At 55.9% G+C, this 57,671-nt stretch carries 51 protein-coding genes and 2 pseudogenes (2 of these 53 cut by a window edge); 25 read left to right on the forward strand and 28 right to left on the reverse strand.

Annotation, left to right across the window (positions count from 1 at the left end; all coding sequences use genetic code 11):
• Together GOV79_RS07815 and GOV79_RS07820 are read right to left on the reverse strand one after the other, a co-directional pair.
• Nucleotides 1-309 carry the start of a GltB/FmdC/FwdC-like GXGXG domain-containing protein gene (locus tag GOV79_RS07815; protein ID WP_170789332.1) on the reverse strand. The gene continues 375 nt to the left of window position 1, outside the view, so 309 of the gene's 684 nt are visible here — the first part of the coding sequence; its start codon is at nucleotides 307-309; its stop codon lies beyond the left edge, outside the window.
• 1 nt (nucleotide 310) lies between these two features.
• Entirely contained in the window at nucleotides 311-1,207 is an 897-nt protein-coding gene (locus GOV79_RS07820; RefSeq protein WP_170789333.1) for a class II glutamine amidotransferase, read from the reverse strand.
• A gap of 173 nt (nucleotides 1,208-1,380) precedes the next feature.
• On the opposite strand from GOV79_RS07820, the gene GOV79_RS07825 reads away from it, so the two are divergent.
• The 4 genes from GOV79_RS07825 to GOV79_RS07840 all read left to right on the forward strand — a co-directional run bounded on the left by GOV79_RS07825 (nucleotide 1,381) and on the right by GOV79_RS07840 (nucleotide 5,472).
• Nucleotides 1,381-2,046 (forward strand): helix-turn-helix domain-containing protein, encoded by a 666-nt coding sequence (locus GOV79_RS07825; protein ID WP_170789334.1) that lies wholly within the window; start codon nucleotides 1,381-1,383, stop codon nucleotides 2,044-2,046.
• A 574-nt stretch (nucleotides 2,047-2,620) separates the two neighbouring features.
• Nucleotides 2,621-3,631, forward strand: a complete 1,011-nt coding sequence (gene dctP / locus GOV79_RS07830; RefSeq protein WP_170789335.1) for a TRAP transporter substrate-binding protein DctP — start codon at nucleotides 2,621-2,623, stop codon at nucleotides 3,629-3,631.
• 7 nt (nucleotides 3,632-3,638) lie between these two features.
• Entirely contained in the window at nucleotides 3,639-4,157 is a 519-nt protein-coding gene (locus GOV79_RS07835) for a TRAP transporter small permease (RefSeq protein WP_237217968.1), read from the forward strand.
• A gap of 22 nt (nucleotides 4,158-4,179) precedes the next feature.
• Nucleotides 4,180-5,472, forward strand: a complete 1,293-nt coding sequence (locus tag GOV79_RS07840; protein ID WP_170789336.1) for a TRAP transporter large permease — start codon at nucleotides 4,180-4,182, stop codon at nucleotides 5,470-5,472.
• Nucleotides 5,473-5,569: 97 nt separating this feature from the next.
• Here the strand turns inward: GOV79_RS07840 and GOV79_RS22680 are convergent.
• Both GOV79_RS22680 and GOV79_RS07850 read right to left on the reverse strand, forming a co-directional pair.
• Nucleotides 5,570-6,035, reverse strand: a pseudogene (locus tag GOV79_RS22680) (DDE-type integrase/transposase/recombinase).
• Between the two features lie 233 nt (nucleotides 6,036-6,268).
• The gene (locus GOV79_RS07850) at nucleotides 6,269-6,862 is read right to left on the reverse strand and encodes a TetR/AcrR family transcriptional regulator (RefSeq protein WP_170789337.1); all 594 of its coding nucleotides are present in this window, start codon (nucleotides 6,860-6,862) and stop codon (nucleotides 6,269-6,271) included.
• A 118-nt stretch (nucleotides 6,863-6,980) separates the two neighbouring features.
• On the opposite strand from GOV79_RS07850, the gene GOV79_RS07855 reads away from it, so the two are divergent.
• The 5 genes from GOV79_RS07855 to GOV79_RS07875 all read left to right on the forward strand — a co-directional run bounded on the left by GOV79_RS07855 (nucleotide 6,981) and on the right by GOV79_RS07875 (nucleotide 11,066).
• Nucleotides 6,981-7,358: a hypothetical protein gene (locus GOV79_RS07855; RefSeq protein WP_170789338.1), complete on the forward strand. Its 378-nt coding sequence runs from the start codon at nucleotides 6,981-6,983 to the stop codon at nucleotides 7,356-7,358.
• Between the two features lie 10 nt (nucleotides 7,359-7,368).
• A complete protein-coding gene (locus tag GOV79_RS07860) occupies nucleotides 7,369-7,785 on the forward strand; it encodes a GFA family protein (RefSeq protein WP_170789339.1) in 417 nt (138 codons plus the stop codon).
• 256 nt (nucleotides 7,786-8,041) lie between these two features.
• Nucleotides 8,042-9,001: an HlyD family secretion protein gene (locus GOV79_RS07865; RefSeq protein ID WP_237217970.1), complete on the forward strand. Its 960-nt coding sequence runs from the start codon at nucleotides 8,042-8,044 to the stop codon at nucleotides 8,999-9,001.
• Nucleotides 8,998-9,924: an ABC transporter ATP-binding protein gene (locus tag GOV79_RS07870; RefSeq protein WP_170789340.1), complete on the forward strand. Its 927-nt coding sequence runs from the start codon at nucleotides 8,998-9,000 to the stop codon at nucleotides 9,922-9,924. Before GOV79_RS07865 ends, GOV79_RS07870 begins: the two co-directional genes overlap by 4 nt.
• A complete protein-coding gene (locus tag GOV79_RS07875) occupies nucleotides 9,921-11,066 on the forward strand; it encodes an ABC transporter permease (RefSeq protein ID WP_170789341.1) in 1,146 nt (381 codons plus the stop codon). Before GOV79_RS07870 ends, GOV79_RS07875 begins: the two co-directional genes overlap by 4 nt.
• Nucleotides 11,067-12,139: 1,073 nt before the next feature.
• Here the strand turns inward: GOV79_RS07875 and GOV79_RS07880 are convergent.
• The 12 genes from GOV79_RS07880 to GOV79_RS07935 form a co-directional block, all read right to left on the reverse strand.
• Nucleotides 12,140-13,069, reverse strand: a complete 930-nt coding sequence (locus GOV79_RS07880) for an SMP-30/gluconolactonase/LRE family protein (protein ID WP_170789342.1) — start codon at nucleotides 13,067-13,069, stop codon at nucleotides 12,140-12,142.
• 123 nt (nucleotides 13,070-13,192) lie between these two features.
• A complete protein-coding gene (locus GOV79_RS07885; RefSeq protein ID WP_170789343.1) occupies nucleotides 13,193-14,704 on the reverse strand; it encodes an aldehyde dehydrogenase (NADP(+)) in 1,512 nt (503 codons plus the stop codon).
• A 1-nt stretch (nucleotide 14,705) separates the two neighbouring features.
• On the reverse strand, nucleotides 14,706-15,614 hold the full coding sequence (locus tag GOV79_RS07890) for a dihydrodipicolinate synthase family protein (protein ID WP_170789344.1): 909 nt from the start codon (nucleotides 15,612-15,614) through the stop codon (nucleotides 14,706-14,708).
• Between the two features lie 3 nt (nucleotides 15,615-15,617).
• A complete protein-coding gene (locus GOV79_RS07895) occupies nucleotides 15,618-16,793 on the reverse strand; it encodes an L-rhamnonate dehydratase (protein ID WP_170771798.1) in 1,176 nt (391 codons plus the stop codon).
• A gap of 10 nt (nucleotides 16,794-16,803) precedes the next feature.
• Nucleotides 16,804-17,808: a 4-hydroxythreonine-4-phosphate dehydrogenase PdxA gene (locus GOV79_RS07900; protein WP_170789345.1), complete on the reverse strand. Its 1,005-nt coding sequence runs from the start codon at nucleotides 17,806-17,808 to the stop codon at nucleotides 16,804-16,806.
• Nucleotides 17,805-18,767, reverse strand: a complete 963-nt coding sequence (locus GOV79_RS07905; RefSeq protein WP_170789346.1) for a hypothetical protein — start codon at nucleotides 18,765-18,767, stop codon at nucleotides 17,805-17,807. Before GOV79_RS07905 ends, GOV79_RS07900 begins: the two co-directional genes overlap by 4 nt.
• A gap of 75 nt (nucleotides 18,768-18,842) precedes the next feature.
• The gene (locus tag GOV79_RS07910) at nucleotides 18,843-19,988 is read right to left on the reverse strand and encodes a substrate-binding domain-containing protein (protein WP_331252101.1); all 1,146 of its coding nucleotides are present in this window, start codon (nucleotides 19,986-19,988) and stop codon (nucleotides 18,843-18,845) included.
• 83 nt (nucleotides 19,989-20,071) lie between these two features.
• Nucleotides 20,072-21,199: an ABC transporter permease gene (locus GOV79_RS07915; RefSeq protein WP_170783242.1), complete on the reverse strand. Its 1,128-nt coding sequence runs from the start codon at nucleotides 21,197-21,199 to the stop codon at nucleotides 20,072-20,074.
• Nucleotides 21,200-21,210: 11 nt separating this feature from the next.
• Nucleotides 21,211-21,972: an ATP-binding cassette domain-containing protein gene (locus tag GOV79_RS07920; protein WP_170789347.1), complete on the reverse strand. Its 762-nt coding sequence runs from the start codon at nucleotides 21,970-21,972 to the stop codon at nucleotides 21,211-21,213.
• A 118-nt stretch (nucleotides 21,973-22,090) separates the two neighbouring features.
• A complete protein-coding gene (locus GOV79_RS07925; protein WP_170789348.1) occupies nucleotides 22,091-23,137 on the reverse strand; it encodes a substrate-binding domain-containing protein in 1,047 nt (348 codons plus the stop codon).
• Nucleotides 23,138-23,157: 20 nt separating this feature from the next.
• On the reverse strand, nucleotides 23,158-24,177 hold the full coding sequence (locus GOV79_RS07930) for an ABC transporter permease (protein WP_170356573.1): 1,020 nt from the start codon (nucleotides 24,175-24,177) through the stop codon (nucleotides 23,158-23,160).
• An 11-nt stretch (nucleotides 24,178-24,188) separates the two neighbouring features.
• Nucleotides 24,189-25,721: a sugar ABC transporter ATP-binding protein gene (locus GOV79_RS07935; protein ID WP_331252440.1), complete on the reverse strand. Its 1,533-nt coding sequence runs from the start codon at nucleotides 25,719-25,721 to the stop codon at nucleotides 24,189-24,191.
• A gap of 100 nt (nucleotides 25,722-25,821) precedes the next feature.
• On the opposite strand from GOV79_RS07935, the gene GOV79_RS07940 reads away from it, so the two are divergent.
• The 3 genes from GOV79_RS07940 (at nucleotide 25,822) to GOV79_RS07950 (ending at nucleotide 28,426) form a co-directional block, all read left to right on the forward strand.
• Nucleotides 25,822-26,871 (forward strand): LacI family DNA-binding transcriptional regulator, encoded by a 1,050-nt coding sequence (locus tag GOV79_RS07940; RefSeq protein WP_170789349.1) that lies wholly within the window; start codon nucleotides 25,822-25,824, stop codon nucleotides 26,869-26,871.
• Nucleotides 26,872-27,290: 419 nt separating this feature from the next.
• The gene (locus GOV79_RS07945; protein WP_331252442.1) at nucleotides 27,291-27,974 is read left to right on the forward strand and encodes a DUF1989 domain-containing protein; all 684 of its coding nucleotides are present in this window, start codon (nucleotides 27,291-27,293) and stop codon (nucleotides 27,972-27,974) included.
• Nucleotides 27,975-28,171: 197 nt separating this feature from the next.
• On the forward strand, nucleotides 28,172-28,426 hold the full coding sequence (locus GOV79_RS07950) for a hypothetical protein (RefSeq protein WP_170771785.1): 255 nt from the start codon (nucleotides 28,172-28,174) through the stop codon (nucleotides 28,424-28,426).
• A 53-nt stretch (nucleotides 28,427-28,479) separates the two neighbouring features.
• Here GOV79_RS07950 and GOV79_RS07955 read toward each other — a convergent pair whose 3' ends face one another.
• Both GOV79_RS07955 and GOV79_RS07960 read right to left on the reverse strand, forming a co-directional pair.
• Nucleotides 28,480-29,760, reverse strand: a complete 1,281-nt coding sequence (locus GOV79_RS07955) for a DUF3179 domain-containing (seleno)protein (RefSeq protein WP_237217971.1) — start codon at nucleotides 29,758-29,760, stop codon at nucleotides 28,480-28,482.
• 322 nt (nucleotides 29,761-30,082) lie between these two features.
• A pseudogene (locus tag GOV79_RS07960) lies at nucleotides 30,083-30,325 on the reverse strand (transposase); the annotation flags it as partial.
• Nucleotides 30,326-30,426: 101 nt separating this feature from the next.
• Here GOV79_RS07960 and GOV79_RS22640 point away from each other — a divergent pair.
• Nucleotides 30,427-30,768: a TniB family NTP-binding protein gene (locus tag GOV79_RS22640; RefSeq protein WP_408015513.1), complete on the forward strand. Its 342-nt coding sequence runs from the start codon at nucleotides 30,427-30,429 to the stop codon at nucleotides 30,766-30,768.
• Between the two features lie 913 nt (nucleotides 30,769-31,681).
• Here the strand turns inward: GOV79_RS22640 and GOV79_RS07970 are convergent.
• Together GOV79_RS07970 and GOV79_RS07975 are read right to left on the reverse strand one after the other, a co-directional pair.
• Complete coding sequence (locus GOV79_RS07970) at nucleotides 31,682-32,377, reverse strand: superoxide dismutase (protein WP_170771777.1); 696 nt, start codon at nucleotides 32,375-32,377, stop codon at nucleotides 31,682-31,684.
• Nucleotides 32,378-32,532: 155 nt separating this feature from the next.
• Entirely contained in the window at nucleotides 32,533-33,522 is a 990-nt protein-coding gene (locus GOV79_RS07975; RefSeq protein WP_170789352.1) for a LysR family transcriptional regulator, read from the reverse strand.
• Between the two features lie 203 nt (nucleotides 33,523-33,725).
• Between GOV79_RS07975 and GOV79_RS07980 the strand changes: the two genes are divergently transcribed.
• The 4 genes from GOV79_RS07980 (at nucleotide 33,726) to GOV79_RS07995 (ending at nucleotide 42,104) form a co-directional block, all read left to right on the forward strand.
• Nucleotides 33,726-38,045 (forward strand): CHRD domain-containing protein, encoded by a 4,320-nt coding sequence (locus GOV79_RS07980; protein ID WP_170789353.1) that lies wholly within the window; start codon nucleotides 33,726-33,728, stop codon nucleotides 38,043-38,045.
• Nucleotides 38,046-38,112: 67 nt separating this feature from the next.
• Nucleotides 38,113-39,864 (forward strand): type I secretion system permease/ATPase, encoded by a 1,752-nt coding sequence (locus GOV79_RS07985; protein ID WP_170789354.1) that lies wholly within the window; start codon nucleotides 38,113-38,115, stop codon nucleotides 39,862-39,864.
• Nucleotides 39,857-41,155 (forward strand): HlyD family type I secretion periplasmic adaptor subunit, encoded by a 1,299-nt coding sequence (locus tag GOV79_RS07990; protein WP_170789355.1) that lies wholly within the window; start codon nucleotides 39,857-39,859, stop codon nucleotides 41,153-41,155. The genes GOV79_RS07985 and GOV79_RS07990 overlap by 8 nt, the downstream gene beginning before the upstream one ends.
• A gap of 49 nt (nucleotides 41,156-41,204) precedes the next feature.
• The gene (locus tag GOV79_RS07995; RefSeq protein WP_170789356.1) at nucleotides 41,205-42,104 is read left to right on the forward strand and encodes a LysR family transcriptional regulator; all 900 of its coding nucleotides are present in this window, start codon (nucleotides 41,205-41,207) and stop codon (nucleotides 42,102-42,104) included.
• A gap of 387 nt (nucleotides 42,105-42,491) precedes the next feature.
• On the opposite strand, the gene GOV79_RS08000 is transcribed toward GOV79_RS07995, so the two are convergent.
• Together GOV79_RS08000 and GOV79_RS08005 are read right to left on the reverse strand one after the other, a co-directional pair.
• Nucleotides 42,492-43,643 (reverse strand): enolase C-terminal domain-like protein, encoded by a 1,152-nt coding sequence (locus GOV79_RS08000; protein ID WP_331252446.1) that lies wholly within the window; start codon nucleotides 43,641-43,643, stop codon nucleotides 42,492-42,494.
• A gap of 48 nt (nucleotides 43,644-43,691) precedes the next feature.
• On the reverse strand, nucleotides 43,692-44,963 hold the full coding sequence (locus GOV79_RS08005; protein ID WP_170783229.1) for a replication initiation protein: 1,272 nt from the start codon (nucleotides 44,961-44,963) through the stop codon (nucleotides 43,692-43,694).
• Nucleotides 44,964-45,542: 579 nt separating this feature from the next.
• Between GOV79_RS08005 and GOV79_RS08010 the strand changes: the two genes are divergently transcribed.
• Nucleotides 45,543-46,928 (forward strand): AAA family ATPase, encoded by a 1,386-nt coding sequence (locus GOV79_RS08010; protein WP_170789357.1) that lies wholly within the window; start codon nucleotides 45,543-45,545, stop codon nucleotides 46,926-46,928.
• Nucleotides 46,921-47,988, forward strand: coding sequence for a ParB/RepB/Spo0J family partition protein (locus tag GOV79_RS08015; protein ID WP_170789358.1), 1,068 nt, complete (start codon nucleotides 46,921-46,923; stop codon nucleotides 47,986-47,988). Before GOV79_RS08010 ends, GOV79_RS08015 begins: the two co-directional genes overlap by 8 nt.
• Before the next feature lie 274 nt (nucleotides 47,989-48,262).
• Here GOV79_RS08015 and GOV79_RS08020 read toward each other — a convergent pair whose 3' ends face one another.
• From GOV79_RS08020 to GOV79_RS08045, 6 genes are all read right to left on the reverse strand, one after another.
• A complete protein-coding gene (locus GOV79_RS08020; RefSeq protein ID WP_170789359.1) occupies nucleotides 48,263-49,321 on the reverse strand; it encodes a ferredoxin--NADP reductase in 1,059 nt (352 codons plus the stop codon).
• A 12-nt stretch (nucleotides 49,322-49,333) separates the two neighbouring features.
• Entirely contained in the window at nucleotides 49,334-49,807 is a 474-nt protein-coding gene (locus GOV79_RS08025) for a hypothetical protein (RefSeq protein ID WP_170789360.1), read from the reverse strand.
• Between the two features lie 18 nt (nucleotides 49,808-49,825).
• Nucleotides 49,826-50,977: an aromatic ring-hydroxylating oxygenase subunit alpha gene (locus GOV79_RS08030; protein WP_170789361.1), complete on the reverse strand. Its 1,152-nt coding sequence runs from the start codon at nucleotides 50,975-50,977 to the stop codon at nucleotides 49,826-49,828.
• A 9-nt stretch (nucleotides 50,978-50,986) separates the two neighbouring features.
• Complete coding sequence (locus GOV79_RS08035; protein WP_170789362.1) at nucleotides 50,987-51,250, reverse strand: hypothetical protein; 264 nt, start codon at nucleotides 51,248-51,250, stop codon at nucleotides 50,987-50,989.
• Complete coding sequence (locus GOV79_RS08040; protein WP_170789363.1) at nucleotides 51,247-51,837, reverse strand: TetR/AcrR family transcriptional regulator; 591 nt, start codon at nucleotides 51,835-51,837, stop codon at nucleotides 51,247-51,249. Before GOV79_RS08040 ends, GOV79_RS08035 begins: the two co-directional genes overlap by 4 nt.
• Before the next feature lie 287 nt (nucleotides 51,838-52,124).
• Nucleotides 52,125-52,757: a TetR/AcrR family transcriptional regulator gene (locus tag GOV79_RS08045; RefSeq protein WP_170771747.1), complete on the reverse strand. Its 633-nt coding sequence runs from the start codon at nucleotides 52,755-52,757 to the stop codon at nucleotides 52,125-52,127.
• 126 nt (nucleotides 52,758-52,883) lie between these two features.
• On the opposite strand from GOV79_RS08045, the gene GOV79_RS08050 reads away from it, so the two are divergent.
• The 6 genes in view from GOV79_RS08050 to GOV79_RS08075 are tightly spaced (at most 26 nt apart) and all read left to right on the forward strand, a layout consistent with a single transcriptional unit that may run on beyond the window.
• On the forward strand, nucleotides 52,884-53,936 hold the full coding sequence (locus tag GOV79_RS08050; RefSeq protein ID WP_170789364.1) for an extracellular solute-binding protein: 1,053 nt from the start codon (nucleotides 52,884-52,886) through the stop codon (nucleotides 53,934-53,936).
• A gap of 2 nt (nucleotides 53,937-53,938) precedes the next feature.
• On the forward strand, nucleotides 53,939-54,784 hold the full coding sequence (locus tag GOV79_RS08055; protein WP_170789365.1) for an ABC transporter permease: 846 nt from the start codon (nucleotides 53,939-53,941) through the stop codon (nucleotides 54,782-54,784).
• Complete coding sequence (locus GOV79_RS08060) at nucleotides 54,781-55,554, forward strand: ABC transporter permease (RefSeq protein WP_170789366.1); 774 nt, start codon at nucleotides 54,781-54,783, stop codon at nucleotides 55,552-55,554. Before GOV79_RS08055 ends, GOV79_RS08060 begins: the two co-directional genes overlap by 4 nt.
• Nucleotides 55,551-56,600, forward strand: coding sequence for an ABC transporter ATP-binding protein (locus tag GOV79_RS22645; RefSeq protein ID WP_170789367.1), 1,050 nt, complete (start codon nucleotides 55,551-55,553; stop codon nucleotides 56,598-56,600). Before GOV79_RS08060 ends, GOV79_RS22645 begins: the two co-directional genes overlap by 4 nt.
• The gene (locus tag GOV79_RS08070) at nucleotides 56,600-57,334 is read left to right on the forward strand and encodes an MBL fold metallo-hydrolase (RefSeq protein ID WP_170789368.1); all 735 of its coding nucleotides are present in this window, start codon (nucleotides 56,600-56,602) and stop codon (nucleotides 57,332-57,334) included. Before GOV79_RS22645 ends, GOV79_RS08070 begins: the two co-directional genes overlap by 1 nt.
• Nucleotides 57,335-57,360: 26 nt before the next feature.
• Nucleotides 57,361-57,671: the start of an alcohol dehydrogenase catalytic domain-containing protein gene (locus tag GOV79_RS08075; protein ID WP_170789369.1), read on the forward strand. The gene runs 691 nt beyond the window's last position; only the first 311 of its 1,002 coding nucleotides appear in the window; the start codon lies at nucleotides 57,361-57,363; its stop codon lies off the right edge, out of view.

Raw genomic sequence — 57,671 nt, forward strand, 5'->3', positions numbered from 1 at the left:
GCCCGTGGCCCCGGCATACTGACTGGCGTCACCTTCGACGATCACGGTGCCCGACATCATATTCTCGGCCACGCCCGGCCCGACCGAGCCCTCAACCCGGATCGTCGCCTGTTTGTTCATCCCAGCGCAGTAATAGCCGGTCGAACCCTTGACCGTGACCTCAATTGGGGCATCCAGACCGACAGCGATGGCATGGCTGCCCTTTGGGTTCTGAACCTCCCACTGGGTCTGGTTCGTCTCGGTGCTTTGGGCCTGAAGGGCAGCGTTCAGCCCGCGCAGGCCCTGTTCTGCGACGTCATAGCTCTGCATTTTAGTGGCTCCAGAAATAGACGGTGGCGGGTTCGGGTTCCCAAACGCGGGCGTCCTCAATACCCGGCAGGTTGACCAGCGCGCGGTACTCGCTGCCGAAAGCCACGTATTGATCGGTCTCGGCCATCACCGCCGGTTTGCAGGCAATCGGGTCGCGCACCACGCCAAACCCGTCCTTGGTGCCGACCACAAAGGTGAAGAACCCGTCCAGATCCTCAAGGCTGCTTTCCAGCGCCTCACCCAGAGTGGCCCCATTCTGCATCTTCCACGTCAGATAGGCGGCGCCGACCTCGGTATCGTTCATCGATTCAATCCGCACCCCTTCGCGCATCAGCTTGCGGCGCAGCGCGTTGTGGTTTGACAACGAGCCGTTATGCACCAGACACTGATCGCCGCCGGTTGAGAATGGATGGGCGCCTTCAGTGGTGACGGCGGATTCGGTGGCCATGCGCGTATGCCCGATCCCGTGGCTGCCATGCATCGACGACAGCGAGAAACGAGCCGCCACGTCCTTTGGCAGACCAACTTCTTTGTAGATTTCAATCGCATCACCATCCGACATGACGCGCATGGCGGGGCGCATCTCACGGATTGCCTGCCGCGCAGTATCGACCTTGTCAGCCTGCATCGACAGCACCGCATGCGTGTCATTGGCACGCAAATTGACTTCAGTTCCTACCGCCGCACTCAGATCTGAAGCGAGAGTTGCGAAATCGGCATCAGGGTCATCCGACTGCACCGTCATCTTTGCTTGGCCTGCCGACTGGGAACCATAGATTGCGATACCGGCACTGTCGGGGCCGCGATCGGTCATGGTGATCAGCATATCGGTCAGCATTGAACCCAGTCTGGGCTCGAGCGTTTGGTCTTTGAGAAACAACCCCACAATCCCGCACATCGTCTGAGACCTTCTCTTGTTGTGTTGCCGATACCCTAAACCACGTCCCTCAGGGAAATCTACCCTTAAGAAAATTTTTTTCCCTATGCGAAAATACGTCTAGGCAGATTCCTAAGGCGAAAGCGCTTTCATTTTCCTCATGGTAGGATAACTTCGCTGCCAAGAAAGACCGCATGAACGGGCAAACTGCGAATCGAAGCGGAAGGAAACAGGTGGCAAAACTGACCCAAGACCCGCATTCCGTAAGTTCAAGTGATCGAGAAAAGGTTCTTGAAGTCGCCATCGGCCGAGAAGTTCACGCCTTTCGCAAACAGCAGAACATCACTGTTGCAGATCTTGCGCAGATGACCGGGCTGTCGATCGGAATGGTGTCGAAAATCGAAAACGGGAATACATCGCCTTCTTTGACGACGCTTCAGGCGCTGGCGGATGCACTGTCGGTTCCACTGACCAGTTTTTTCCGTCGGTTCGAAGAACGACGGCTGGCCGTTCACACCAAAGCAGGGCAAGGGGTCGAGCAGGAGCGAGAGGGCACCCGCGCTAACCATCAATACAACCTGCTGGGCACCATAGGCGCCAACACGTCAGGCGTGATCGTCGAGCCCTATCTGATCACTCTGACCGCTGAATCCGACACCTTTCCGACCTTTCAGCACAGCGGAATTGAGACGATCTATATGCTGGAAGGCGAGGTTGACTACCGTCACGGTGATCAGGTCTATCCGCTGAAACCCGGCGACACGCTGTTTTTCGAGGCTGATGCGCCACACGGCCCCGAGCGTCTGGTCACGTTGCCCCTTCGCTATCTGTCTATCATCAGCTATCCGCAGACAAACTGAAGGGCGCCAGAAATTCAGCCGTCAAATATGGTTTTCGAAATAAGTTTAGTGACCAAACCGAAATCAGCCGACATCGATTTCTCGCATTCGTAAGACTTGACCGGGCATTGACGAGCATTGGAACGCCTTTCCCGACATTGACTTGGGATTTGTCTGACCCTTTTGAAGAAATCGACCGCTTTCAGGCCGACATGTCCTTAGGATCAGCACATCAGGTCGAAGACGACTTAATCATCAGGAACTTCTGTCAAACGACGCTCGTGCCAATAGCCCACGTACCGATAGCAGGACCGAAAGACAAAAGACCGATTTGGATCGGTTGGGTTAAAGCAGAGGGGCCTCTGATCCGGTTGTACGAAAGCCAACAAGTTCCGACAGAAGTGCGCTGAGGTCGCGGCTCAGGTATCACTTGCAACCTTCCCTGCTCTTTCTATGCTTTCATTTGGTGGGTCTGGCCCACGGCCTATGCGCCCCAAGTCAATGATTTTACGCGACCTAATAAGTTGAAGAGCAAGACTAATACACAAAGAGCTTCGTCAAGAGCCAGATATTCAGTGCTTCAGGAGGGAACACCATGAAGAGAATTATTCAAACCGCCGCATTGAGCGCGGCTGCTTTCATTTCAGCCATTGCCGCAGGCAATGCGGAAGAATGGCGATTCAACAATTTTCTACCCGAAACCCGCCCAGAAACGGCAGAGCTGGAACGCTTTGTCGAAGAGGTCAACGCGGCCCTTGAAGGCGAGGATAAGCTGAAGCTTTATAGCGGCGGATCGCTGGGTCTTCCGAACACGGACACCCTGCGGTTCCTGCCAAAGGGTGCGGTCGAGATGAGCCTGATCTGGGCGAACTATCTGGGTCGTGACGCGCCAGCGCTCAGTTCAGTTGTGGTTCAAGGCACCATTGGCTCGATCGAGGAATTCGAAAAGGCGATCCCGACAGTGCGCGAGATTTATCAGGAAGAGTTTACCGATTGGGGCGTGACCTCGGTTGGGTATGTGCCGATCCCGATGCTATCTGTGTCGGTCTTCTGCCGGGATGAGCCGGTGCGCACCATTGACGCTCTGAAATCGAAAAAGCTGCGCGTCTGGGCTCGCGATCAGGTTGAAACCTTCACACGCCTTGGGGTCGCCGCGCAGATCATTCCACAGGAAGAGATGTATGTGGCGATGAAAACCGGCGTGGTCGATTGTGCACTTTATCCTGCGCTTTACGCACACACAGTGTCTTTGCAGGAGGTCGCCAAATATGCCTCGTTCCTGTATCCGATGGCGTCCGGCCCCTATGTGATCGGGGTCGCCACCGACAAATGGGACGCTACGGATGACGCCACCAAGGCGGCAATTGCGACCGCCGCAGACGCCTTGTGGGAGCGTACCAATCAATACGAGGACGATTTCGAACGCGAGCTGGCCGCACGTGAGCAGCTGGTCGCAGATGGTGTCACCTGGGGAGAAGATTTCTCGCAGGAAGACCGCGATCTGTTTGTGTCGAACGTCACCGAAATCTGGGCTGAACTCGCGGAAGAAGCTGGCGGCAACGCCCCTGCCTATCGTGAGCGTGTCCTAACCGCCCTGGGCCGCTGACGTCAAAATGGCGCTTAGTCCGGGAAACATCATCGCGCGGGGGCTGGACCGTCTGGCCCTTGCGTGCGCCGCTGCTGCGGCCCTCGGAATGATCGCCATTGTCGGCATCATTGTCACCAGCGTATTGATGCGCAAATTTGCCAATACGCCGCTGCACATCACCGAAGAAGTGGTCGGCCTATTGCTCAGCGTTTCGTTGTTTCTAGGTCTGCCGATGGTGACGTTGCGGGCCAAACATGTGCGTGTGGCACTGTTGGCGGATTTTCTGAAAGGTCGACTGCATGTCGCAATACAGATCGCCGCCCTTCTGGTCGGTATCGTTTTTTTTCTGTGGTTGATCGTCGAAACTATTCCTTGGTTCGAATTCGCGTTCAAGCGCAACCTTAAAACAGAAACCACGCGCATTCTGCTTTACCCTTGGATGGCGCTTATGCCGCTGTCGCTTGGGCTGACTCTGTCTATCTTTGTGGCACGCCTTGTCGGCATTCTGGACAGGGTGGACGACGCCGAGGCCGACATCAAATGACCCCAACGAAAGAGACCAATAAATGTCGTTCTGGCTGACGTTGACAGGCGCGCTTGTTGCCACCGCTGGCACGGGCGTGGCCCTTGGAGCGGCGCTTGGTCTGACCGGGTTGATCATTCTGCACTTTTTCTCGAACGGGGCCACGTCGCTGGCTGTGGACGCAATCTGGAGCGTCTTCAATTCGTTCACCCTCAGCGCAGTTCCCATGTTCATCCTTCTGGGCGAGGTGCTACTGCGCAGTGGAATTAGCGAGCGGGCCTACTCCGCCTTTTCCCCGCTGTTTCGTCGCATCCCGGGGGGCTTGCTGCACACCAATATTGCAGTTTGCACCCTGTTCGGCGCGGTCAGCGGATCCAGTCTGTCTACGGCTGCGGCGGTGGGTTCGGTCGCATACCCTGAGATGTCGAAACGCGGCTATGACAAGGATACGATTGTGGGCAGCTTGGCGGGCGGCGGTACTTTGGGCCTGCTGATCCCGCCCAGCTTGTCTTTTCTGATCTATGGCGCGCTCACTGAAACCTCGATCGGGCGCCTGTTCGCCGCCGGTATTATCCCTGGTTTTCTGGTTGGTCTGATGTTCATGGCGTATCTGTTGGTCAGATGTACCCGAAATCCGGCCCTGGCCCCGCGCGACGAAGCCCCATTGCCGCTGCGGCAGACACTGGCGGGGTTCAAACAAATCTGGCCGTTGCTTGCGCTGATCATTGCGGTCATCGGCAGCATTGTCGGAGGGCTGGCGACACCGACCGAAGCGGCAGGCGTGGGCGTTGTACTGGCCGTGATCATTTCCTCCATATGGGGCGACCTGACTTGGAAGAAGCTTGTCGAAGCGGTCTATCAGTCGGTTCTGTTGTTTGCATCGGTTGGGTTTTTGGTGCTGGGCGCGACGATACTGGCGAAATCGACCAGTATTCTGGGCGTGCCGCAACAGATCCTAGAAGTCGTGGCCGAAAGCGGGATGGGCACATACAGCGTGCTGTTGATCGTGGTGCTGATCTATCTGGTGCTGGGGTGCTTTTTCGACGGGTTGTCGTTGATGATCATGACCTTGCCGGTCGTATTCCCCTTGCTGACCGGGCTGGGCTTTGACCCAATCTGGATCGGGGTCATCATCACCATCGTCATCGAGATTGGTCAGGTCACGCCCCCAGTCGGGCTTAACCTGTCGGTCCTGACCGCGCTGACCAACAACGAGGTTGGCTTGGGCCGTGTGGCAATTGCGACAGTTCCATACTGGCTCATCCACCTGTTGGCCATCTTCATCCTGACGGTGTTCCCGGCACTAACCCTTTTTCTTCCCAACCTTTTGTTCTGAATGAGCGTAGTTGAGCTCTTGCAACGGCCCGTTCCGGCCGAACAGGTTGTGTTGCAGAGTTTTTCTGCTAGCCAATGAGACTCGGCGTGTCTTCAAGTTAGACGGCCAGTTTAGCGAATTGTCGAAAGGGGCAGAGTCCAGGCGTGAATCGGCCCGCGCGGATCATCTTCGCGACTTCGATTTCAGCAACGGTTGCTGCAGTAAAGCCGAAAGCTTTGAACCCCAGCATTGGTCAAGTTCGCCTTTTGATGAACCGGTGGTCCTGTCCACGATGTTGTTCTAGTGTTTCTGCCTCACCACCTCGACTGGAATCGGACATCCAAAGCCCTTCAGCATTTTGTTGATGGCTTTGATACCTGCTGTGTCTACGCCGCTTTTGTCGATGACGATCTTTCGCGGCGACCCGCGGCTTCAGCGATCACGCCGGAATACCGTGTAACGCATCGGTTCAGTGTTGTGTGGTCTACCGCAACGCCGTGCAAGGGTATGACTTCTTCTATATGTCGATAGGAACCACCGTAGCTGACGAAACCAGGGTCAATGGTCAAAAGTGTGAAACGCAAGCTGGTGCAAGCGCCAGTTTCGTTTTCCTCAAGATCAAAGTGCGGTTCGGCCAGCTTCGCCTATTGGGTTACGGCCCAGACCTGTCGTTGAGCAAGCTGCACTGCGGCTTCACCAAAACTGTCACTCAACAGCCAACCGCAATACAGCAGGGGCAGTCCACCACCCAGACATTCACTGCTTACACCCAGTTCTTACGCCGCAAGAAGTTAGTCACGACAGAATGTTTGATAACTTACTGGTTTTTCCACCCTTCAATCAGCCCGACCGCCGCCTGGGCGTAGCTCTGCGGAAACTGATCCGAGGTTCGGGCTTTCATAATCGTATGAAGGCCCAGCAAAAGACCGATCAGCACCCGTGCGGCCTCATCCGGATCGACCTCGGAACGGATGGCCCCGTCATCCTTTGCCCGGCACAGTATCGCCGCAAACCGCCCCTCCAGTGCGGTCAGGTACCGCTCGATTCGCGCGTTGACCTCGGGATCAGAGCGGTCGAATGAACTAATCGAATTAAAGGCAAGACACCCGGCATCCTCAATCTTTGGCATTCGCTCGGTTGATGCGATGCCCCGGAACCAACTAGCCAGATCGTCCAGCGCATAGGTTTCGGGATCAGGAAAGTGCCGGGCTTCGGCATTGTCCAAATAAGCATCCAGAGTCTTTAGAAAAAACTTTTCTTTTCCCCCATAAGTGGTTTGGAGCGTGAACCGTGTCAGCCCCGTCTGCTGCTCCAACTCCCGCGTACTGGCACCGTGGTATCCCCTTCGCCAAAACAGGTCCAAGGCTCCCGCCACAGCACTGTCGTGATCCGTCTTGCGTTTTCGCGCCACAGATTTCTCCTTGCTTTTTCTATCCATGTGGATAGTAATCGATTTCTATCCACATGGATAGCATTAGAGATGCGCGGCAGCAAATGCTGCGTGATCGCACCTGAAATGGAGACCTGACATGACCGCCATCGACCCGACACCCGGCGCATTAAAACCCGTCACCCTGCGCATGATCTTCATCCTGAACGCGCTGAAAATCCTGCTGGCCTTTGGTTTCTTCGCCGCCTTCAAATTCTACGGCCTGCAGGTCGGAGAGCTAGCTGGCCCGCAAGCCGCCAACCTGATGCTCTATACGATGCTGGGTTACATGGTCACCTTTGCCTGCATCGTCGCTTCCATTCTCAAGCGCAGCATGACCGGTATCCGTGCCGCAATTGCTGTTGATTTTCTAGTCTCGATCCCGGCGACAGCGGTTGTCGGCTGTGTCATCGCGATCATTAGCATGGGCCTGACATTCACCACCACTGTCCGCGCGCATTTTGCCTATCGTGTTTGAGATGAGCTCTTTGGCGAGTCACCCAGACATGATCGACGGGCAATGTATCTGCGGCGCAGTGCGCTATCGGGTGCAAGACAACATGACCGCCTTCAAATTGTGCTATTGCAACTTTTGCAAAAAGGCCTCGGGCTCGGCCCATGTTGCGAATGCTTTCACCACGCCTGACCGGATCGAATGGCTGGAAGGTCAAGAGCAACTGACATCTTTCAATGTGCCTAATTCCCAAGTGCGCCGGGTGTTTTGCCGAAGCTGCGGGACATCGCTTCCATTCAAGACACAAAACGGCAAGTTTCTGGTTGTCCCCGTCGGCAGCCTGTCACGCCCGCCGTCCCAGCCCGTTAGCGCGATTGTCGGCAGGGCGTCCCGACCCGCATGGTATAATGAGGCGCTGGGGTTGGAAGGCGTGGTCCTCCCGTTGAACTGAGCTGGACGTCCGCGCTGGGTTTTGCATTTTGCGAACATCAGGTCTGTGGTGGATATCGGCAAAGGCATTCATTTCCTGCAGGATGATAATCCCCATCTGATCGGAGAAAAGCTGGAGGAGTGGTTGGCGCGCCTGCCTGCATGAACCTGTCCTGCCATCTGTAGTTGTTGAACCGTATACATAAATCAGATTTCCTGATTTTATGCTCTGACTATCGCCCAACGCGTTCAAAGGCCAAGCACCGGAGGGAACCCTGTTGAATCTGACGATCCCCATTCCTTTGATCCTGGCGGCTGTCCTGCCCGCTTTTCTGGACCGGTGCTCTGGGTCCGATACCAGCATCGCTCTGGGTGTGTTGGCGCGCGACCGGGTGGCCTTGACCGCGACGGCCGGCGAAATTGTCGTCGATTTACCAATTGCCGAAGGTTCCGTGGTCAAGGTAGGCGACACGCTGGTTCAGCTTGATACCACATTGCAAAGCGCCAAGCTGGCACTGGCGCAGGCAGAACTGGAAAAGGCACAGGCCACGCTTCTGAAACTGCAGGTCGGACCGCGCGAGGAAGAAATTGCAATTGCCGAGGCCAAAGTAGCAGGCGCTGTTGCGCGCCTTGCCGATGCCGAGGCCATCTATGACCGAAATGCCAGACTGGTCGAGAACTCGGTCGTGACCGAGGCTCAGGTGGCAAATGATCTGGCCATGCGCGATTCCGCGCGGGCTGAATTGGCCAGCGCTCAGGAATCGCTGAAAGAGCTGGAAAACGGCACCCGTCCCGAAGATCTGGCGGTCGCCGAGGCCAATGTGCGAGCTGCCGAAGCCTCGGTCGCCGCCGAACTGACATTGCTGGATGATTTAACGGTCATAGCTACCCGCGACGGCGTTTTGGATTCCCTGCCGTGGAATTTGGGCGAGCGGGTGACATCCGGCAGCCCGGTTGCCGTGATCGTCACGGGCCAGACGCCTTACGCGCGCGTCTATGTACCCGAACCACATCGCGTCAATCTGAAACCCGGTGAAACGTTGGAAGTGCACGTAGACGGGCTGACCGATCCGTTGGATGGCGTGATCCGCTGGATCAGCGACGACGCGTCCTTCACCCCTTATTACGGGTTGAACAAGGACGACCGCACGCGCCTTGTCTATTTGGCTGAGATTGACCTGCCCAATGCCTCACCGGACCTGCCTGCCGGGGTCCCCGTACAGGTCCCCATGCCATGAACGATGTGGTCGTCTCGACGAAGGGCTTGACCCGCCAGTTCGGGGAAAACATCGCCGTCAACAATCTGGATCTTGAGATTCAAACCGGCCAGATCTACGGGTTTCTGGGACCGAATGGCTGCGGCAAAACCACGACAATGCGCATGCTGACTGGGCTGCTGACCCCCAGCAGCGGTGCGATCTCGGTTTTGGGCCGGTCAATGCCCGAAGCGGCTGAGCCGCTAAAAAATGAGATCGGGTACATGACCCAGATATTCTCGTATTACCGCGACCTGACGGTGCTGGAAAACCTCAGGTTCGCGGCGGAGATTTACGGCATTCCGGTAAAAACGGCCAAAGATCGGATCGATGAGTTGCTGCACACCTACGATCTGACAACGAATATCAATCAACTCAGCGGAAGCATGAGCGGCGGGCAACGTCAGAAACTGGCCCTTGCTGCAACCGTAATGCACCGACCTAAACTGTTGTTCCTGGACGAACCGACCTCGGCCGTTGATCCCGAAACACGTCGCACCTTCTGGGAACAACTGTTCGATCTGGTAGATCAAGGCGCAACGATGATCGTTTCGACCCATTTCATGGACGAAGCCGAGCGCTGTCACCGGCTGGCGATCCTGCAACACGGTGTGAAAAAGGCGGACGGGTCTCCGCGCCAGTTGATGGATGATCTTCAGGCCGATGTAGTTGAGGTTGAAGGGCCGGATCTGAGAAAGGTCAAACACGCGCTGGATGGCAAACCCAAGATCCTGTCGACCGCGCAAGTCGGGTCGCGGCTGCGTGTGCTTGTGGACAAATCCGAACCTCAACCGGTGGACATGTTGCGCGGCCAACTTGCTGCGTTTCCTAGCCTGTCCCTGACCCCGCAGAGGCCAAATCTGGAAGACGTGTTCGTCAGCGCCACACGGGGGCCAGAACAGTGATTTCGCCACGTCGCATCGCTGCTGTACTTAAGAAAGAACTGCTCCAACTGCGGCGGGATCAGATGACCTTTGCCATGGTCATCATGATCCCGCTGATCCAACTGCTTCTGTTTGGATACGCGATCAACACAAACCTGCGCCATGTCCCTGTCGCGGTGGTGGACCAGTCCGGAACCGAACTCTCCCGCACGCTGGCGCAGATCGTTCAAGCGACGCAGGTCGTGACCATCACCGAGCAGCTGACCACCCCGCAAGAGGCCGAACGCGCAATAACCGAGTCCCGTGTGCGTGCTGCGCTAATCATCCCCCCGGACGTGAGCCAGCGCCTTGCCCGCAGCCCGTCTGTCGGGCTGGGCCTGCCCAACGCAACCAACCAGACAAGCAGCCGACCGGTTGCCCATTGGATCGTGGATGGTTCGGACACGATGGTGGCCAGCGCGATCAAGTCCATGCGCACAATGCCTTTGACAGAACTGCTGAAACAACCACCAAACCGGCAGGTGCCCACGTTCGAGGTGACGCTTTACTTCAACCCCGAGCAACGGTCGGCGGTCAATATCGTGCCGGGTCTTGTCGGCGTGATCCTGACCATGACGATGATCCTATTCACCTCAGCCGCCATCGTCCGCGAACGCGAGCGGGGCAATATGGAAATGCTGATCAACACGCCAATCCGGTCGATCGAACTGATGATCGGAAAGATCATCCCCTACATCTTTCTGGGCCTGATACAGGTCGCAATCATCCTCGGCCTCGGGCATGTCCTGTTCGATGTGCCAATAAACGGCGGATTGGGCACTCTGCTTGTTGTGACTTTGTTATTCATCGTCGCCAGCCTGTCGCTTGGGCTGGTGATTTCCACGCTTGCGCAGAACCAATTGCAGTCGATGCAGATGACCATATTTGTCCTGCTGCCCTCAATCCTGATGTCAGGTTTCATGTTCCCTTTCGACGGTATGCCACCACCCGTCCAGATGATTGCTCAGGTCCTGCCGGCAACCCATTTCATGGACATGATCCGCGGCGTGGTCCTTCGTGACGCGTCGCTATACGAGTTACGCTGGGGAATTCTCTGGATGATCGGATTTGCGATATTCGGATTGCTGGCGGCAACTCTAAGATTCAAGAAACGGTTGGGTTGAAGATCGACCCTGATCTGCCGTTCCAGATTGGTACTGAATTCTGCAGTCGCATTCTACATTGCTGACATTTGCCAGACCTTCGATCTCTTGACCGGCGACGGCGTTGGTATGTTGGCGGCTCAGATCTGATGTACAGGGGCTAGCATTTTTCTTTTGGGGCCAAAGTGCTACAGGCTTGGCCGCGCAGTGGGCCAGCCGCCCGCCGTCAGGCGGTGACAAACACCTTCATTCCGATGGTGTCGTGGAAAGGAGCGCAGTCCATATCTGCAATACTAGCACCATCTACTTTGATGCGTCCTGTGCGCTGGAGACATCAAAGTCGCAAGATAGTCGACCCAACTTTAGTGTCGCCCATTGGCAACTTCACGAACCGTATTTGTAGGGCTTATGAGGGCAGGACTATTGCCCAACGACACTTCATTGAGAAAACATCTGAAGCGGCATGAATGTCACCTCATATACGAGATGACAATTGGGTTTATGCTTTTCGCGGCTCTTGCTGCGCGTGAGGACTATTTAAAGTCACAAAAGGTTGCAAGCCTCTCGGCATCTCAGGCCAAAACAGCGCAGATGTTTAGCAAGGCTTGAATGACCGAGTTTTCAAGTCTCACCGTACCATTCGAATTGGACCTGCAGGTGCGCGGCATCCGACTGAACAAAAGGCAAGGCTTCGCTTTGAGCACTACAAACAGCAAGTCGAGCTGCGCCAACTGAGCATTGGGTGGCCGAACACGAAAGACAGTATGCCAACGGGAAAGCAGTACGGGTCCGGGCGCACAAGCGAGGACAACCAACAAGCAGGGATGTACCTACGCGCGTCATAGGCTCGAAAATGAAGAGGTGAGTTTCTGACAATTGTGTATGAAGTGTAAGCACGCAGCTACATTTTTTTGGTACGGCCCAATCCTGCCATTAAACTGTGTGCTTAAACACCGCAGCCTACTCACATTGCGGACATTCACTGCCTTCACCCAAAAATGCCTTGCAGACCTTAGTATTACAACCTGAACGGCATACACATAGAGCGCTTTGTAGTTTTCCCCCTACATTCAATCCTATTGCAGCAAGTAGAATCAAACGGGTGAGACGCCGTTTACATTCAGATAGATCGCGTAAAGGCTGCTTGTTCCCGCCGCGAACAGTCGGTTCAGCTTGGCACCGCCAAAACACACATTTCCTACCATCTCGGGCATGTCGACCTTGCCGATCAGATCTCCTTGGGGGTTCAGGCAATGAATACCGTCTGCGGCGGAACTCCAGATGCGGCCTTCACGGTCTGGCCTGAACCCGTCGAACAATCCGGCGGAGCAATTGGCGAAGACCTCACCTCCTGAAAGGGTTTTTCCGTCGTTCGATACGCGGAAACGGCGAATATGTGCCGGACCTTCGGGGTCATGAGTGATACCGGTATCCGAGATATAGAGTGCGCTCTCATCCGGTGAAAAAGCCAAGCCATTAGGCTTGACGAAATCAGTTGCAACCGCTGTGACCTCGCCCGATGTCGGGTCCACGCGATACACGTGGCACGCGCCAATCTCGCTTTCGGCGCGCTCGCCTTCATAGTCCATCATGATCCCATAGGACGGGTCCGTGAACCAAATGGACCCGTCTGATTTAACAACGACGTCGTTTGGAGAGTTCAGGTGCTTTCCCTGCCATGCGTCCGCCAGAACCGTGATGGATCCATCATGCTCGGTTCGGGTGACGCGTCTGGTTAGGTGCTCGCACGACACCAAGCGTCCCTGCCGGTCTACCGTGTTGCCATTGGCGTTGTTGGAGGGTTGCCGAAACACCGAGACCGAGCCATCTGTATCGTCCCACCGCATCAGCCGGTTGTTGGGAATATCCGACCAGACCAGATAACGCCCGGCGGCAAACCACGCCGGGCCCTCGGACCAACGAGCACCGGTCCACAACCGCTCGACCCGAGCATGGCCGATGAAACAGGCCTCGAATTCTTTTTCGATGACTTCAAAACCGGTTCCGTCGAGAACGCCGTACATCCGTTTTCTCCTTCGTTTTTCTGTTCTCCTGGAGTGAAAAGCTGCGCACTCCAGGCAGTTCCGGGTCAGGCCAGAGATGGCCTAAAGGACCGTATAGGGGCGGTCACCTGACGATTGCGACCGTCAGGCGCTCAAGCCTTTCAATTCATCCGGCAAAAGCGCGTCGGGAATGTTTTGATAACTGACCGGGCGCAGCCAGCGCACGATCGCCAGAGTCCCGACGGAGGTTGCTCGGACATCTGTGCTGGCCGGATAGGGCCCGCCATGCATCATTGATGAACACACCTCGACTCCGGTGGGATAGCCGTTTGCCAATAAACGACCTGCTTTTTCCTCGAGAATGGGCATCAGTGACTTGGCCAACGCGGCATCCGAGTCGTCCAGATGCAAGGTCAGCGTCAGCTGTCCTTCCAGACATTCCGCCAGCTGTTGCATCTGCTCTTTGTCGTCACACAAGACGATAATGCCAGCAGCACCAAATACTTCGTGCTGCAGCTTGGGGTTCGCCATCCACTCCGCTGCACTGACTTTGAACAAAGCCGGCACAGCGGCGCGTTTGCCCGTCGCGGCACTGCAAGACGTAACCTCGACCATCAGATCGCGGAATTCGCGAACCCCCTGCTCATAAGCGCCAAGGATTCCGTCTGTTAGCATTTTCTGCTCTGCCGTGTCGTTCAGCGCGGCGACACAGGCGGTTTCCAACGCATCCGCATCCGGGCCTTTCAGCATCACGGCAACCCCGGGATTGGTGCAGAACTGTCCGGCCCCCATGGTCAGAGACGCGGCCCAGCCTACGCCGATCTCGGTCGCGCGGGCACGCATCGCGTCTGGAAGGCAGAACATAGGATTGACCGAGCCAAGCTCACCATAAAAGGGGATAGGGTTTGAACGCGCATGGCATAGATCATAAAGCGCCCTGCCCCCGGCGAGTGACCCTGTAAAACCGACGGCAGTGATCTCGGGATGCTGCACAAGGGCGGAACCCACCTCGCGCCCTGATCCTTGCAAGATCTGGAATGTAGCAGCTGGCATGCCGCACATCTCGATCGCCTTGGCAATGGCTTGTCCTACAAGTTCAGCAGTGCCTGCATGAGCGCTGTGTCCCTTGACGATCACCGGGCACCCAGCAGCAAGGGCCGAGGCGGTGTCCCCGCCCGCCGTGGAGAAGGCGAGCGGGAAGTTCGACGCACCAAACACGGCCACTGGACCTATTGCTTTGTGCGTCAGGCGCAAATCCGGACGAGGGAGAGGTGTCCGGTCAGGGAGGGCGCCTTCTTTACGTATATCGAGATACCCAGTCTCTTCGATCAGATCTGCGAACATGCGTAACTGGCCCGTTGTGCGTCCACGTTCACCCACCAGCCGCGCCTCGGGCAGGCCTGTCTCGGCCATGCCGGTTTGCGTGATCTCGTCACCTAGCACATCCATCTGTTCGGCAATCGTGCGCAAGAATGTGGCGCGCTCGGTCCGCGATTTACCCGAGTAAGCGCGGAAATCGCGACGTGCGGCGCGGCACGCGTCATCCACCTGCGCGGCGGTGGCCTGAGCAAAGCTTTGGCCGTCAAGATCGTCTGAGGCACGCAGATTGTCTGACCCGACCCATGCGCCGTCGATCAGATTTTGTCCAAGTATCATTTTATTTTCCCCAATTCAGGACCATTGGGTCCAGCGGTTTTAAAAGGTCTATCAACCGGTCTCGGATGGCCGGTTGCAGCGGATCAATGGGATGGCGGCAGAACTCGGACCCGATGACGCCCCCTTCGACCATCGCCGCTTTGCAGGATTGCCAGCCGCATTGGCGGTTTTCATGGTTGATCACCATCGCCACCCGGCCATAGGCCGCTGTCGCCTCGTCTACACGGCCTGCAAGGTGATGCGTGATGACCGGCTTTATCTGGTCCACGATCATGCCCGAGGTCATCGAACCCGTCGCCCCCGCATCCAGATCGGCCAATAGGGTGATACCTTCCTCGCCATCAAAAGGTGCTTCAATCGCCTCTCCGCCTTCGGCAATCAGCGCGCGCAGCTTGTTCGCTGCCCGAGGGCATTCGATCTTGAACAGCTTTACCATTTCAATCTCTTGCGCCATGCGCACCAGCAACGGCACCGGCAGATCAACGCCCGACAAGGGCGCGTCTTGGACCATGATCGGAATGCCGGCCTCGCCCACGGCTGCAAACTGATCATAGGTCTGCTGCGCGGTCCCCTTCAGAAGCGCCCCGTGATAGGGCGGCATCATCATCACGATGTCCGCGCCCAGATCTTTGGCGAATTTGGCCCGTTCCACTGCGATCTGCGTCGCAAAATGGCTGATCGTCACGATCATCGGCACGCGGCCCGCGACATGTTCAAGGCTGAGCCGGGTCAGGATCGCGCGCTCCTCATCCGAGATCAGGAATTGCTCTGAGAAATTAGCCAAAACGCAGATCCCGTCCGCGCCTTGATCGATCAGGCAATCCAGAACGCGCTTCATCCCTTCCAGATCAAGTGTTCCGTCTTCGTGGAATGGTGTCGGCGCAACGGGCCAGATACCGGTATAGCTCATGGACTACTCCGTAATCTCAAAGTGTTTCAGGTGTTTGTCCGTGATCTCAATCCCCAGACCGGGCTTATTGTCATCCAGATCAAGGAAGCCGTCCACCGCCTCGGGGTCACCTTCGAAGATGTAATAGAACAGCTCGTTACCTACCTCGACGTCGAAGACAGGGAAATATTCGCTGATCATGCAATTCGCGTTGGCCATGGTCAGATGATAATTATGCATCTGACCTGCATGCGGGATGACCGGTATCTGATGCGCCTCGGCAATCGCGTTGATCTTTTGTGCCGCCGTAATACCGCCCACGCGGTTGGTGTCATATTGCAGGACGCTGACGGCCTTTTTCTCGATCAAGTCCTTGCACCCGATGATCGAGAATTCATGCTCACCGCCCGAGATCGGGACGATGTTCATCGCATTCAGCTCGCGATAACCTTCAACATCGTCGGCAATCACGGGTTCTTCCAACCAGCGCGGTTCGTATTTAACAAGCTTGGGCAGCATGCGTTTGGCATAGTCCAGGTTCCAGCCCATGTAGCATTCGACCATCAGATCGACGTCATAGCCGATGACCTCGCGCACGGCCTCGACCCGTTTGAGGTTTTCACGCATGCCCGCCATGCCGTCCTTCGGCCCCCAGCCGAACCGCATTTTATAGGCGGAATAGCCGTTCTTTTGCGCCTCGGCGGCCTCGGCCTGCATCACATCGATCGGGCCAGAGTAGAGCTTGGAGTAATACACCGGGATCTTTTCCTTGGTGCGGCCACCCAGCAGTTTGAACACTGGCTTACCCGCCAGTTTGCCCATCAGGTCCCAGATCGCCAGATCAACGGCCGAGATCGCGATCATCCCGATCCCCTTGCGCCCCCAGGCGTGGCTGCGGCGGTACATCTTTTCCCACAGATAGGCATAGTCGAACGGGTCCTCGCCGATCACCAATGGCGCGAACCATTCGTCAATGGCTGCCTTCACCACCGAGGGTGCGAGGGCTGCGTTGCCGATGCCGATGGTGCCGTCTTCGGTTTCGATCTCGCAGGTCAGCCATTGGTGAAACCGGAAAGACGACATCGCATCGCCTTTTTCGTACAGCACGTCCGACGCGTTGGTGCAGAAATTGCCGGTGGGCGGGACGGTCGGTCCGGTCCAGTTCCAGACGCGGGTGCGAACGGATTTAATCTTGGTCATCTTTGTCCTCTCAGTCCGCGCGGCGTTCGGCGCGATGTGTTTTGGCCATGCGCACCAGCAGGTCGAATGCCTGCCGCGTTGCGCCCGGATTGGCCTTGTTCTGTCCGGCGATATCAAAAGCGGTGCCATGAGCCGGTGTGGCAACGGGGATGGGCAAGCCACCTGCAACCGTCACGCCGCGTTCAAACCCCATCAGCTTGATCGCGATCTGGCCCTGATCGTGATACATGGTCACGACCGCATCGACCTCGCCCCGCTGCGCCTTGAGGAACACCGTGTCCGAAGGCCATGGGCCCGTTACATTCAACTGTTTTTCCTGTGCTTGGCGCACAGCGGGTTCGAGGATGTCAATCTCCTCGCGGCCAAACTTGCCGTTGTCCCCCGCATGCGGGTTCAGCGCCGCGACCGCGATGTTGGGGCGCGCCTTACCCGCCTTGCGCAGCGTGTCATTGGCCAGATTGACCGCCTTCATAACACCCTCTTCGGTGATATTGGCCGCGACATCCTTGAGGCCGATATGCGAAGTTACACGGGTCGTCATCAGCTCTTCCAGAACGTTGAGTTCCGAGTGATAACCAGTATGCCCCATATAGCGCGCCATATATCGGTGCTCATCCTCGGCATTCAGCCCTGCGGCGGTCATGGCGGCCTTGTTGAATGGGCCAAAGAGGATGCCATCCACTTGCCCGGCCATCGCCAGATCCATGGCCTTGTCCAGACAGCGCAAGGACGTGGTGCCGCCTTCGACCGTGACCTCGGCGATCTGCACGTCCTCGGGGGCGATAGTGTCGAGGTTCAGATGGCTCGGGCCAGGACGATCTGTCACCTCGGCCACCGTATTCAGCGGCACCTCAAGACCGGCCTGTTCCGCGCCGCGCTGCCAGAGGTGGCTGTCGCCAACCAGTACGATATCGGCAGCGTCCTGCACGCCTTCCTGGTTAAGCAGCTTGGCGATCAGTTCCGGCCCGATACCCGAAGGGTCGCCGGGAACAATTGCAATGCGGGGTTTAGTCATGCCGCTTTCTCCCAATGTCTCGAAAATCCATCGGGCAAGATGACCATGACGTCTGGCTCGTTACCCGTGTCGAAAGTTTGAACCACCTCGAACGTATCAAGGTCGAACCGCTGCACCTGTTCGCAATCAACTGCGATGTAGGCAAAGTCCGCTTCGTCGTCGATGCACAGGGCCAATGGGTTCGCTGGTGTTTTCTGTTCGTGCAGCAGTTCGCCTGTCGCTTCGTCAAAAACGGAAAACGACCTGCCAAAATGGTTCATTGTCAGAAGGCGGTTGCGCTTTTCATCGTAGTAGATGCGACAGGGATCGTTGGGCGTCGGAAACGTGCGTTCGATCTCAAGCGTCTTCGTATTGATTACAGCCACTGTGTTCGAAATGCGTTGCGAGGTATAAAGCGTCGCTGTTTCTTCACGCAGGCAGCGCCCTTCGGGCTTTTGTCCGGTCTTGATCGAGATAGGTTCGATCGAGGCGTCGTAAGGATTGAACCTGGTAACGTCGCCTGACGTCAGATTCATCGCAAAAGCCGTCAGGCCGTCTTTGGTCAGCGCAAAGAGGTGCCCTTTGGTGCCCCCTGTTGGCGTGATGTGATCCCAACCCTGGTCGAAAGCGCGAGGGTTTTCCTTGACCAGCAAGTGACCCGACCATTCCGACAGGACGTAGAGACGCCCCTGCCCATCCAGCCCAATCCCGTGGGGTCGCGCGTGTTCACCCAGATCGTAGACGTGAACGATTTTTCTCTCTCGGATATCAATCACGATGACCGAGCGGCCGTGATTGCCAGCTATGTCTGAATTCTGCACACCGTAGTGACCCACATAGGCATAACGAAATTCGTCATCCACAACGAACTCGTGGGGGAACTGCGGCAGCTCCAGACACCCCTGCGATGCGCCGGTGTCTATGTCGTACCAGCTTATTCGATGGCTGCATTTTTCAACCAACATCATGGACTGCGCCATGTAGACCTCATCTGAATAGTAAATTGTCGAGGTGTCTGTGGCCGACCACTCACATATCGGCCACAGACGCGCTCCTTAGCGTTCCAGCGCCCCGACGCCTGAGAAGCGGAAGGCTTCCTGTTCCAGCGCGTCAAGTTCTTCGGCACTCATCTGATCATGAGCAACCGTGATCCGGCCAAGGAAAACAAAGGGCAGTTCGTCTTGACGTCCTTCCAGATGCGCCTTGATCGCCTCGGCCGTGGCGGCCCCAACGTCATCGCCCATACGCATCGGCGTAGCATCCAGCTCACCCCGGCGGATGGCATCCAGTTCAAGGCCTGTGCCGCCCCAGCCGGTTGAGAACACGTCTTTCTCTTTGCCGACCGCGACCTGAGCCTCAACCGATCCCATCGCCATTGCAGTGTTGGCGTTGTGGATAATTGTAGCCTCGGGATAGGCTTGCAGGATCAGGCTGGTGCCTTCGAACCCGCCTTCACGCTGATACTCACCGTAGTGTTCGTAAACGGTGTTCCAATTGCCTTTCTCCTCGACGCAGGCCTTGAAATCACCCGAGCGCTGATCGTCCGTGATGCCCGGAATACCCCGGTTCATCGCCATGGTCACATCATTGCCAAGACGCTCCAGCATGTAGTCGCACATGGTCAGTGCGCCCGCAGCCGAACTGAAGTCGAACCACGCATCGGGCTGATTGGTCAGGTCTTTGGGCGGTGTGTGGAAGGCCCAGACAAAGGTCGCAAAGCCGTCATTGCCTGCCATCTTGTCAATATTGTCGGCCTGAATGGCCAGTTCTGACGGCCCGAAGATCACGAAGTCATACAGATCTGCATCCTGAACCACCTGGTTGGCATAGGTCGATTGCAGGCTGTGCTCAATCTGGCGGCTGGCGAACTCGGTCGTCTCGTATTCAATACCCAGCTCTTCCAGACGTTTTGTCATCGCCAGATAATTACGCGCCCAGAAATCGGACGTATCCGCAGACGGATAGATCAGCGCAATCTGCAACGGCGCATCCTGCGTACCGGTGTATTTCACGGCTTCCGCGCCAGTCGTTGCCTGAAGCGCCTCAAGCTTGCCCTCGGCATTCACTTCGCCGGGCACCCAGTAATCTCGGTCGCCGATGCCGGGCAGTTCCTTCAGAGGCAGCTTGGTTTCCGCCATGGCCGAAGCGGCACACAGGCAAAACAGGCTTGTCGTCAGTAGTGCTTTGTTCAATTGTTTCACGGTAAGTCCTCCCTTTCGCGAACATTGTGGGGTCTTGCAGGTGCGCCAGGACTCCTACCTCCGGGCGCACCACTTTGATTGCCTTAGCCGCTTGGCGCAGGCTCGGTTGCCAGTCCCGCCCCAAGGGCCAGCAATAGGATCAGGGCGCCGATCAGCGCTGCAGAGAAGCGGATGAGTTTCTGCGCCTCCTTGCTGCGCAGAGCCGCCATCAGGCCATGCGCCCCGTCCCGGTCTTTCTTTTGCATCCAGGTGTACAGTGCGACCGAGCTGACTATCACCACACCCGAGGCGACGGATTGCCAGAAGAATTCGATCCGCAGGGTCACCAGCGCGTTGATCATCATTGACAGCAACAACACCCCGGCCAAAGACCCGATCATCGAGGCACGCCCGCCGAACAGGGACGTACCGCCGACAACAACCGCAGCGATGACGTGCAGATTGAAATAGGGGGCCGAGGTTGCCTGAATGGCATTCAGCTTTCCGGTCAGCATGACACCAGCCATGGCTGCTGCAGCGCCCATCAGAACATAGGCATAGATCTTGTGGCGATCGACGGCGACACCGGTCATCTCGCTGGCCTCGGGGTTCGAACCGATAGCAATGGTGTAGCGCCCGAAATAAGTGCGGGTCAGGACCACGTAGCCGATGGCCATTGTAATCAGCCCCAGGACCACCGGGACTGGAATAAAGCCCGGGATTTGACCCCGTCCAATTTCCGTGATCAGGTCCGGGAAACGGGCCAGAACCAGACCTTTGGCAATCACCAGCGCCAGACCGCGATAGACTAGGTCCATCGCCAGCGTGCCGATCAGGTCGGGAACTTTAAACCGGGTGATGACCAGACCATTGATCAGACCCATCAGCGCCCCAAGGACAATTGCCAAAGGAACAGCGACCCAGGCGGGAAACCCGTATTGTTTGACCAAAAACGCCATGAGGATCGCGGACAGCGCGGCGATTGAGCCAATAGATAAGTCGATCCCACGCTGGGTGATAACGAAAGTCATCGCCATGGCCATCGGCATATAGAGCGCCGCGTCCAGCAGGATCAGGTTCAGGTTGGTCAGACGGAAATATCGCGCCGGTTCAGCGATGCCCATAAAGATGAGGATCGCCAGGATCATCACCATTGGACCAATGAACGCCAGATAAGGCTCGAGCCGGTCCATGATGGTCTTTTGTTCGGGATTTGTGGTGGTTGCGGACATACCGTTCTCCTTCACGCGGCCGCATCCTGGGCGCCGACGATCAGGCCCAGTACGTCTTGAACGGAACTATCCGCAGTTTTGACAACGCCAACGGCGCGCCCTCGGCGTTGCACATGAACGCGGTCGGCGACCTCGAAAACGTCGTCAAGCGAGTGTGAAATCAGTATTACGGCCAGACCCTGTTCGCGCAGCGCCTTGATCAGTTTCAACGTCCGCGCGGTTTCCTGCGGACCCAAAGCTGCGGTGGGTTCATCCATCACCAGCAAGCGAAGGTCTTCGTGGTAGACCGCACGCGAAATAGCAACCGCCTGACGCTGACCGCCCGAAAGGCTTTCCGTCATGACATCCATTGACCGCAGCCGGACACCAAGGCGTTCTTCCAAAACCCGCGCGGCCTCGGACTTCATGCGTTTGTTGTCCAGAAACGGAATGCCGAAAACGTTCTTGGTCAACTCATTGCCAAGAAACATGTTCGCTGCTGGCGACAGATGATCAGCCAACGCCAAAGTCTGATAAACCGCATCAATGCCATGCGCGATTGCGTCAGAGTGGCTGGCCATCTCCAACGGTTTTCCATCCATCAGAATATGTCCTTCGGTGGGCTGATACACTCCCGTCAAAATCTTGATCAGGGTGGATTTGCCTGCCCCGTTATCTCCAACAATAGCGAGCACTTCGCCCGAATATGCGGTCAGATCCACATCCTGCAGCGCCGTCACGCCGCCAAAACGTTTGGTTATTCCTTGCATTTGAACCAATGGCTGGTCGCTCATGGTTTCCTCCTCTGCGCAAAGCTCCGCCATGGCGGTCAAAAGACCGCTGAGTTGGCTGTGCGCTGTGTCATTTTTTGAACGGGGCCCCTACCGATTCAAGCAGGGGCCGCCGGTTCGCTTACTTGCCCCAGATCTTTGCGTAAGCTTCGCGGTAGGGGCTGTCGGGATCGAACTGATTGCTGTCGCCCAGTTTTGCCAAACCTTCCTCGGTCACCAACGCAGGCGACGTGACATAGCCCGAGCATGGCTCGCCCTGAATGGCACGGTTCAACTCGTCGACCAATTGCCAGCCCTGCAGGTTCAGCGGCTCGGCCACTGTAATTGTCTGGTAGTTGCCGCTGCGGATACGTTGGAAAGCGGCCTCTGATCCATCACCAGCAGACCCAGCCTGCGGCCCATCTTCGGACGAGATACCCGCCGCCGCCAATGCAGGCCCCATGAAGTCGAAGTATAGATCGTTGATTGCAAGCGCATGGGTCCACTGATCACCATATTTCTGCAACAGGCTGGTGGTCAGCGGCCCCATCCGCGCCGAGGTATCGGCGATGGGCGTGTCGACATATTCAAGCACCGTACCGCCGGCAGCCTCAATGGTTTCCTTGATCCGGTCCGCTTTGTCGATGGCGATCTGATAGGTCGAATCGGTGAAGATGATGGCACCAACACCATCGGCGCCGTCATCCATCGCCCATTCCGCGGCCACCTCAGAGACGGTCATGGCATCGGTCGAGACATTGGCGAAAATTCCTCCGGGTGCGTCACACCCGATCTTGGGACCGGAGTGCCAGGCCACCATCGGAATGCCTGCGTTCACCACGCCTTCCAACGCGGCCTGCTGTTCGATGGCATCGAAGCCGTTGATGATAATCCCGTCAGGTTGCAAAGCCAGTGCCTGGCCAATGGCCCCGGTCCGGCCCTGAATAGAACCCGCACCATCCAGAACGCGCACGTCCCAGCCAATGGTTCCGACAGCTTCCTGGACGCCATTGGTTACGCCCAGAATACCGCCGTTTTTCAGATCGCCCGCGACGACGACAATGGATTTGCCTTCGGCGGCTTTGGGTCCGCTGGTGGGGCCGTCGAACGCCGTCTCGGCGGTCACCGGAAGTCCTAAACCCGTCAGAAGCGCAGCAGCGGATAGTGCCATGAAAGTCCGTTTCAGCATAATCTCCTCCCTTATGCTGTTTACTTGTTGGCGCCTTTGCGACGCTGAGCGTAACCGGCAATACCGATTGCAATCAGCAGCGTGACACCGTTGAACATCGGCTCGACCCAGAAGGATCCTCCGAATTGCTGAATGCCCGAGATGCCAACAGCCAGGATCGCGACACCCACGACTGTTCCCCAAACATTCACGCGTCCCGGCTTGATGGTCGTGGACCCAAGAAAGGCCCCAACCAAAGCAGGTAACAGGAATTCAAGACCGACCGAGGCTTGCCCGATCCGCAATTTCGACGCCAGCAGCACTCCGGCAAAAGCCGTGATCAGCCCCGAAGACATGAAAGCGCCGATGACGAATTTCCGGGTCGGAATACCGTTTAGTTGCGCAGCGCGCTGATTGGCCCCAATCGCATAGAGATACCGGCCAATCGGCGTGTATTCCAGGATCAGCCACATCGCGACCGTGATACCCAGCACATAAAACCCCGTGATTGGCAGGCCGAACACGAAGGTGCCGTTGATTGCGTAGAAACTATCCGGCAACGCCCCAACCATCTGACGTCCGCCCGTGTGCCACAGTGCCAGAGCGTACAGCACCGTGCCCGTGCCCAAGGTCGCAATGAAGCTGTCAATTTTGGCAACCTCGACCAGCAGTCCGTTCAGGAACCCGGTTAGCAAACCCAGCGACAGGACGATTGCCACGGCAATCGGCCATGGAATTCCAAACGTGGTTTGCAACGAGATCGCAAGGATATGCCACAGCACGATCCCGTATCCCACGGTTAGATCGATACGACCCGCCGCCATCGGAATCATCGCCCCCAGCGACAAAAGCGCGATAATCGCCTTGTCCGAGATAATCGCCCGTAGATTCAAAAGAGTCGGGAACGTGTTTGGCAGCAGGATGGAAAATAGGATGATCAGAAAACCTGTCAGCAAAACCAGGCCATAGACCGGTAGGAACCTGAGGATCCGTGTCTTTAGCGAGACATCTTTCAGCTCGGCCTTGGTTGGTTCCAGCGCATTGGATTCAAGCGATTGCATTCTCGTATTCCTTAACTCGCGACGGTGTTCGAGGCCGAAGCAGCTTGTATCAGGTTTTCAGTGGTCAGTTCGGTTCCGGTCAATTCGCGCACGATCTGACCCTGACTGAAGACAATGGCGCGATGGCAGATGGCTGCAACTTCCTCGAAATCGGTGGAAACGACGATGATGCCGACGCCCTCTTCCATTGCGCGGTTCAACAGCGCGTAAATTTCTGCTTTCGCACCAACATCAACCCCCGCCGTCGGGTCTTCGCAGATCAACAGCCTGCGCTTGGTTTCCAGCCAACGTCCGATGACCACTTTTTGCTGGTTTCCACCCGACAAGCTTTCAATCGCCATGCTTTGATCATTGGGAGACAAGGCGACGTCCGCTCCGATCCGGGTGGCGCTCTCTGTTTCAGCTTTGTGGCTCATGAACGACAACAGCGACCGCCCGATCGCGGCAGGGTTCAGGAACGTGTTCTCTCGAATGGTCAGTGACATGGCAACGGACTCTTCGGTTCTGTCCCGCGCAACCAGCCCGATCCCTGATGCCATCGCAGTTTGCGGCGTGCTCAGGTCAGGCGTTTCACCATGCAGGGTTATCTGGCCGCTAAACCCTTCCGACCCGAACAGCGCGCGCGAGACGTTTTCGTGACCCGCCCCGCGCAGCCCCACCAGCCCGACGATTTCATTTGTCTTCAACTGGAAACTGACGTTGTGCGCTGCTTCCATGTTCAGGCCAGACACCTCAAGCAACGTTGCACCCGGCGGCATGTCTGGTTTCATCACCTGCCGAGTCTTGCGGCCGACGATCATATAAACCAGTTCTTCGGGTGTGGTGTGGTCAATGCTACGCAGCCCAACCATCTCTCCGTCTCGTAGTACGGCAACCCGATCAGCAATCTGAAAAATCTCATCCAGCCGATGCGACACATAGATCATACCGACGCCTTGTTCCTTCAGCGGGCGCAAGGCTTCGAACAGTCGTTCGACCTCATCCGCAGGTAGGGATGCGGTTGGTTCATCCAGCACCAGATAGTCACAATCAACGGCCAAAGCGCGTGCAATCGCGACCAGAGATTTCTCGGTCCGCGACAAGTCCTGAACCCGCGTAGTCGGGTCGAATTCACATCCCACCTTGTCCAGCGCGTCCTGTGCAAAGCTCTCCACGGATTTCCAATTGATCAAACCGCCCTTTCGCGAATAGCCCAGAGCAAGCGCAATGTTCTCGGCCACGGTCATCCATTCGATCATGCCGAGATCCTGATGGATAAACGCCACGGACTGACGCTCGCCGAACCCGCCTGGACGATGTTCGTAGGGTTCACCGTTGATCAAAACCCGCCCTTCATCCGCTTTGTGAATTCCGCCGAGGATTTTGATGAGGGTCGATTTCCCGGCTCCGTTTTCTCCCAGTAGGGCAACAATCTCTCCGCGTTCGACATTCAGTGACACGTCGCGCAGCGCATAGGTGCCTCCGAAATGCTTCTTTATCCCGTCAAAGAACAGATTGTTTTGCGCTGTGCCGGGCACGGCTGTCTCCTCCTGGGCTTGGGTCACCCTGATGCTCCTCAACATCGTATTGAGTTACCCGTAACGTTACGCTAGCATTCGCACAGACCCGCCCATTGTCAATAAAAAAGAGTTACCCGTAACGTAAATGAGCAGCGACACTGATAAATCAAGTAAAAACAATAAAGTAAGCCTTGCTGAGGTGGCAAAGGCTGCGGGTGTGTCTAAGATGACGGCCAGTCGAGTCCTGCGCGATGAAGGCGGGTTTTCGGAAAAAACGCGCGCTAAGGTTATGGCCGAGGTGGACAGGTTGGGCTACCTACCGAATCGGCTAGCGACGGTTTTTGCGGGCGACAAGAAGTCCACTTTTGTCGGGGTCAGCATCCCTGAACTGGGCAACGAAATATTTGCGCAGGTTCTGGAAGGCATCGACCGAAAACTTGGAGCATTTGGCCACCAGACGGTGCTGGGACTGACCGAGCATGAAATCGACCATGAGGAAAAATGGATTGAGACCGTACTGTCCTGGCAACCTGCCGGGCTGATCATTACCGGTCGCTCACATAGCCAGAAAGCGATCCAGATGTTGCGCGGCGCTGGCATTCCTTTGGTCGAAATCTGGGACTTCAATTCCAGCCCTTTGGACATGTGCGTCGGGCTGAACCACTTTGACAGCGGCTATAGCATGGGTCGTTATCTAGCAGGAATGAATTACCAAAAATTCGGCTATGTCGGCACATGTCATGACGTGGCGAACGCGGCAACCGCACGCCTTAACGGCTTCTCTAAAGCCATCGAGGATGCAAACGGCCGACTGGAAAAACAACTGCTCCTAAAAGATACGCCGGGGTTTTACACCGGGTTCTACGGCACCGAGCAGCTGCTTGCCTCGCATCGCGATATCGAAGTCATATTCTATCAGAACGACAACATGGCGATTGGCGGGCTTCACTATGCCCAGAAAATCGGCCTGAGCGTTCCGGAAGATATCGGCATCGCCGGATGGGGCGATTTGCCAATTTCGGCAATACAACCTTATCGGCTGACATCAATCGCAGTTCCCCACCTTAAGATTGGCCAGATCGCAGCCGAGATGGTTCTGGCTCAGATCAACGGTGAACCAGCCAAGTCCACTACGGATGTCGGGTTTCGACTTATTCCAGGGAGCACAGTAAGGAAGTCGAGATCGGCTGAGTAAACACCGAAGCGGTGCGAGGAATGTATGCCAGTAATCGGCCCTCTACTTCCGTTGATCGGCGGGCATCGTCGAGGAGGCGCAGCGAACCAAAGGAAATATTCGCAGCACGCATACTATCAAAGCGAAGGTGTGAGTGAACTGAATTCTAAGCCCGAACCAGCGGGGCTATGGTGTTGTTCACAGCTTTGAAGGCTCCAACGTGGCATAGTGCCAAGCCTCGCTATTGCCCCTCAAGCCACAGCAAAATTGCGCTCCAGTTCTTTACTGCCTTAGTCAACGCCTGAATCTTTCTTGAGTTAAGAACAAAGTACCCACCGGTAGCAGTAAGAAGCAAAAAGTCTGGCGACCGGAACGCGAACTAAATAGCACTTCGCAGCTGAATGAATCGGTCTTATTGTTCCTAGAAAAGGGGGATTGACGTGAGCGGAGCCGATATTTCGATCCCGGACGGGTCAAACCAGAGCCTTGATATCGCCATCTCAGCTGACGGGACTGCGGAAGTGGGGCGAACCTACAAAATACCTGCCCGATGCGGTATCGCTGTCAGGCTTGCGCGGGGGCAGGTTCTAAACATCGTAAATCCAAGTGGTCATCAGGTCTGTGACTTCTTCGCCTTCGCTGCCGAGAACCTAAACGAACATCTTTCGATGCCGCATCTGCACACTTCGATTGCATCAATCTTCCCAAAGGTTGGCGACGCCCTTGTCAGCAACCAGCGGAGGTCTTTGCTGACTATCGCCGCGGACACTTCGCCAGGCGTGCATGACACAGTTATCGCCTGCCGTGACCACGCGAGGTACCGCGAACTGGAATGTGAAGGGTATCACGACAATTGTGCGGACAACCTGCGCATGGCGCTTATCGCTATCGGGCTGAAAGCGCCGCTCATCCCCGCCCCGTTCAACATCTGGATGAATGTGCCGCTCAAACCGGACGGATCAACCAGTTTTGAAACTCCGGTCGCGCGGGCGGGCGATCGAATATCTTTGCGGGCCGAAGCCGATCTGGTCGCCGTGATGTCGGCCTGCCCTCAGGACATGACGCCTGTAAACGGCGAAGGGGTTGCGCCGGACAAGCTGGAATTCTTTGTGTCAGCGGGCTGAACCGACAGCGCAGAAAAACTAGTTCTGAAGACGAGTTGTCAAAGCATAGGCGAGCGCCGTCCGAAATATCGGGTGAAGTATTAGAGCACTTTGTGGCCACACCTCGCGAACGGGGGCCTCGTGCAAAACACAGTATCCTGTGAAACGCGCGATATCTTGAAATCTGTTTCAACGATCATTGTGTTAAGGTGACAGAGATGGTCGAACTTATCGCTCTCTTAAGTATTTATTACAAATGCACGGCTCTTGCTGTCGATGACAAATTGACTCAATCAGAACGCTTTGCATGCAATAACGCCTATCAAGAAGCCAAACGGATATTTGTCCATGATAGTTTGGACAGCGAAGAAACGCGTTTGACAGCGCAGCAGAACATCCTTGCCTACAGACGCTTCAAGAGTTGGGAGTTTGAAAACGCTGATCTGGTTCGTGAGTTGCGAGCCGCGGAATAAGAAGCGACCCAATTGAGGATGAAGGCGTTTCAAAAGACGAACCAAAACACCCGCTACCGTTGCCACAATTCTGTATCGGGGTGGAATTGAGACCAAGCAAACCAAAAGGCTTGGTGGCTGCCAAGGTCTGATCCGTCTTTGCCTACGGCCCTAATCCCGCCGGCCGTAATTTCCAACCGAACGTTTTCGACAACAATCTCTTCTCCGCGTTGCAAAGCCAAAAGCGCGGTGCTTCTTTGAAATGCAACAGGCTTGCCCGAGGCTGTCACAACACCAATGATATCCTCGTGAACGGGCAAACGCGGGTCGACATCACCGATCGGAAAGATGGGGCCGTTTGCGTCTCGTCCGTTGCGGAAATCGGGATCGCGACCCAACGCATAGCGCTCAAGCAAAACCGTGGTATCCGGATACTCCGCTTTCCACGTGCCCCAGTCGGTAGTGATGACTGTGGCTTGATCAAGCTGCAAGCCTTTTTCGGCCAAGGGGCCCGTTACAGCGTGACCCAAGAACGTGTCAAACACAGAGTAGGTGTTCAGGTCGTACATCACTTTGTTGGATCGGTTCAGCAACCCCGAAGTCCGCAGAATCGGGCGCTCGATCCCCTCGGGCAAACCGTCGGTAAAATAAGCCTGCGCAGCCCCACACAAAGTGCAGTACGGAATACCGAGATCGCGACCACCCAGAGTGTCGTTTACCATCTCGCGCACTTCCATAATACGACGCGGATAGGCCCGATGTTCGCCATTTATAGAAATGCCAAAAACGACGTCGTCGTCTTGCAACCAAGTTGCGTCTTCGGCACTGCTGGTCTGTGGGTTGTCGGCGGCGGGGATACAATTGCATCCATTGTCAGTCGTGTCATAGGGGCGGTCATCAATAAGCACTCCGCCCCAGGATACCATCCTCCAGTCGATGTCGCCTTCGACAAAGATGCGTTCCCATCCGGGTACGATATTGGTGAAAATCGACCGTTTGTACGAAAGATATTCAGGCGGTGCGGGAATGTCCCACGCAATAAGATGGTCCGTCAAATCACCCCAGCTGTTATCCAGCCTGATCTCTTTCCCCAAGAGCGCTGAGGCGGCAGTCGTCAGTTCTGTGTTCAACTGTTCTGAGGGCACAAATCGCATCAAATCGCCGATGATCCACGCCAATCGCGGGTCACCAGAAGATGCGATTTCAGCTAGTGCAAGCTTTTGATTTTCATCCCATGTCGACAGAACAACGCTGTCAACAAACGCAACCCGAAGCGCAAATTGCATCGCGGGGCTCAGCGGGTCCGTCGGCAGATCTGGTGGGTGGCCGAACTCTTCTATCACGTATTCGGGCAACTGCTTTGCCGTTTGTGCCTGCAACGGCTCCGAGTAAATAAAAGTCAAAATAAGAAACGACGCTGCGAAAAGAAGGCACCCAAAAGCATGGCTTTTGCGTGTCATCAACAAAGCTTTTTGATCAATCGTCTCCATAACCCCACCCATTGTCTGAGCACATACGCGCCTGAATGTCGTTGTTTCAGCAATACGACCCTGCGTGGCGCCCCGCGAAAGGTTGGACGATCTGCGCACGCAGGCAAAATCACTTTTGCGCCAAGCTTTGTGAACCGAGGCAAGCGGGCCAATCCAAGGCCCCAGCAGAGCCTTCAATACAGCGCGCCAATCTGCCAAACATGATCTCGATCCGATTGCGTCTCTTGTCGTATCGGACGGCAGTGTTGCGCTGTTTGCGACCCGGGACGCTCGCGCCAATCCCTATTTCTTTCACCGTTTCTCTGATCCAATCGGCACGATAGCCGCGGTCACCCAGCACCCATTCGACATTTGACAGACTGCTGATTAATGCTTTCGCACCAGTTTTGTCGCTGACCTGACCCGCGAAGACAAATAGTTTCAAAGGGCGTCATTCGCCCTTGTGCTTAAACCAATGGCGCACCATGGCTCATCTGTCACAAACCGCATGTCACTTTGCGTTCATGCCACCCTTGGTGCGCCCGATCTGACATGTTCAACGCTCGTTTCGAACGCGATGAATCACGCAGCAAATCGAAGTCAATTGGTCCTGAGCCTAGACAGCCTCGGATGGCAGGCCTCATGGTTTACTGCAGCTCAGAGATAGGAAAGACCATGATCGCGAAGCGAATGGAAAACCTGTACCAAACAAGATACGAAGCAGATATTGGCGTCACCCTTACACCGATCCTGTCAATACAGGCGCCTCCTGCACTCGATAATGGGCGCCTTGGTCAGCACGTTCTGGCAGCGATCGGCGCCCATGTGCGGGCGACACACGGTGTCCAAACTGGGCGCGCGTGCCCTCAGCCATTTGCGCGACATAAGCTCTGAAGACGATCATGATCGACGAAGTCCACAACTAGCTCGCGGGCGGCTGTCGCGAGCAACGGCGTTTCCATTCGAATGTGTATCCTGCTCAGACAGTTTCACAACTGTCCGACTTGCACGCAAAAAGTCCCTGGTATCTCTCTGCGTCATTGGCGCTACGCTAGGTCTATGACCTGTAAGTCCTGTGCTACTTGCTTATTACCTCTCAGCACAGCGTCAGGCGAAGAGTTTCAAGTTCCCATGCGGTTGAAAGTCCGAGCTTTGAAAGGCGCAACCTGGTTGGAGCAACTATATTGCCTCGGAAGTCAGCATGTTGGTCGGTGAGTGGATTTGGCGCTACAGGTCGTACGGGTAGAACTTCGTCACGCGAAGTTCTGCTCCAAGTCTGGCCATGACCAGTTTGCTATGCTCGCTGCTGTGCACCTAGTGATGACGCGACCATTGGCGACTGTATCTATTGCGATGTGTCTTAGTCCCACGGCAGGTTTGGCATTCGCTGATCGACGAAACTTATTCGATCAATTCGTTCACCTTTCATGCAGTTCGCTAGCCCCGGCAAAAGATGATCGCACATTTCAGAAGACCCGGTTGCCAGCACGAAACTCTGAGAACCTAACGAAACCCGATTTTCTGACAGCGGTGAAAAAAGGCAATCGAACAAATCGGTGTAAAGGCGGATCGCACCTTCGAAATAGGTCGCCGGTGGCCTGTGGATACCCGTGAATTAAGGGAAAGAACCGGGCCAAATGCCCGGCAATGTGTCTGCGACTAGCAATCTAGGTGTCGCGGCTTAATGCGTGAACGGCCATATTGATGCAAATATGACCGTTCAATTGATGATTAGTTCGGTTAAGACACCCGCCACAAGGCACAGCAATCAGGAGGATCGCCTGCTTTTGGCAGTCCGCACAAAAAACTATGCGTTGGCCAGGCGGGCGTTTACGTATTCCCAGTTGACGATACTGTCGACGACAGCAGCAACGTATTCTTTGCGGCGATTGCGGTAGTCGACGTAGTAGGCATGTTCCCAAACATCGATACCCAAGAGTGGGACCATGTCGTGCACAAGCGGGTTTTCACCGTTTGGCGTCGACAAAACGACTAGTTTGCCCGAGTTGTCTATGGCCAGCCAGCCCCAACCAGAACCGAATTGTTTGCTGGATACATTGACCAACTGCTCGCGGAATTCTTCAAAACTTCCGAAATCACTCTCGATCTTTTTCTGCAGGCTGCCGGGCACGCCGGTGCCGCCCGGAACCAGCATTTTCCAGAATTCGGTGTGGTTCCAGTGCTGGCCTGCATTGTTTAAAACGGTCTGATATGTCCCGCGATCCGCAGCCGCGGTCTTGATGATATCTTCCAGAGACTGGCCCTCAAGACTGGTTCCGGGGATCAGTTTATTCAGGTTGCGGGCATAACCGGCAGCATGTTTGCCGTGGTGCAGCTCCATCGTTTCTGCTCCAATTACAGGCTCCAGCGCACTGTGGCTGTAATCAAGGGACGGGAGTGTGTAGATTTCGGCGGCATTTGCTTTTTTTGCAAAAGCCGGGGCTGCGGCAACCAACAGACCCGAGCCGGCAGATGCAAGAAAACCGCGACGCGTGAGAGACATTTTTCGATCCTTTCCATTGCCTGCCGATTGAGCCGACAGATGTCTCAAAAACACCTGCCTGAGGCTTTTATTCGAAAGAGTTAGTGTACAAATCGCCGCACAGCTCGTTTGGGACAAGGCGATTGCGGATCACGGTAGGCCGTCTACCGCGCGGGTTACTCAGGTTCTACAACCTTGCTGCACAGGTCGACCAGAAATTCGAGCGTAGTCTGGACATGTGGATAGGGGGCGATGTCGCTATGGGTCAGAACCCAAAGATCCAGTGATTGCGTTAAAAAGCCAGGCAGGGCTTCGATCAAATCTGGATTGTCCCCGGCCATAAACTTCGGCAGCGCGGCAAACCCCAGTCCGCTTTTGACTGCAGAGAGTTGAGCGTTTACGTTATCTGTTCTGGCCGCAATATTGCACTGATCCGTTATTTTTCGGAACTCGGTTTCCTGGACCGTATTTCCAAGTGCGCCAGTGGCGACGACCACGTTATGCCCCAGAAATTCGTCCAGCGTATGGATCGGCTCAAGGTCGCACAGGTATTCCCGTGACGAGTAAATACCAAATTTAACTGTCCCAAGCTTTACCGCATTCACTCTGTACGCTTCTGGCTTACCCAGACGAACGGCAATGTCAGCCTCGCGGTTGTGCAAATTTACCTTCTGATTGGACAAAAGGAGGTCGATCTTGATGTTGGGATTCAACGTGTGAAATTCGATCAGTTTGGGCGCCAGCACCGACGCACCGAACCCTTCGGGTGCAGCGACCGACACCCTGCTGCCTTTGAAGTCACGATGCCCGCGCGCCACTTCGCCCATATGGCAAAGTTCCGTTTCGACCCGTTGCGCGATTTTCAGAATATCCTCGCCAATTGGTGTAAGCGCGACGCCCGTTGTCCCGCGATCAAACAGCGGCAGGGACAGCGCTTTTTCCAGGTCTCTCAACTTTCGCCCGACCGTTGCCGGGCTTTCGGACAATTGCGACGAGGCGCCTGCGATGCTTCCTGATCTCGCGACCGAAACGAGGAAGCGCAACAAGTCCCAGTCCTGTACCGGAATCTTTTCCAATGCGTCTGTCGCCGCGTTGTTGCTCATCTGTCCACACCCTTGTTCTTTACTTACTTTTTCACAATTCAACAGAAAAAAAACCGTCTTCAACTTTACTTGTTGTTTCGTGATTGGAAAAAAATTTCACAATTTTTTCTGAGACTTAACGTTTTATCCGAGGTCCCTTCTCAATTGATGATCCACCCTTCATTTTTGAATGGTTGAGACGAGTTTTCCCAAGCTCAGGTAACGCCGCGTGAGCGCATCAGCGTTTGCTTATTAGCTTGGAGTGTAAAATGAACCCTGATGAAATAATGAGCCCGATTATCGAGGGCGACGAGAACGACAATATGCTGATGGGAACGCCCGAAGACGACATTATCAACGGTCTGGGCGGCGACGATCAGATTGAAGGTCTCGGAGGCAACGACGTTCTGACTGGCGGTTTGGGCAATGACATGTTGGATGGTGGCGAAGGTATCGACACCGCAGCCTTCAATGACATTGACGTGCCCGTCGACGTTGATCTGGTCGCAGGTGAAGCAACGCGTGAGACAGGTTTCTCGGTTTCGATCGTAGATCAGCCTTTCGTAAACTTTGGTGATCCTGAAGACAGCCTGGTTGACGAAGCGCTGGCCGGAAATCTGTACTACAACATCCACACAGCCGATTTCCCCGGCGGTGAGATCCGTGGTCAGTTGGTGGTTGACGAAAACAACCTGGATCAGGACGGCAACGGTACGCTGACTCTGACCGCAGTACTGGATGCTGCACAAGAGCCCGGCCCGCTGTCGGATTCGTTGGCAACAGGTACAGCCAGCGTCACTGTCACTGTTGTTGACGGTGTCGCAACCTACTCGTCCGAACTGTCGGTAACCGGCCTGGCCGTATCCGACCTGCTGACCCCTATCCCAGGCGTGGTTTCGGCGATCCACCTGCACAACGCACCCGCCGGCCAGAACGGCCCGGTTGTGCGCGACTCGTTGGTTGATGCCGGTGGCGAACTGGCAAGCGCCGAAGAGGTTTCGGAAAACCCGTCGGGTGTTCTGAATGTCGAAGAAGTGACCACTCCGGATTCGGAAACTGACACTCTGACCAGCATCGAAAACATCATCGGTTCGGATGACCCTGACAACCTGATCGGTGACGAGAATGACAACGTTCTGACCGGCGGTCTGGGCGATGACACGCTGGATGGCGGCGAAGGCATCGATACTGCAGCCTTCAATGACATTGACGTGCCCGTCGAAGTTGATCTGGGTGCAGGCACAGCAACACGTGAGACAGGGTTCTCGGTTTCGATCGAGGATGCACCTTTCGTGAACTTCGGTGATCCTGAGGACAGCCTGGTCGACGAAGCGCTGGCTGGAAACCTGTACTACAACATCCACACCGAGGATTTCCCCGGTGGTGAGATCCGTGGTCAGTTGCTTGTTTCTCAAAACAACTTGGACCCTGAAGGGAACGGCACACTGGTTCTGACCGCACGGTTGGACGCAGCTCAAGAGCCCGGCCCGTTGTCGGAATCAGAAGCAACCGGCTTGGCGACCGTGACCGTTACTGTTGAAAACGGTGTCGCAACCTACTCGTCCGAACTGTCGGTAACCGGTCTGGCCGTATCCGACTTGCTGACCCCGATCCCAGGCGTGGTTTCGGCGATCCACCTGCATAACGCACCCGCCGGTCAGAATGGCCCGGTTGTGCGCGACTCGCTGGTTGACGCTGGTGGCATCCTGGCAAGTGCCGACGAAGTCTCCGAGAACCCCTCGGGCGTGACCAACATCGAAGAAGTGACCTTTGCTGTATCTGAAACCGATAGTCTGAACAGCATCGAAAACGTCATCGGATCGAATGACGGTGACGTACTGATCGGTGACGCGAACGACAACGTGTTGAACGGCCTGGACGGCGACGATGTTCTGAGCGGTCTGGGTGGCAATGATACTCTTAACGGCGGTGCAGGGGATGACACTCTGATCGGTGGCGGCGGTACCGATATCATCGATGGCGGCGAAGGCTTCGACACCAACGACTTTTCGAACATCAACGTGGGCGCCGCAGATCCGACGATCGCAGGTGTTCGTGTCACGCTGGCTGCTGATGGCAGCGGTACGGCCGAATACAATGGCGGTGGCGGAAATGGTCCTCTGATCCAAGAAACCTTTACCGGCATCGAAAACATCACCGGTTCGTCCAACGATGACGAGATTGTTGCGACAGGTGCTGCTCCGAACACCATCGACGGTGGTGCGGGTGATGACTTCATCGCTGGTGGCGGTGGTCTGGATGACCTGAGCGGTGGCGAAGGTATCGACACCAACAGCTTCCAGGGCATTGGTGCCGAAGTGATTGCGGATCTGGCAACAGGAAGCGCATCTTACGCGCCAAATGAAAACGTCACGATCTTCGAGAACTTCGACGGGTTCGAAAACCTGGATGGGTCTGCCAATGACGACCAGCTGTTTGGTGACAGTGGCGCCAACACCCTGACCGGCAATATCGGTAATGACCTGCTGGTTGGCCGTGGTGGCAACGACATCCTGCGAGGCGGAGAAGGCAATGACGTCCTGCAAGGCGGCGGCGGTAACGACATCACCGATGGTGGTGAAGGTATCGACACTGCTGATTTCCAGGACATCGGGTCTTCGGTCACAGCCAACCTGGCGAACGGTATTGCGACCTATGCAGCGCCGAACGGCAATGCGGTTGCGGACCAGCTGATCAGCATCGAAAACCTGACCGGGTCGGTCAACGACGACTTCCTGACTGGTGACGATGGTGACAACCTGTTGGCAGGCGCTGCTGGTGACGACGTCATTAACGGCGGTGCGGGCAACGATATCATCCGCGGCGATGCTGTCGGTGAAGGCGAAGCTATCACGGTGTCGGTGACCAACACACTGGGTGAAGGCGGAACCTTCCTGACACCCGTCTGGTTCGGTTTCCACGATGGCGCCAACTTTGATCTGTTCACAGTTGGTGAAGAAGCCAGCCTGGGTCTGGAACGTCTGGCCGAAGACGGCAGCGTCGAAGGTATCGCGGCTGAATTCAACCAGCAGGTTGGTGACAACGGTGTTGATGCGACAATTATCGGCGGCATCGGTGCTCCGGGACCGATTGATCCGGGTGAAACGGCCAGCTTCACGCTGAACGTCAATCCTGATCAGGTTGGGCAAGGTTTCTTTACTTGGGCAACCATGATCATCCCTTCCAACGACGCCTTCCTTGCCGTACCGGATGACGCGCTGGCTGATCCCATCTTTGACGAAGAAGGCAACTTCATTGGCCCGATTGTCATCGAACGCTTTGGCAACGATGTTCTGGATGCGGGAACCGAGGTCAACAATGAAGAAGGTGCAGCCTTCCTCAACCAGACCGCGCGCGATCAGGGTACTGCCGAGAACGGCGTCGTGGGTGCGCACCCGGGCTTCAACGGCTCGGAAGGCAATCCGGATGGTGAGCCTGTCAACATTCTGGGTGGAACAACCGCTGCCAACACGATTGTTGACCCGATCGAAGGGGACTTCACCCGCAACAATGGTGAAGAGCAGCTTCTGCGGATCGTGATCGACATTGCAGAAGGTGGCAATGACGAACTGTTCGGTGGTGCCGGCGACGACATCATCGATGGTGGCCGTGGCGACGACATCCTTGATGGTGGTGCCGACAACGATACCCTGATCGGTGGGTCTGGCCGCGACACGTTCACGTTCCGTCGTGGAACGGGCTTCGACGTCGTGGCGGACTTCTCGGCCAGCATCGAAGACGGTGACTTCCTGGATGTGTCAGACTTCGGTGTCACGCAGCTCGAAGAGCTCAGCATCACAGCCGATGGTGAGAACACCGTAATCGACCTGGGCAATGGTGATCAGATCACTCTCGAAGGGGTTAGCCCCGATGAGCTGGTGGCCGAGAACTTTATCTTCGCTGAAGAAGAAGTTGTCGCTCCGACCAATGGTGATGACGATCTGGTTGGCGGCGTTGGTGACGACGAGATCGAAGCTGGCAACGGCGAAGATATCGTTGAGGCCGGTGCAGGCAACGACGTGGTCGACGGTGGCAATGGCGATGATGATCTGGACGGCGAAGCCGGAAACGATCAACTCATCGGCAGCAACGGCGACGATGATCTGGTCGGTGGTCTGGGTGACGACAACCTGGATGGCGGCAACGGTGATGACCTGCTGGAGGGCGGCGATGGTGCCGACACTCTGGACGGTGGTCGCGGTGACGACATCCTGGACGGCGGCCTGGGCAACGACATGATCGAAGGTGGTCGTGGCAATGACGTCATTGATGGCGGCGAAGGTGATGACGACATTTGCGGTGGTACCGGTGATGACATCATCAACGGTGGTGCTGGCAATGACCGTCTGGAAGGGAACCGCGGTGCGGATACCTTTGTCTTCGAAGCTGGCTTTGGCGACGATGTCATCGCTGACTTTGAAGCCTTTGCCAACGGCGACACACTGGACCTGACCTCGGCAGCGTTCGACCTCGACGACTTCGAGGATCTGGCCGCAGTCGCGTCGCAGGACGGTGATGCCGTTGTCATCGACCTGGGTGCCGAAGGCAGCATCACGCTGCTGGGTACTCAGCTTGCCGACCTGAACGAAGACAACGTTCTGGTTTAACCCAAACACGGCGGCGGCCCAGACGGTCGCCGCCGTTCCATTCCTTTATGTCAGAAAGAGGGCCACCATGTCCCATAGTCCCCTCAAACGTACCGAGCTTGAGCAAGCGTTCCGTGCTGCTCGCCCGGGTCTTTTTGCCACCGGTGTCATCAGCATGGCGATCAACCTGACGATGCTGACCGGTCCTTTGTTCATGATTCTGGTTTATGACCGGGCATTGCCCAGCCAGAGCTACCAGACCTTGCTGGGTCTGAGCGTGCTGATGCTGGGGCTGTATTCTGTGTTTGGCCTGCTGTCCCTGGTGCGGTCCCGCATTCTGGTGCGTATCGGCAACCGGCTTGGCAACACGTTGGAAAAACGCGTTTTCGAGGCGCAAATTGAACGCTCGGTCAAGGAAGGCGGCGCCAAGGGGCGCGATGCCGTGGGCGACTTGGGCACGTTGCGCGACTTTATGGGCGGCTCGACCCCAGCAGTTATTTTTGATGCCCCCTGGACCCCGATCTATCTTGGCTTTGCCTATCTGCTGCATCCTTGGCTGGGCTATGCCGGTCTTGCCGGTGTGGTGTTTTTGCTGGCGGTGGCCATGCTCAACAACGTGCTGACGCAGCGCGGCGTAGCACGTGCCAACCAGTTTCAGGTCCGCAGCAATCGCGTCCTGAACGACGTAAACCGCAACCATGAAGTCGCCCACGCGATGCGGATGCGCGATGATCTGTATGATCACTGGCACGGTCTAAACGGTCAGGCACAAGTGAAACAGAGCCAGATCAGCGACATGGCGTCGACACTGTCATCCATCTCGCGGACCGTGCGCTTGATTTTGCAATCCGCCGTTCTGGGTTTGGGTGCCTATCTTGCCATTTCGGGTGATCTGAGTGCCGGTTCGATCATTGCGGCCTCGGTTCTGGTTGGGCGCGCGCTTGCACCTGCCGAACAGGCGATCGGCAGCTGGCGGCAATATGTTCTGGCCAGCGCTGCGCGCAAGCGTCTCAACAGCTTGCTGGAAGACTATCCTCCTGCCAACCCATCGGTTCAACTGCCGCAACCGCGCGGTGTTCTCGAGCTGAAGAACGTCTTTGCGACCACCCCGAACGGCGGTGCAACGGTACTGCGAAACGTCTCCCTGTCGCTGGACCCTGGTGAGGTGCTTGCGGTTATCGGCCCCAGTGGATCGGGGAAATCCACGCTGGCCCGTGTGATCGTCGGTACGTTGGAACCCAGTCGGGGCAGCGTGCGGCTGGACGGCGCGGACATGAGCTATTGGAACGCCCTGCAACTGCGCGACTCGGTCGGCTACATGCCGCAGACGGTCGAGCTGTTCGACGGTACGGTCCGCGAGAACATTGCGCGTTTCCAAGTCGATGCCAGCGACGCCGATGTTGTCGCAGCGGCCCAAGCGGCAAATGCGCATGACCTGATCCTAAAGCTGCCCGATGCCTATGACACGTCTCTGGGCGAAAGCGGCAGCGCCCTGTCGGGTGGCGAGCGTCAACGGATCGGTTTGGCCCGTGTTCTTTACAAGAATCCTTCCCTGATCGTGCTGGACGAGCCGAACTCGAACCTGGATGCGGCTGGTACGGCGGCTTTGTCGATGACGATTGATCGTCTCAAAAGCGAAGGACGAACCGTTGTCATGATCGCGCATCGTCTTGGTGCCTTGAATCAGGCGGACAAGGTTCTGGTAATGGATGGCGGGACGGTCTCGGCCTATGGCCCGCGTGACGAAATCCTTCGGACCTACTCGGAAAACCGCAACAAGAAAGCCAGCGCAGACGCAGAGACTGCTGCGCCAAAACGTGAGGGTAAGACCAATGCGTAACGCAAAGACAGCTCCGGCAGACGGAATTGGAAAGTGGGTTCTGCTTGGAACCGCGATTATAGGTCTGATGGTTGGCGGGCTAGGTTATTGGTCCGTTGCGACCCGCATCGACGGCGCGATCGTTGCCCCCGGCATGGTGGCGCTTGAGACGGATCGCCAGACGGTCCAACACCTTGAAGGTGGCATTATTTATGAGATCCACGTCTCGGAAGATGATGCCGTGAAACAGGGGCAGGTTCTTGTCAGCTTGGACACGACGCGTGAACAGGCGGAACTGAATGCGCTGAGCAGCCAGATTGCAACTCTGACCGTTCGCAAGGCGCGGTTGCAAGCTGAATTGGCCAATCTGGACTTCCTGTCTTTCGCTTCGGAATTTGATCACAGCGAAGATATTCGCGAGATTTTCGAAAGCGAAGCACAGCTTTTTGAAAGCCGTGCGATGGCAAAAGCTGCCAATATCGCTCAGCTTGAAACCCAGAAGGACGCGCTGTTGGCTCAGGTGGCAGGCCTGCGCAGCCAGATCAAATCGCAGGAAGCCAACCAGAGACTGACCCAGGAAGAGCTTGAGACTGTTTCGGTCTTGAACGACAAAGGTCTTGCAAACGTGACACGACTGCTTCAGGTGCGCCGCGCTGCGTTGGATATCGAAGCAAGCTTGTCCACGAACACAGCTCAGATCGACAGTGTGCAGGCCCAGATCGCCGAGGTCGAAAGCGCACTGATCAGCAATGCGGCCACATCCCGTGAAGAAGTCTCGACCGAACTATCCGACGTATCTCAGCGGTTGCGCGAAGTCTTGGAACGTAAGACAACAGCTCAGGACCGAATTGCTCGCAGCCAGATATTGGCGCCGCTGGACGGTCGGGTTCTGAACCTTGGATTCCACACCAAAGGTGGCGTTGTCGCGCCCGGGCAGGCGATCATGGATATCGTTCCGGTCGCCGAGCAGCCCATTCTTATGGCGAATATTCCCGTCACCGAAATTGACAGGGTCGTTCCCGGTCAAGACGCGCGGGTTCGTCTGACCGCGTTCAATTTCAACCAGACCCCAGAATTGAATGGGTCAGTGAAATGGGTGTCGGCTGACACGTTGTCAGACCCTGCGACAGGCGCTGTTTACTATAGTGCCGAGGTAGAGATTAAATCCGAGGAATTTGCCAAGATCAAGGACAACGAGTTGGTTCCCGGTATGCCGGTGGAAGTACTGGTTTCAACCGGGGAACGACTGGTCATCTCATATCTGTCGCGGCCCATTCGGGATGCCATGTCCAAGACGTTCCGGGACGAATGAAACGGTAATTCCGCCCGAGAGGGCGGAATTTGTTTAGCAGGCAAGAACAATGAGAATCTCACTCGAGGCAATTGAGTCGTTTGCGATCCTGTGTAAGGTCAAGTCCTATTCGAAGACGGCTAAAGAGCTGGGTCGATCTCAGCCAGCCATAAGCAACAGGATCCGATCGCTTGAAACTCTGGTCGGGGTCAACTTGTTCGAAAATGGTGACCCCAATCTAGCGTTGACGGAAAGCGGCCGCGAACTTTTGGATTGCAGCGAGAAAATACTGCAAAACATACATCGCATACGGAACATCTCAGACAGTAGAGGCAGCCAGCCTGTTCGCATCGCGTTTTTGTCAACGATCGAAGCTTTCCTGAATCCCTACAATTTATTTCTCACGGCCCCCGATATCGCCCGGTCCTCGTTATTTATAGAAATGCAAAACTATGATGACCTCGAAGATCAAATTCGTTTCATCGAGGGGAATGTCGCGTATTCGGTCGTTCGGGACGAAAACTTGCCGTCACTCCGGAAAAGCTGGCCATTCACTATGCGCTGGATCGCCAGCTCTGATTTTCCATTAGAGAATTTCGGGGCCAGCACTCAGCTTCCGATAGTAGAGCTTTCTGAATTTGTTAGGTTTTCCAATGTCTTTTATTCAAAACTCGAATCCTTGGGCGTCGGATATAAGGTCGTATGCCGCGCGGCGGGCATCAACTCTTATCTGAATGCGATTTCTGCCGGTCTTGGCATCGGTTGCATCGGCGATTTGTTCGTCGTGCAAAAGATGAAATCCAGAAACCTGCGCTTTCTTGATAAAAGTTTGGGAGATTTTGGGCGCTTCCATTTGGGTCGGTTCAACGTTGGAGATCTTTCCTACGACGCCGCAAAAGCGACGGGTATTTTTGACAAAGCAATCGACAATCAAAACCGGGTAATGCGGGAGTTTTTGTCTTCGATTTGAGCTGAAGTGTCTCCATCGGATTGGAAAGGACCTTCTCGCATGATTGTGTTTCACACTTTTCACCGGTGACCTTGAAGTTCATCTTTCGAACAAGCTGAATGCAAAGGCCGTTTTCAAGGCGGCATTGCCCTTATGTGCGCAAAATAAACACAAAATGACCACTTCACCGCAAACCCAGCAAAACTGGACAATCGTAGCACCTGATTTCTTAGCACCGGCATCGTTGAAGCGTAGGATTTTTCAACATCGAAAGCCCCTTAAAGTCCAAGGCACAGACGAAAGTATGTCGGTATTACATCGACGGGTTCCAAGTAGCGGCCACCTAACTTCGAACGCAAATCAAAAGTCCGTTCCGCGCAGATTGCCAAATCTAGGCTTGGGTCGACGTTAACCTATGGCGTATTGTGCCACTTTACCCTCGTCCCATTCCAAACCCATTCCCGGGCGATCGGGCGGGGTTACTTTGCCGTTGACCACTTCGTATGGGTCTTTGAGGATTGGATTCGCCCAATCGACCCACTCCAACCAATGTGCGCCCGGATCCGCACACATCAGATGCGCGCTAACCTCGGGGAAAAGATGCGACGATACCGGCCATCCTGCGGCGCGTGCAAGGCTTGAAGCCTCGAGCCAACCCGTTACCCCACCGATTTTCATGGCGTCTATCATGACCAAATCAAGCGCCCCCGCGCTTGTCGCTCGCGCCATGTCACCCGGCCCCCAATGGTTCTCACCCCCTTGAATAGGAATGGTGGAAACTGCACGCAGTTCGGCCAGTCCATCATAATTGTCGAACGCAATCGGCTCTTCGATCCATCCCAACTTCTGCCCGGCCAAGGCGGTTAGCCGCTGTTTTGCCTCAGCTACTGACAGCCCCTGGTTATAGTCAGTCACAATTGTCGTCGCTTCGCCAACCGCGGTCCGCACTTCGTCCAAAACAGCCAGATCAGTATCTAAGTCGGGATAACCCAGCCGAACTTTCAAGGCTGAGAATCCACCCTCTGCCAACAAGTCCAGGGCCTCGCCCGCAACCTTGCTGGGCCCAATCAAGCCCATTCCATTCGAGTTGTAAGCAGAAAGAGCTTTCGCAGCGCCGCCCAGAACCTGATACAAAGGTCTGCCAATCGACTGCCCAACAGCGTCCCACGCCGCCATGTCAATCCCGGCTATGGCCATCAGTGTAACCCCCTCGGCCCCCAGCAGTTTGAACTGCCCCAAGATACGCGTGTGCAGTCCACGCGGTTCCGCAGGAGTTCCTTCCACTACTGGCGCCAGATCGCGCAATAGAGCCGCCGTGGCTTTTAAGGCAATCGGAGAATACGTGAACAGGTAACTGCGGCCAACGGACCCATCACTTCGTTCGAGATCAATCAGCACCAAAGGGGCCATCGTAACCTGCCCGGTCATCACAACGACAGGGCGTCGCAATGGAACCAATACAGGGCAGATCTTCAGCTTTGTGATGGTGATTTCTGACACAACAACCAAGCCTTTCTTTTGCAGATTTAGAAGGCCACAGCGACCAGTTCTTTCGTTCACCAAAACCTACGCACAGAGCCGCTTCATCGCAATCACTGACCCCGAGCCTTACACCTGTTCCTCAAACGCTCCGGGTTCCAATTCATCCCAGAACGCAAAGATAGCAGTCGCGTTCAATCCGGATCGCCATCCATGCGCGCGAAAATGCTCGCGATCCAGATCATCTGACAAGCCCGATAGAAAGAGCCTTTTATCTGCGTCGCGTTGCGTGGGGTTTCGCCGCGAAACCAAATCTTCAACCACCGACAGTTTCCGCGCCCGTTCCGTGCGCTCGGCCGCGCGACTTTCATATGCCTGATCTTCTTGTGCCTGATCAGCCTTTCGCTTCCGAGCGGCCTCCAAAATCTCGGGGCTGGGATCGGAAGGTACGGGCTTATCCGGAACTTTGTAGTCATCGCGCAAAGCCGCAGACAGATACCCTATCGTCGACTTTACGCCCTGTTGCCGTTCATTCATGTAATCCAGTTTTTGCTGAACATAGTCCTCACCATGTTCGGCGATCCATTGTCGGGCCAACCGATCCGCGACCCCCTGTTTACGCAGTTTTTTGTAAACCGGAAGATTACGGACCCCGTCGCCGTCATCAATTTGGAACATGGCCATCTGCGGATTTTCCCGGATCAGAAACCGAATATCCGTGACCGCCCTGCCCTTTTTGCGAAACTCTGGTTCAATCACGATGTCCGAGCTTTTGTTCACCTCGGCCACTGCTGGCTTTATGATCTTGGCGTTCAAATGCTTGAAGCTGCCGTAATAGTCGCTGCCATCCACGCCCATCAGTTTGCGAAATACATCCAGCGCCCACCATCCCGTCGACCCGGTGCGTACAAAACGGTAGCAATTTTCGTATAAGGCCAAGCCATGGCCTGAGCTGAAATTACGTTGGATATGTACATTGATCAGTGCATAGATCTTCGGATCGAACAGCTTTTGCGCCAACGCCGGAGAGTAAGCGTATTCGCAGATACCATTCTTGAGTTTGGCGAAACTCAAAAGCGACGAAACACCCCATTCCTGCCGCCCTTCTTCATCCAGCATGTCCCATTCGGCCACCGTCTCGGCAAGGGCGCGCAAGCTGGATCTGAGTGTGTCAAAATCGTTGGAATTATATCCGACCATCATGGCCAGCGTCCGCGCATCAATCGTGTGGGTCGCAGCTGATGTCAAAGTGTCGTAGGCATTTAGCAGCAATACATTTGACAGTTTACGCTGTAATAATGTGAGCTTGCCGCTGATATGAATAGCGGCAACGTTCTTTTTCACGGTCTCACGCCGCAGCGCGCCCGTGAGAGTATCCATATTGACCTGTGTCTCTGGCATTTTCCTGCCTGACTGCTCGTTTGCGTTAGTCTGTCACGAAAGGTACCTTGATTTCAATTCTTATTGGGTGCCCAAATACAGGATGAGATACGTCCTGTAGACAGGTACCTTACTAGGTTGAACGGCGTGTCTTTCAGAATTGATCTAAGGAATAGAACAACAGCGATCATCACGTGACGCTGAAACTCGGGGCTAAACGGCAATAATAGACTCCTTTTTCGGCCATTTGTGACATCCTGAGAATCGGCGCTCTTGTTCCCGAGAACGGTAACCTTTCATCCCGCATTTGGGTTCCATTGATCCCGTATACAGGCACCCAACAGCCTGAATTCGGGTACCCAGTTGCGTCTACCCTTTTGATAATAAATAATATTACAGCTGCAAAGTTTCTAAATACCCTAAAGAATCAAAACTATTTGTCGCTGTTTTTTTCTCGAATCCTACAGGTTTCGCAGCGAAACTGATTCCACAACCGCCTGAAACCCGAATAATTTTCAAACAAGGATAGCCCAAGAACAGAATGTACGTTAGATTGATGAATATACGCTGAAAAGGCGAACATTTTCTGAGGCACCGACAGTGAACAAACCTGCACAACCTAGCCTGCCCCCCTATCTGAATCTTGATCCAGAGGCTGCGGCTGACCGATTACCGGATCCTATTGGGACTCAGCGATTCGCGAAAGCCGCCGCTTTTTGCGCCAAAGGTCGTGATGATCTTGCCCGTCGTGGATACGCGCCCGATGGTGAAAAACGCTTGCGACGGTTTTCCACATGGGAAATCACCAAATATCTCATCCCTGTCGCTCCCGCCCATCTCCGGCGTGTACTCAAGGCCAATCCAGAACTTCCCCAGGGCGAGGGAGAGGGCGGATCCAAGTGGTTCACGTTGGAAGAAGTGCTGGCCCTACGCAAGTTCTTTGCCAGCGAAGGGGTCAGCACGAAAGAATACCTGCCCTATCGTCCCGAAGGTCTGCCCGCCAAGGTGGTTTCGGTGGCGAACTTCAAGGGTGGTGTTGGTAAAACCAGCACCGCCGCGCATCTGGCCATGTCAGCCGCGTTGGACGGCTACAAAGTCCTGGTGATCGACTTGGATAGCCAAGGTTCGATGACTTCGATTTTGGGCGGCAATGTTGCAGATGAATGGCAAACCGTGTTTCCGCTGATCGCCAAGGACTATGCGCGTGCTGTTCAGCAGGAAAACAAGGTTCGTGCCGCAGCAGAGCAGCCGGAAATTCAGCTGGATGAAACGTTGCGAGAGGCGCTGACCACTCAGCCGCATGACGTCATCCAGAAAACGCATTGGCCCAATATTGACTTGATCGGTGCGCAGTTGAACCTTTACTGGGCCGAATTTCAGATTCCCGTCTGGCGTATGGGATTGCGCAGTTGGCCTCTGTGGGATGGATTGACCAACTTTTTGAACGATGACGGTGTTCTGGATGCGTATGACGTCATCTTTCTGGACACACCCCCTGCCCTTGGCTACCTGACCATCAATGCGCTGGCCGCGGCCGATATCTTGCTGGTGCCGCTTGGGGCGTCTTTTCTGGAGTTTGATTCAACCGGCCGGTTCTTTGACATGCTGTATTCGACATTCGCCAGTATCGAAGATGGCGAAAACACAGCCCACCGCGCTGCTGGATTGCCTGAGATGAAGTTCGAATGGGACGTGGTCCGCGCGATCATTACGCGGTTTGATGCGAGCCAACAGACCGATATGGCCAATGTGATTCAGGCCTATTTCGGCGATTTCATGAACGCTTATCGCCAGGATTATACCGCTCTGGTCGGGCAGGCGGGCGAGCAAGTGAATGGAATCTACGAAGCGGATTACCGTGAATTCAACCGAGAAACATATGTCCGCGGACGCGAGACATTCGACAGAACTTATGCTGAGTTCAAAGAGCTTTTGATCGGATGCTGGTGGCGGGACGCCCAGATGGAGGAGCAGGCAGATGGCTAAGCGCAGAAGATTGACCGCACCGGACGCCACCGCGTTGCAGGAGATGGAGGAAGGTTTCGCCGCGAAACCGCAATCCAATCCGTTTGAGACCAACTCTCTGACGCCCCCAATTGCACAGGTTGCGGCCGAGGCCGCAGCCCTCTCGGGCATGGCCGCTGTCACAGATCGCGCTGCCTTGGCTCAGGATCAGGGCGATGCTGAGCGTTGGCGCGTGGCGCAAACGGACGGGTTGGTTGCACATAAGGTTGCTCTTGATGAGGTCGAGCCCGACTACATTCGGCGCGATCGACTGGACATCAACGAAGAGGAAATGGCGGAGTTGATCGAGTCCATCCGAGCGCATGGTCTTCGCACTCCGATCGAAGTCACCGGGCTTGAGGACGGGTACGGATTGATCTCGGGGTATCGGCGGTTTGAAGCGTTTCGGCGTTTGGCTGCGACGGATTCGAATTTTGCAGAGATCCCTGCATTCATCCGCGATGCCGGAGCGGGGCAGGGTGCCTATGTCTCGATGGTGGAAGAAAATGAGTTGCGCTCGAACCTAAGCCACTATGAGCGGGGGCGCATTGCGGTGTTGGCTGCAGGGCAAGGTGTGTTCGACTCGGTTGAAGACGCGGTCAATGCCTTGTTCTCGACTGCGTCCAAAGCCAAGAGATCTAAGGTTCGCAGCTTTGCGGTAGTGCATGAGGCCCTGGGCGACCTGCTTCAGTTTCCGACGGAACTGACGGAGAAAGCGGGCCTCCAATTGGCGGCAGGGTTGCGCAACGGTGCTCAGGCACGGTTCCGTGAGGCGCTAGACGGGGCCGAGGTACTGGATGCCCGATCGGAATGGAAGCTTCTGGAGCAGGCGGCAAAGGACGCGCCCGTGCAGCCTATCATCAAGTCCCGAGGGGGACGTCCGCAACAGGTCGAACGCATTGACCCTGTGGCCTTGGCAAATGGAGGTTCGTTAAGCGCCGAGGTCGCACCGGGCGAGGTGCGTATCCGGGTAGAAGGGCGAAGCCTGAATCGTGAGGCCGTTGAAGTGCTGCTGCGTCAGCTTGCAGATCACATCGGTTAGTTTCGCTGCGAAACCCGCGTTTCAACGCTCGTTTGAAGCGATGTCTAGGGTGTCGGGTTTGTCTTGGGTGGGGCAGGGAAGGATTCTTGAGTGTGGTGTCAATGTGTGCTTCATTTGAATTGATCAAACTACCGGCAGGGCAGGGCTTATGACCCGACGGTGTAGTGACATCGACTTTGTTCACAGAAATCACCAGTAGACAGTAGTGCGCAAAAAGGTTTATTAATGAGCATTAAGTTCCAGATAAGCCCTTTTCGTAGCGCAAATTCTGAATTTAGTTCTCAAACCGCAAAGCAATGTTTTTTTGCGTTGCCACGCTTTGGCAAGTCAGAATCAGCCCCTTTGCAATGTCACCGTCGTCAAGCGCGATCCGGTTCCGCATATGGACGGCGCCTTCGGTCAGATGGGCGATGCAGGCCCCGCAAACACCGGACTGGCAACTGAACGGCGGGTTTATTCCTGCTGATCGCGCAGCTTCGAGTATGGTCTGGCCCGCAGCAACCGGCAACTCATTCGACCTGCCGTTCATCTCAATTCGAGCCGTCGCCTCGATGCCGGGTACACTCATGTCGCTTTCACTATCTCCCCCGAAGCTTTCAAAGTGGATGCGGCTGTCCGGCACGTCCAGATTTTGCAGTGACGCCCGTACTTCTGCGTTCATGCGACCGGGGCCGCAAATCCAGTACTGAGCATCTTGGGCGACGGGAGGTGTTTCGGAAATTGCAGCCAAAATGGCATCAGTACCTACCCGCCCCGTACGCCAGGGGCTGAGCCAACTAAGTAAAGTAGGGCGTGACAACACATGGCGCACAGTAAAACGCTGCGGGAATTGCGCTTGAATCTGATCCAGTTCCTCCTTGAAAAGAATACCGCTTGCTTCTGTGTTGCCAAAGACCAGATGCGCAACCGAATGGGGTTCATCGGCCAAAACGGCATTGATCATCGCATATAGAGGCGTGATGCCGCTGCCTCCACCAAAGAAATAATGCGTGCGCCGTTTCAAAGGCCCGGGCTGCAGCTTGAAATGTCCGAATGGCGGCATGACATCGACGGCGTCGCCGACCTTCAGGGTGTCACCCACGTGGTTCGAGACAATCCCATCTTTCACACGTTTCACGGTAATGCGCAGCGCAATCCCGGGTGGGTTCGAGATAGTATAGCTTCGCCTTTGCTCTTGCTCGTCCAGCTGAAACCTGACCGTCAAATGCTGACCGGCTGTCCATTGAAACAGATCGGTCGCGGAAGATGGAACATCAAAGGTGACGCTGGTAGCGGCCCCCCCAATCTCTTTGCGGATTTCTGACACAGTCAGAGAATGAAAGTCACGTTGCATCGGGAAATCCAATCATCGGTAGTCGTAAGTTGTCGTCAAAGACCGGATCACCGTTCCGCCCAAGTAGGTTTCAAAGACAAATTCATCTGTTTGACGCATCTTTCCAGCATATCCCTGCCATTCATAATCCACCTGGCTCACGGCAGTGACGTAGCGGGTATCTTCCTCGGATCGCGCAGTTATCTGAAGTTCAGATCGCGCGGTTTCCGAGTACCCCTCAAAAGCCTTGGTGAAGTCGGTTTCTTCCGCATCGGCGCTATCAGATATCCGATATGAAAAACTATCATCCTGCTGACCCGGCCCGTATTTAAGTACGACCCGGTGCGTGGCCTCAGGGTGCCAGTTGTCCCATGTGGCCAACAGGCTCTGTTCGTCCTGGGCCTGCAAAATACGCGCAGCCATGTCCTCGGGGGCCTCCGCCTGTGCTGTCAGCACCAGAGCCGAAGCGATTGCAACGCCGATCAGGGTGGCTTGGATGGATTTCATGATCCGTTTCCATATCGTTCAGTCGTCTTGCATGAAGGCCAGCACGGCTTTCTGGTGCTGCGTGATCGGGCTTTCGCCAACACCGGCGGGACCGATTTCAAGGTATGGACTATTCAGAGACTTCTGCTGTTGTTCGCAGGCATAGATATCCTCGGTCGTGAAATCTCCGGATGCCATTGGGTCATCGTCACCAGCCGCATCATCACCGTGGTACTTTGCGCCGCCGAAATCCTTCCAGAAGCCCCAGCTTTTCCACTGTTGTTTCTGAAACGCCCAGTCCGAAACATTCGCCAGCTTTGTGCGATTTTCGATACGTGTCAGATCAGGCGCCAGAGGCGTGATGATGAACAAGTTCCAGCTTTCTTCGCTGGCCCCGATGCCAATACCCGGAAAGAGCATTGGAACCCATGCCCCGACATGCGGTTCAGGGGTTGTACGCGGCATTGGCAAGTTGGATTCGTGGTCCTTGGCGTATTCTGCTGATGGGGGCTCCCAAAAGTGGTAGTGCGGCCCCTTCCAACCGTATTCCGCCTTTGCATGGTCATACATGTGCAGCGTGTTCGAATGCAGATGGTTTAGGTGGTAGACGTCGACGTAGTTCTCAACAACGATCTTCCAGTTGGCCTTGATCTCATAGCTGTTTTGCCCTTCTACATACTCGACCAACTCTTCAGGCTTGTGTGGACCGAGCAAGGGATCAACTTCTCCGAACCACTCTGCCAAAGTCGGTGCGTCTGGGTCGGGGTGCACAAACATCATGCCGCGCCAGACATCGACACTTGCAGGTTTTAAACCAAGGCAAGACTTATCGACACCATTAGGGAACTCGGACACCTCATCAGGGACGGAGATCAGGTTGCCTTCCAGGTCATAGGTCCAGTCATGATACGGGCAGGTCAGCGCCTTTTGCGTTTTTCCAACTGCGCGGATCAGTTGGGTGCCCCGATGACGGCAAATATTGTGAAAAGCGCGCAGACGGTGATCACGCCCCATGACAATGAACAGGTTGTTCAGGCCTGCCTGAACGGAAATGTAGTGCCCCGGGCCCTCGACATCCTCGACCAATCCCGCGAACCGCCAGGTGCGCGAAAAGATTTGCCGCTGTTCCCGATCGAACCAGTCCTGCGAGGTATAAGCCGAGACCGGCAGGTGGTGGTACATTTTGGTCATGTCAATTCCTCAGGCAAGCAGGTGGGCGTATTGCGGAAACAGGCTGGCGGCGATCATCATCAGTCCCGACAAAGCCCACAGGCAAACTATGGCCCAGTAGAGCAAAGGGTCGTCATCTCGGTTGATCTCGAAGACCAGAAAGGCTTGCTGGTTCTGGACGGTAGGGACGATCCACCAAACAAAAAGCAGCCCCCATACCCAATAGAGCTCTAAGACGGTGGTGATCAGCAGGATAGGCAAAGCAATGTAATTCGCCGTTCTGGTATGGCTCATGGCGTTGCCTCCAGAGTGGAGGCCAGCAAAGAGGCAGCCAGTTTCAATTCCGCACGCCAGACTTTGGGTGGGTCCAGCGGCGACAGGGCGTCCATACTGACAAAGATTGCAGAAATTCCCTGAGTCACGGCGCGAATGTGTGTATCTGGCGCGTTAGGGGTCGCACGCCTTAGGATATCCTCGACCACATCGAAAAACTCCGTAAGGCTGTCCATCAGATCTTGCCTCAGATCCGGACGATCCGGAACCTCGACCACCAATGCCTGATAGGCCAGCATCAACCGTGGATCGGTCCCGCTATCGTCGGCAAACAGTGCGTCTACAAGGTCAGACGGCGTTGCTCCGCCTGGCAGCGCCTGTCGGAGCCCTTCTAGCGATTCAGAAAAACCTGCAACAACGTAGCCGGCCAAGGCGGTTACCATTTCGTCCTTGTTTCCAAGGTAGTGACGCAGAAGCGGTCGTTTCACGCCAGCCATCTCGGCGATCCGCTCTTGCGTCGCACCGTTAAGCCCGAACCGCGCCACACATGTGAGATATGCGTCCAGAATTTCCTGAGATCTTTGGTCTTTTAACGAAGGTCGCGGCATATTGGCCCCATAAATTGTCACTGATGACAAATAACTATGCACATTAGTTTGTCAATGATGACAATTTAACTTTTTCGTCTCAGGAAAGGTCGCAATTTTCAGGCTGACACATAGGAGGCGACGCTAAGCGTGTGAGGCTTGCCTTCCACCAATCTCCGCATCGCGTCGGGGTCCAAGGGCAACGACTTCAGAATGCTGCCGAGCCACTTAAACTTCTGCCTGGCTTCCATTCATTGGAACCTAGCGACAATGACCAAAAAACCTTTGCGAACAACAAGCCTTAAGTCTTAAGCCGATGGTGAAGCATCTGCGGAAATGAGGTTCGCGACTGGAACAATCTGTGCGGTTATTTGATCTCTAAGCTGAGTGAGAGTCATCTCATCCTGTTTGATGAATTCGATAAACGCCTGATTTAATGCACTGAAGACAAGCGCGCCCAAATCTGTTGCCACCAGGTTTCGGCGAACTTTTCCTCGATCCTGCAGAACCGCAATCAATTCGGTTACTTGCGCCACCAACCGACGATCCTGTTCCGCATAGCGCCGACCGCTTGGCGTGTTGGGGTGTTCAATAGAATGGGCAATCGCCGTGCGCCACATTTCCTTTGAGAGGTATTCAAGCGAGTGATCGTAATACTGGAAAATCAACGCCAATATCGCATCATCAACGCGCTGCGGAGGGTCGGTCAGGATGGGCGCGCCTGCGGCGATGACCTCTTCGACTTCCATCGCAACAGTTGCAATCAGAATGTCGCCCTTGGTTTCATAGTAGTTGTAAACTGTGCCGACAGACACTTCGGCCATTTCTGCCAATTCTTCGATTTTCACGGATCTATACCCGTGCGACCGGAATTTTATGGATGCAGCTTCGAGGATGCGACGCTCGCGCGCTGCTTTTTGCCGCTCTCTTAATCCTGCCATTTGGAAAAATGACCTCTTGTAGCACAAATCCAAATTTAGAGTTGACTAAAAAGATGAGGCTGTTCAAGTTTTTTCGAACAGACCCACTCAAAAACCGGGCGACCCACAATCAACAGGAGATGAGGAATGCAAACCGGACGTAAAATCCTTGGTGTGTCGGCACTGGCCCTGATGGCTGGCAATGCCTGGGCCGAAGGCGAACTGAATGCTCTGGTGTGGTGCGACCATACCGATCCCGAACTGATCGCTCCGTTTGAGGCGAAGCATAACGTCAAGGTCAATCTGCGGGAATACGAGGGAACGGGGGCGGCACTTGCACTGCTGGAGCAATCCAGGCCCGGCGACTGGGACGTGCTTGTGGTCGACGGGATCGATGTGTTCCGCGCAGTCGAGGCCGGTGTTCTGGCCCCGCTGCCCGAGGGCGCGGTCTCGACTGCGGATTACTTCCCCGAAGTTGTCATGGCCGAAAACAACACAGTTGACGGCGTGACCTATGCCGTGACCGAGAAATTTGGCTATAACACGATCTCGTACAACTCGGCCAAGGTCGATCCCGCTGATATGGAAAGCCTGAGCACTGTCTGGTCCGAGAAATACGACGGGCGGATTTCGATCTATGACTACTACCTTCCCGTGATGGGGCTGGCCGCCATTGCCGAAGGCATTGCAACGGACGCAATTGGCGCGGGAGATTTGGCAAAGATCGATGGTGTCCTTTCAACCATGCGAAGCCGAGCTGCCTCGGTCGCGGGGGTGGTTGCGGCGCAAACAGCACTGGCGACAGGCGAAGTAGATATCGTTGTGGGTGGGGGTGAGTGGCTGACGGCCGTGCTCGCCTCGGAACAGCCGGAACTGACATGGACCATCCCCAAGGAGGGCGCGGTTCGCTGGGCGCAATCCATCGGCGTGGTCGAGGGGGCCAGTAACCCCGATCTGGCGGTTGAGTTCATCAAGTACATCACCAGCCCCGAAGGGCAGGCCCGTCTGGCGACGTCTTCGTGCTTTTGGGGAATGCCCGCAAATGCCAAGGCCGGAGACGTTCTGACCGACGCACAAAAAGACATCCTGCGCTGGGATCAACAGCCTGACTATCTGGCGTTGACACAGCTTTACCCTGCACCGAATGCAGATCTGGACATCGAAATGCAGGATCTGTGGCTGGAAATTCTGCAGCAGTGAACATGTCCAAGGACCAGGTCCGCGGCTGGGGCTTTGTAACCCCGGCCCTGCTGTGGACCATCGCCTTTTTCATCGTGCCTTTCGTTGTGATGGGCGCGATGAGCCTTGCTTCGCTTGAAGGGCGAACGCTTGTTTGGGATCTGTCACTGGCCAACTACGCCGAGCTGCTTGAAAAGAAATATCTATGGCGGGCGATCCTGGTTTCGCTGGAAATCACACTGACGGTGACGGTGATCTCGGTCGTGCTGGCTTATCCGCTGGCCTGGATCATTGCCTTTCGTGTGTCACCGCGCTGGCAGCGACTTGCCCTTCTGCTGGCTATCCTGCCGTTCTGGACATCTTATGTGGTGCGATCCTATGCGTGGCTGCTGGTACTGGCGCGTGAGGGTGTGGTGAACGAAACGCTGATGTGGATCGGAGCCATCGCCGAGCCGATCACGCTGGCCAATACGCGCTTTGCTACGGTGACTGGCTTTGTACATTTCTTTGTGATGCTTCTGACCCTGACGATCTATGCCAACCTGATCCAGCTGTCCCCGAACTATCGCCGGGCCGCAATGGACCTTGGCGCCAACGCGTTTCAGACCTTCCAGCACGTGATCTTGCCGCTGACTCTGCCCGGTATCGTCACCGGAGCATTCTTGACCTTTGTCCTGTGTATCGGCGACTACGTCACGCCGCAGATTCTGGGCGGCAACACCGAACTGACCGTGCCACAGGTCATCATGGTGCAACTGGGACGGCGTGCGGATTTCCCGCTGGCTTCGGCGCTGGCCATTGTCTTGATGAGCATCGTTGCGCTGGCCTATCTGCTGTCAGCCCGCTGGTTAAGGCTTGACCGGTTATGATGCGCTTTCTGCCCTGGGCGTACCTGATCGCCGCTTTTGTCTTTATCTACCTTCCGGTGGGCGTGCTGGTCCTGTTCTCGTTTCAGGAAGGATCGCTGCCTGTGCCACCGTTCAACGGGCCGTCCCTGCAATGGTACCAGACCATTCTTGGGGACGAGGATTTGATGGCAGCGCTGCGCAATTCGATCCTTGTCGCGTTCGGGTCGTCTGCGGTTGCCGTGGCGCTTGGGTTTCTGGCGGCATACGGGCTTGCGCGGCACGTTCTGCCGGGATCGGCCCTGGTCCGAGGACTGCTGATCGCCCCCCTGACGGTCAGCTACCTGATCGTCGGGCTAGGCCTGCTGATCGTTCTGACGCGCTCGGGCTTTGGCGTTTCGCTTTGGACCGCAGCGATCGGGCATGTGGTCATCAACTTGCCGCTGGCCTTCGCCATCATCTATGCCTCGATGGGAGCGCAACAGCAAAACGCCGAACGCGCCGCCCGTGATCTGGGCGCGTCCGAGCCCAAGGTGATCGCGTTGGTGACAGTACCGATGTTGCTGCCCTCGATTGCGGCGGCCTTTTTCTTGTCGGTCACCCTCAGCTGGGATGAGTTTATTATCTCCTTCCTGCTGACCCGCTTTGACGTCACCTTGCCGGTTGAAATCTGGTCGCTGCTCAGGTCGGGCCTGTCGCCGCAACTGAACGCAATCGGAAGCTTTGTCTTCTTGATTTCAGTTGCGGTTGTGCTGCTGCTGGAACTCACCATCTTTCGGAAAGGCCGCCAATGACCGCGTCTGTCACGTTTTCGGGTCTCAATCACTGGTTCGGTCAGTTTCAGGCGCTGTCCGGGATCGACCTGCAGATCGAGGCCGGTGAATACGTGACTCTGCTGGGCCCGTCCGGCTGCGGTAAGACCACTCTTTTGTCGATCCTTGGGGGGTTTCTTGAGCCTACCCAGGGCCGTGTGCTGATCGGCGGTCAGGACATGACCCGTGTAGCGCCGGTCAAACGTCCCACGACCACGGTGTTTCAGGATTATGCCCTGTTTCCGCACATGTCCTTGCGCGACAATGTTGGCTTTGGCCTGCGTATGAGCGGTATGGGTCGGAAAGACCGCCACGCACGCGCCGAACAGATGCTGGATCTGGTTGGTCTGAAGGATGTGGCGCTCAAACGTCCTCATGCGCTGTCCGGTGGGCAGCGACAGCGCGTCGCCCTAGCGCGGGCGCTGGCGGTCAATCCGGACGTTCTGCTGCTGGACGAACCGCTGGGCGCGCTGGACCTCAAGCTGCGGCGATCCATGCAGGATGAGTTGAAAAGCATTCAGCAACAGATCGGCACAACCTTTGTCCACGTCACCCATGATCAGGAGGAAGCAATGGCGATTGCCGACCGGATCGTGGTCATGAGCCGTGGCCGGATCGAAGATCATGGCACCCCAGATCGGGTCTACCGCCATCCGGCAACCCTGTTCACGGCGGATTTCATGGGCGAAAATAACCACATTTCAGGTGTGAAATCCGGGACGGGTTTTGAAACGCCGTTTGGACTATTGCCAACCCTGAACGCCCCGGCCTCGACCAAAGCCGCAATCTGCCTGCGTCCCGAGGATATCCGCGCCGACGATCAAGGATCATTCCCGATGGGGCAGGCCACGGTGACTGCGGCGGCGTTTTTCGGAACCTATTGCCGGGCGCACCTGTCGCCGGCCTGTGCCCCGGACCTGAGCCTGACGGCCTATCTGGCCCCTGACCGCCCTTGGGCGCAGGGCGATGTGGTATCGGTGTCCGCAGATGTCGAGAATTTTCGCCTGTTCGAACCGGAGACCCCCTGATGCAACGCGCGCAACCGCAGGATTGGTACCGCACAACCCGCAAAGGTGAAGACGTTACCCTGATCGATGAGCCTTTCATCACGCCTTTCTATCGCTGCAACATGTGGCATGTACGTGGGCGCGACCGCGATATGCTGGTCGACAGCGGCATGGGCGTTGTGTCACTGCGGACATGGGTGCCTCTGGTGACCGAACGTGCGTTGACGGCGGTCGCAAGCCACACCCATTTCGACCATATCGGCTGTCATCATGAGTTCGAGGATCGCGCGGTCCACATGGCCGAGGCCGATATTCTGGCCAACCCGACGCGCGTGGCGACGCTGGCCGACCCCTACGTGACGGACGAGATTTTCGACTGCCTGCCGCCCTTGCCCTACCGATCCGACACATATGCGGTCAGCGATGCGCAGGCGACGCGACTGCTGGACGATGGCGATATCGTCGATCTTGGGGACAGGCATTTCGAGGTGATCCATACACCGGGTCATTCACCGGGCGGAATAGCCTTGTGGGAGGCCGCAACGGGCATCCTGTTCTCGGGCGATATTGTCTATGATGGCGAGTTGATCGAAGACACCTATCACAGTAATGCTCAGGACTATTACCGCTCGATGGTGCGCTTGTATGATTTGCCGGTGGAAACCGTGCATGGGGGTCACTTTCCCAGCTATGGCCGGGATCGCCACCGCGCAATCATTCGCGCGTGGTTGGAAGGAAAGTACACGGCGCCATGACTGGCCTGCCCACCAGGATGAAAGCGGTGATCAGTACGGGGCCGGGTGCGCCGCTGGTCGTGACCGAGGTACCAGTGCCCATAGCAGGTCAGGGTCAGGTTCTGGTCAAACTGGAAAGCTGTGGGATTTGCCACAGCGATCTGCATCTGCGTGATGAAACGTTACCCAACGACGCTTATCCCAGAGTGTTTGGGCATGAAGGGATAGGGCGCGTTGTGGCTGTGGGTGCAGGTACTTTCAAGGCTCCGACTATTGGCGCGCGTGTCGGGTTGCCATGGCTTTACGACACCTGCCTTGCCTGCAAACCTTGCCGATCCGGGCTTGAGAACTATTGCCC

Origin of the sequence: Ruegeria lacuscaerulensis (assembly GCF_013034745.1) — a bacterium.
Lineage (GTDB): Bacteria > Pseudomonadota > Alphaproteobacteria > Rhodobacterales > Rhodobacteraceae > Ruegeria > Ruegeria lacuscaerulensis_B.

Coding starts and splice junctions, on each gene's coding strand:
- GOV79_RS07820 (WP_170789333.1), bottom strand. CDS start 1,207: ATGTGCGGGATTGTGGGGTTGTTTCTCAAAGACCAAACGCTCGAGCCC.
- GOV79_RS07825 (WP_170789334.1), top strand. CDS start 1,381: ATGAACGGGCAAACTGCGAATCGAAGCGGAAGGAAACAGGTGGCAAAA.
- dctP (WP_170789335.1), top strand. CDS start 2,621: ATGAAGAGAATTATTCAAACCGCCGCATTGAGCGCGGCTGCTTTCATT.
- GOV79_RS07835 (WP_237217968.1), top strand. CDS start 3,639: ATGGCGCTTAGTCCGGGAAACATCATCGCGCGGGGGCTGGACCGTCTG.
- GOV79_RS07840 (WP_170789336.1), top strand. CDS start 4,180: ATGTCGTTCTGGCTGACGTTGACAGGCGCGCTTGTTGCCACCGCTGGC.
- GOV79_RS07855 (WP_170789338.1), top strand. CDS start 6,981: ATGACCGCCATCGACCCGACACCCGGCGCATTAAAACCCGTCACCCTG.
- GOV79_RS07870 (WP_170789340.1), top strand. CDS start 8,998: ATGAACGATGTGGTCGTCTCGACGAAGGGCTTGACCCGCCAGTTCGGG.
- GOV79_RS07880 (WP_170789342.1), bottom strand. CDS start 13,069: ATGTACGGCGTTCTCGACGGAACCGGTTTTGAAGTCATCGAAAAAGAA.
- GOV79_RS07885 (WP_170789343.1), bottom strand. CDS start 14,704: ATGATACTTGGACAAAATCTGATCGACGGCGCATGGGTCGGGTCAGAC.
- GOV79_RS07890 (WP_170789344.1), bottom strand. CDS start 15,614: ATGAGCTATACCGGTATCTGGCCCGTTGCGCCGACACCATTCCACGAA.
- GOV79_RS07895 (WP_170771798.1), bottom strand. CDS start 16,793: ATGACCAAGATTAAATCCGTTCGCACCCGCGTCTGGAACTGGACCGGA.
- GOV79_RS07900 (WP_170789345.1), bottom strand. CDS start 17,808: ATGACTAAACCCCGCATTGCAATTGTTCCCGGCGACCCTTCGGGTATC.
- GOV79_RS07905 (WP_170789346.1), bottom strand. CDS start 18,767: ATGGCGCAGTCCATGATGTTGGTTGAAAAATGCAGCCATCGAATAAGC.
- GOV79_RS07915 (WP_170783242.1), bottom strand. CDS start 21,199: ATGTCCGCAACCACCACAAATCCCGAACAAAAGACCATCATGGACCGG.
- GOV79_RS07920 (WP_170789347.1), bottom strand. CDS start 21,972: ATGAGCGACCAGCCATTGGTTCAAATGCAAGGAATAACCAAACGTTTT.
- GOV79_RS07925 (WP_170789348.1), bottom strand. CDS start 23,137: ATGCTGAAACGGACTTTCATGGCACTATCCGCTGCTGCGCTTCTGACG.
- GOV79_RS07930 (WP_170356573.1), bottom strand. CDS start 24,177: ATGCAATCGCTTGAATCCAATGCGCTGGAACCAACCAAGGCCGAGCTG.
- GOV79_RS07940 (WP_170789349.1), top strand. CDS start 25,822: ATGAGCAGCGACACTGATAAATCAAGTAAAAACAATAAAGTAAGCCTT.
- GOV79_RS07950 (WP_170771785.1), top strand. CDS start 28,172: ATGGTCGAACTTATCGCTCTCTTAAGTATTTATTACAAATGCACGGCT.
- GOV79_RS22640 (WP_408015513.1), top strand. CDS start 30,427: ATGTTCAACGCTCGTTTCGAACGCGATGAATCACGCAGCAAATCGAAG.
- GOV79_RS07970 (WP_170771777.1), bottom strand. CDS start 32,377: ATGTCTCTCACGCGTCGCGGTTTTCTTGCATCTGCCGGCTCGGGTCTG.
- GOV79_RS07980 (WP_170789353.1), top strand. CDS start 33,726: ATGAGCCCGATTATCGAGGGCGACGAGAACGACAATATGCTGATGGGA.
- GOV79_RS07985 (WP_170789354.1), top strand. CDS start 38,113: ATGTCCCATAGTCCCCTCAAACGTACCGAGCTTGAGCAAGCGTTCCGT.
- GOV79_RS07990 (WP_170789355.1), top strand. CDS start 39,857: ATGCGTAACGCAAAGACAGCTCCGGCAGACGGAATTGGAAAGTGGGTT.
- GOV79_RS07995 (WP_170789356.1), top strand. CDS start 41,205: ATGAGAATCTCACTCGAGGCAATTGAGTCGTTTGCGATCCTGTGTAAG.
- GOV79_RS08005 (WP_170783229.1), bottom strand. CDS start 44,963: ATGCCAGAGACACAGGTCAATATGGATACTCTCACGGGCGCGCTGCGG.
- GOV79_RS08015 (WP_170789358.1), top strand. CDS start 46,921: ATGGCTAAGCGCAGAAGATTGACCGCACCGGACGCCACCGCGTTGCAG.
- GOV79_RS08020 (WP_170789359.1), bottom strand. CDS start 49,321: ATGCAACGTGACTTTCATTCTCTGACTGTGTCAGAAATCCGCAAAGAG.
- GOV79_RS08025 (WP_170789360.1), bottom strand. CDS start 49,807: ATGAAATCCATCCAAGCCACCCTGATCGGCGTTGCAATCGCTTCGGCT.
- GOV79_RS08030 (WP_170789361.1), bottom strand. CDS start 50,977: ATGACCAAAATGTACCACCACCTGCCGGTCTCGGCTTATACCTCGCAG.
- GOV79_RS08035 (WP_170789362.1), bottom strand. CDS start 51,250: ATGAGCCATACCAGAACGGCGAATTACATTGCTTTGCCTATCCTGCTG.
- GOV79_RS08040 (WP_170789363.1), bottom strand. CDS start 51,837: ATGCCGCGACCTTCGTTAAAAGACCAAAGATCTCAGGAAATTCTGGAC.
- GOV79_RS08045 (WP_170771747.1), bottom strand. CDS start 52,757: ATGGCAGGATTAAGAGAGCGGCAAAAAGCAGCGCGCGAGCGTCGCATC.
- GOV79_RS08050 (WP_170789364.1), top strand. CDS start 52,884: ATGCAAACCGGACGTAAAATCCTTGGTGTGTCGGCACTGGCCCTGATG.
- GOV79_RS08055 (WP_170789365.1), top strand. CDS start 53,939: ATGTCCAAGGACCAGGTCCGCGGCTGGGGCTTTGTAACCCCGGCCCTG.
- GOV79_RS08060 (WP_170789366.1), top strand. CDS start 54,781: ATGATGCGCTTTCTGCCCTGGGCGTACCTGATCGCCGCTTTTGTCTTT.
- GOV79_RS22645 (WP_170789367.1), top strand. CDS start 55,551: ATGACCGCGTCTGTCACGTTTTCGGGTCTCAATCACTGGTTCGGTCAG.
- GOV79_RS08070 (WP_170789368.1), top strand. CDS start 56,600: ATGCAACGCGCGCAACCGCAGGATTGGTACCGCACAACCCGCAAAGGT.